This window comes from Thermococcus aggregans, from assembly GCF_024022995.1.
GTDB lineage: Archaea > Methanobacteriota_B > Thermococci > Thermococcales > Thermococcaceae > Thermococcus_A > Thermococcus_A aggregans.
In genome coordinates this window covers 776,806-832,283 of the sequence record NZ_CP099582.1, presented here as the reverse complement: position 1 = coordinate 832,283, position 55,478 = coordinate 776,806, and the positions used below count along the sequence as shown (strand labels likewise).

Genomic DNA, 55,478 nt, shown 5'->3' with positions numbered 1-55,478 from the left:
CATCCCCAATTTTCTTATAAGTAACTGGGAACTATTTAGGGGGGAAGTTACATGACCCATCTTTGGAAATTGTTTTTCTCTATAGATGATCAGCGAAATTTGGGGGCTTACCCAGGTGGTGGGGGGTATGTGCCCAAACCGCTTACAAAAATTTTTTGATTATTCGTCTGGAAACATACTTTGTTTTAATTTTTTGGCCGATAAAAGATATACCTTCACTTTTTGATACCTCACTTCTTTGGCACTTATTAGCAGTCCTATCCATAAGAAATATAAAGACCTACCACCAAAAGGTAACTTAGTCAAGAATGTTTTTTGGGGTGAAAAGTATGGGATTGTTTGACAAGATTATCAAGAAAGAGGAAACAAAGGAACCAAAAAAGGAACTTGGGGGAGGAAGGAAGAAAGATATCAGACGTGAAATTGATGTTGTCCCTTTAGAAGAAGATGTTCTAGCGAAGACAATTGTTGAGCCAGAGGTTAGATATGTTAAGAAGATTGTTGTCACCAGTTACAGCGATTTGGAGAAGATTTCCGAAGAAATACAAGCAGGTAACATTATTATTGCTGATTTAACGCCTTTAGAATCAAAACCCGATGTCCTTGCTAAAGTTGTTGAACAGATAAAGGGCATTACACAGGCATTGGGAGGGGAGACTGCAAAAATAGCAAAACACGAGATTAAGATTCTCATTACTCCTTCGGACATTAAAATATACAAGGGTTGAAAAGTTTCTTTTGACCTTACCTTTATAAATCCCTCCTTCTTTTTAGTCTTGGTGAGTTGAAATGAGTGAGATACAGGAGGTTAGGCTTGGCAACTGTCCAATATGTGGGGGGAAGAACACGTTAAAAGCCCTTAATCATATTCATGAAATTCCATATTTTGGTAAGGTAATGGAATCCACAATAATATGTGAGAAGTGTGGGTACAGAAATGCTGATGTTATGATACTCGAGGAGAGAGAGCCCAAACTCTACACCGTTAGGGTAGAGGAGGAGAAAGACCTTTTCACGAGAGTTGTGAGGAGTAAAAGTGGCACCATTGAGCTTGAGGAAATTGGAGTTAAGATAGAACCCGGGCCAGCTAGCCAAGGCTTTGTAACGAATATAGAGGGCGTGCTCGAAAGAACAAGAGAAACACTTTTGATGGCCAGGAACTTTAAAGTTCAGGAAAATGAGGAAGAAAGTGTAAAGAAAATTGATGAAATATTGGCTTATATCAAGGAAGTCAAGGAGGGCAAAAAACCCTTAACAGTGAAAATTATGGATCCATTTGGAAACAGTGCGTTAATAGGAGAGAAAGTTAAGAGCAGGCTCCTTACAAAAGAAGAAATCAAAAAACTCAGCACAGGGCCTTACGTGGTATACTACCCCGAGGAAGAAACCGAATGAAAAACATTTAGATAAAGCGGGCCTCTCTAGTGGTAAGGTCTTCAAGGAGGCTCTTAACCCAAGGCTTCCTTGTCTTACTTGAAAGGTGGATTATACCTTCAACGTGGACTCCATAGAGCTCTTTCATTTTTTCTCTTGTCAGTGGCTCTCTAAAGAGAAACGGCTTTTCTATGGTAAAGGCGTAGCCGTATTCTTTTATGTACTGCTTGAGCCATTGTTTACCTGCCTCTTCACCGTAGACAAAGCTAAGTCCGCTTGTGTCCTTCGTTAGCTCCCAAAGTGTTTCAAAATCTGCTTTGATGACTTCTCCGACTTCAAATCCCCCAACTATGCTTCCCCTTTTAGTCAAAACCTGCTCCTCGGTTAAGCCGAGCTTTCCTAAAGTTCTCCTTAAAACACTTAGGTCTCCTCTCGCAATGTACAGAAAAACAGTATCCCCCTCCCTAAATACCGGAGCTTTCCTTATTTCGTGATACTTAAGCCCTCTAAATATCAACTCTCCGTAAACTTGATGGAGAGCTATTACATGCTTCACGCTCTCACCGATTCAAGAAGTCCATATATGAATTATAAATGTTTGGTTTCCAGTGATGCCCTTATTATATCACTCACGACCCCAGAGGCGGTCTCTTTTACTCCTGCCCCAGCACCCTTGATAACAAGCTCTCCAAGTAAATCGCTCTCTATTAGGGCAACGTTTGAAGTGCCTTTAACGGCAAGTGGGTGGTTTGTGGGCAATTTTATGGGTCTTACCTCTACTTTTCCATTCTCTACGAGGGTAACAAGCCTCGTAACAGTTCCTTTTTTGATGTTTTCTTGGATTTCTTTTTCTGAGATCCTCTCTATGCCCTCTATGGAAGCTTTTTTGAAATCAAAGGGATGGAAAGCTATGTTGTGTAAAATAACACCTTTATAGCCAGCGTCAATTCCACCGATATCGTTTGATGGATCTCTCTCGGCTATTCCGAGCTCTTGGGCTTTTTTAAGGGCTTCTTCAAAGCTCATGCCTTCTTCCATGCAGTTTAAGATAAATGTTGTTGTACCGTTAAGCACGCCCCAAATCCTTTCTACGGAATCAGCAAAGAGAGCATTTCTTAGGAGGCTTATTATCGGCGTCCCTGCCATCACGGTAGCTTCAAAGAGATAGGGCACGTTCTTTTTATATGCCGTTTCGAGAAGTTCTCTATATCTAAAAACCACAGGTGGCTTGTTTGAAGTTACAACGGCTTTTCCATTGTTCAATGCTTTTAAATGCCAGTCTGCTGCATTTTTATCGTTGGTAACATCAACTATTACGTCGCTCTCTACTTCCTCAACTACATCGGGGGGCTTTAAATCGTAGATATCATATTCGCTTCCCCAGAATTTAAGCGAACCAAAACTTCTCTTAATTTCTAGGGCTTCTTTTAGGTCTATGCCTTCGGGATCCCATATAGTGGCTGTGGAATCGGTAATGCTCACTACTTTGATATCAAGGCCATATTTCTCTTTGAAGTACTGGTTCTTATTGAGGATTACCTCTGCAACGCCTTTTCCGACGTTACCAAAACCAATAAGAGAAAGGGAGACTTCCTTCATGGCTTTTTCACGATTACCTTTATGATGTCAATGTCCCTAATCAGCCCTATTATTTCCCCTTCTCCTTTTACTACAGGTAGCTGCTCTATGTGTTCCCTTGTCATTATGTTTGCGACCTCATAAACGCTCATATGGGGGGTTGCGAGCTTTAGGTCAGTTGTCATGATTTCTTCAACTGGCTTCTTGGGTAGTTGAAGCTCTGCCTTTTCAAATAGAAGCACCGGGTGGCTTTCTAATATCCACTCTTCTTCGCTGGAAGCGGCTAACTCTGCACTTTTCATGACCCTTACAACCTCGCTATCTTTGAGAATGTCTGTCTCGTCGACGATGCCTATGAGGTTCCCATCATCATCTATTACAGGCAGAGCCATGGAATTTGAGAGGAGCAGTGCCTTTAATGCAGCCTTTAGAGGTGTTCCCCTCCACACGACACTTACATATCTTTGATAATATGGCTCAATTTCTACCTCTTTCATTTTCTCGTTCTTGGAGAGATACCTTCTTATTATATCGCCTACCGTTAAAATACCCACAACGCGATTCTGTTCATCTACTACAACTACACGCCTGTAGTCGTGTTCAAGCATTAGCTTAACTGCTTTTTTCAAAGTATCATTGGGATGCACGACTGGAACATCTCTCTTAACGAGCATTGCAAGCTGGTCTTCATCAGGGTGCAAAAGAACGCTTTTTATACTAACTATACCAACAAGCTCTTTCGTGCCTTTTTTTACTACCGGAAAAGACCTAACTTTATATTTTTTAAAAAGATCGAGTGCATAACTTCTGGTTGCTGGAAGCTCGATTACCACTGGGTCTGGGGTCATGATGCTTTTAACTTTCATTTTTCATCACCGCTTTTATGTAGGAAGCTTTTTCACTATTTAAGTTTTTCACTTGAGGAAGTGTCTGAATATTGCACTCCTGAAGGACGCATTGCTCATAGTTTTTGCATCTTTTGGTCACTCTATGCTGTGATCATAGATACGAAGATAGGGATTGTAGAGAGGTTAATTTTGCGTTTGCCTAAGTAGTGCTTCTATATCTTCCTCTTCTAGTCCCTTTTCCCTTAAGTAATCATTCCATTTCTTGGCGTATTCAAGAAATATTTCTCTTTCAGTCTTAGCGTATAGCCAGACAAGAAGGTTTATGTGGAGCCGGTGGTAATCCTCACGTGCTGGGGAACTGTTTACCGCATAAAGACTCCAGCTCCCAGTGTCGCAGTCTGGAAGAGCTTTCTCAACGCTTTCCACGCCTTTCCAAAAGAGTTCCTCTGCTCTCTCATCTTCTGTAAAGTTGTAATATAGCCACAATCCCTTTAGGGTTATTATATGTCCGTTGAGTATAAGGAAGTCTCGCTTGCAGGGGTACTCAAGAAACCAGAGCCCATAGCTCGTGTTCTCGACGAAACCTTTTTCCTCTGCGGGCATATAGAAAGAGTTGAAGATAAGTTGAGCTACTTGGAGGTATGAACGGTTTCCTGTCTCGTTATAAAGCCACGCATAAAGGCCAGCAAGCATTCCTTGAGAAAATGAGGATATCCATGGAATGTATGAAGACCCCCCAGGGGGAGAGAAGTAGACTTTGAACAAGCCGACTGTTAAGTTGTTTGTCTCCTCGACCTCCATTAGGGGAAGCATCTCTTTTAGAATAGCCTCTGCGTCCTCATTCATGCCTCTCTTTAAGTAAAAGTATGCCCAATTGGTTGCCGTGACAGGATAATACTGGAAGCCTCTTCCTTTATAGTACACAAAGGGCAACCTGCTCGTGAAATTAGGACATTCGACATAGGGTATTCCTTCGTGAGGTCTTTTTTCCGAGAACGAGATTACGTAGTAGCTCTTTTCTGGGGGTTCCCTCTTGGAGAAATAGCACTCATTTGCCTTCAAAGTTATCTCAAGTATCTTAAGCTCTGAATCTGTTAGGTCTCGTTCCCGGGCTATTTTCGCGAAGACATGAACGGTATAACCTGCGTCCGGAAAGCTTTGGGAGATGTTCTTGTTCTTTGATAGCAGAACTTTCAAAAAGGGATATTTTGTAGCAAGAAGCATGTAGTCATCCAGTTTTGTGTAATTGCTGGATTCTCTTTCTGGAGTTGTATTTGTTAGAGTAGGATTCAATTCATGTTTAACTTGTGTGATAGCCCAAGCTCCAAGGGGGATAACGATTATTAACACCGCAAAGAGTCCAATTATGCGCCTCGTACAACCCACCGTTTAAAAATGTGTCTTGGAGAATTAAAAAATTTGTGATAAGTTATGAGTTGTTGCATTGTTTGATATGTTATCATAATTGTCTCCGAATTGTTATATTGTTATATGGTAAGAATGCTTTAATTTGGTAATATCGCTCAGCTACCGTAAACTTTATAAACCGAATATTGGGAGTTGTTAGTGGTACGGCGGTCATAGCGGCGGGGCCACACCCGGACTCGTTTCGACCCCGGAAGTTAAGCCCGCCAGCGATCCCGGGTGTACTGCCCTCCGAGAGGGGGCGGGAAACCGGGGACGCCGCCGGCCACTCAAATGCCCGGGTGGTGTAGCCAGGCCCATCATGCGGGACTGTCACTCCCGCGACTCGGGTTCAAATCCCGACCCGGGCGCCAAAACGTCTTTTAACGTTTCTATAACTTTAGAGCTCTCCGAAGTTCATCTAAATCTACCTTTGCCGTCATGTCAATGTTTATTGGGGTTACGCTAACTTTTCTTTCAACTTTAACTGCATACATATCCGTTCCCGGTTCCAATTCCTCTTTAGGGCATTGAGTTCCGACTATCCAGTAATAGGGATTACCTTTTGGGTCTATCCGCTCTTCGATTGACGGTTTGTACATTCTCTTTGCCAAGCGAGTAAAGGCTATTTCCGTTTTTTCATTTGCATCGCAGGGGACGTTAACATTCAGCATATCTACTCCTTTTGGAAGACCGTTCTCCAAAACTGCTGTTGCAACCTTCTTTAAGAAGTATTTTGCAGCAGAGAATTCTATTTCATCTCCCTCTCCCAATTTGTGTTTTTCTCTGCTTACTTCCAGGCTTATGGCAATGCTTGGAATTTCTTGGGTGGCAGCTTCTATTGCAGCGCTTGCAGTTCCGGAAACTGTTATCTCGGTACTCATGTTTTCCCCCAAGTTTATGCCGCTTATCGCAAGGTCGAATTTCCCAAATCTAGCCATGGCAAAGATAACACAGTCAACAGGCATTCCATCCAATGCATAGGCCGCTTTTGTCCCTTCCATTTTTACTCTTTTAGCTCTCAAAGGTCTGTGAATGGTCATTGCCCTTCCACTCGCACTTCGCTGGAACATTGGAGCGACTACGTAAACATCGCCTAATCCTTGAAGAGCCTCTACAGCAGCTTTTATTCCCTTCGAGTGGATTCCATCGTCATTTGTTACGAGTATCTTCACCATATCACTTCTCACCAGTTTCGGATTTTTCAGGAAGGGAAAGGTATGCAACTACCTCCAATATTTTCCCAACAAGAATTATGAGCATCCCCAGTCCAAAGGCAATTATCAAGATTGCCCCTATAAAGTACAGAGAGCCCACTGTTCTAAAAACATCAATACCACTTTCAGCTGCAATTGCTTCATAGCTCTTTTTGAGGTAGTAGGAGCCGAGAACAAGGAGAACCCATGCCAAGAATGCTCCCACCAAAATACTGCCAATTACATGTCTTACTGCCCAGAATGCCTCATCCATAGCCCTTAGCGGCATTCCTTTAAGCACTGCAACCCCGATTCCAAATAAAACAGCGATCATAAGTACAAGAAATGCTCCAAAACGCAGTATAAATGCCACAAGGTAGCTTTTGAAAATATCTTCTCTTTCAAATGCAGTTGAAATCTCCTTTACGGCAAATAGTATCATTACAAGGCCTGTTATCATGAGTAAACTTCCAATCCTTGGTACAAAACCTCCCAGAAGAGAGAGTATCGCTCCTATACTCCCATAACTCTTGGCTTCCTTTAAGCTCATGGTTTTCACCTAACCTTTTTTGGTTTCGTCGTATATGAATATTTCCATCAAACTTAAAAAGCCCTTCTCTAAGCTCTGATAGGTGAGAATTAATGACGTTTTGGACAAACGAAGACAACGTTGCCGGGAAAAGAGGGACTGCTCTTTACGTTATCCTGCCTACAATCGGATGTTATAGGTATAGAATCGGGGAAGCATGTTACATGTGTTCCTATCCTATGGAAGCCCCCAAAGCCTCTTGGAGTCAAGAAGAGCTTATAGAGTACTTTAAGAAAGCTCTCAAAAAAATTGAGAATAAAAAAGACCCAATAGCGGTTAGGATTTTCACATCTGGGAGTTTCTTTGATGACGGCGAGCTAAAAAGCGAGACCAGAAAGAGAATCTTTTCGATACTTGCGGAGATGGATAACGTTGAGGAGATAGTCGTTGAGAGCAGGTCGGAGCTCGTGAGAAGAGATGCAGTCAAAGAGCTCGTTGAAATTATTGAGGGAAAATATTTCGAAGTAGCCATAGGTCTGGAGACGGCAAATGACGACGTTGCAGACATAAGCATAAATAAGGGGAACACGTTTGAAGATTTTATTCGAGCCAGTGAGATAATTAAGGAGGCTGGAGCTAACGTTAAGACATATTTGCTCTTTAAGCCGATTTTTTTGAGCGAGAGGGATGCCATTGAAGATGTAAAGGAGAGCATAAAAAAAGCTGCCCCTTACACGGATACGTTTTCCATAAACGTGACCAACATTCAGAAGGGAACGACCTATGAGCGGTTGTGGGAAAAGGGGGAGTACAGAACACCTTGGCTTTGGAGTGTTGTTGAAATCCTAAAGTGGGCAAAGGAAAACTTTCCAGAGAAGAGGATATTGAGCGATCCCGTTGGTGCTGGATCAAAAAGAGGGCCTCACAACTGTGGTGAATGTGACAAGGCTGTTGCCAGAGCAATTAGAGAATTCTCAAACACACAAAATCTAGAATTTCTCAAGAAAGTTAAGCATGACTGCTTGGGGGAATGGGATTACATAGTTTCTGAGGGGATACTTGACTGGCAGCTTCAACTTTGGTGAGCATTTTTACAAATTTTTACAAATGTAAATCATACATTCAAAAACTCTAAAATAAGGGGAAGCATTTAATGTTTATTTCTGTACAATAGAGGCACGTTTGTTAGATATTTGCTCAAAAAAAGCAACCTACGGATCAAGCTTCTTCATAGATGAGAAAATTTTCGAAAACTTTAAATGCTTTACATACGTAAAAACAGTTAGCAGATCGTAGGTGATGATTATGGCAGACGTAGAAGTCAAAAAAGATAACTATCTGGTCATCGGAAAAACTGAAACAGTTGAGATAAGCGTGGACACTTTCCTGTGCAAAGGATGCGGCATTTGTGTTGAACTGTGCCCAAGGAAGGTTTTCGAGTGGAGTAGGGAACTTAGTGAAAAAGGCGTCCATTACCCGATTCCAGTGCATGCTGACAAGTGCGTAAAGTGTAAGCTTTGTGAGCTCCTCTGCCCGGATTTTGCAATAGCGGTCAAGTGGTGATAAGATGATAATCCGCGGGGACGAGCCCGAACAAATAGGGCTCTTAAGAAAGCTTTATCCAGAGGGAAACTACTTCATGCAGGGCGATGAAGCCATAGCTTATGGCGCTCTTTTCGCTGGCTGCAGATTTTATGCTGGCTATCCAATAACACCTGCAAGCGAAATTGCCGAAACAATGGCGAGGGAGCTTCCAAAGCTTAAAGGATATTACATTCAGATGGAGGACGAGATAGGGAGCCTTGCTGCCGTTGTTGGAGCATCTTGGACTGGACTTAAGAGCATGACTGCCACATCTGGTCCAGGTTTTAGCTTGATGCAGGAAAACCTCGGGTATGCGATAATGACAGAAACTCCTCTGGTTTTGGTTGATGTTCAAAGAAGCGGTCCATCAACTGGTCAAGCTACAAAAGGTGCCCAAGGGGATTTCTTCCAAGCAAGATGGGGAACCCATGGCGATCATCCGATAATTGCAATCTCCCCAACGAGTGTAGAAGACAGCTTCTGGGAAACTATAAGAGCCTTCAACTTGAGTGAAAAATTTAGAATACCAGTGATTCTTCTTGCCGATGGAATAATAGGGCATACGAGAGAACAGATAAGAATTCCAGATCCGGAAGAAGTTGAGCTTGTTTATAGGAAGCTTCCGGCCAATGAAGAGGAAGCGAAATACCCATTTGGAGACGTTCATGGCGACTTAATACCTCCGATGCCCCTCTTTGGCAACGGCTACTTTACTCACGTTACCGGCTCTACACACAAAGAAAACGGTTTGAGAGATGTTTACACACCAGAAGTTCACGACCGCTTGGTTAGGAGGCTCCATAAAAAGATAGAAGTTCATGAAAAAGAAATTCAAAAGTGGGAGGAATACTACACCGATGATGCTGAGATTTTGCTTGTGAGCTGGGGAGTCAGTGCAAGGCCATCGCTTGGAGCGGTAATAGAGGCTAGGAAGAGAGGAATAAAAGCCGGGCTTATTGTTCCAAAGACAGTCCATCCGTTTCCAGGAAAGAGAATTAAAGAACTCTCTAAGAATGCCCACGTAATTCTCGTGCCTGAAATGAACCTTGGTCAGATGATACTCGAAGTCCAACGCTTTGTAAGGGATGAAGTACCACTCATCGGTGTGAACAAGATAGGCGGAGTTCCATTGACAGTGGAGGAGATTTTAAAAGAAATAGAAAGCTCAGCCGAGCGTTCTCGTCATCGTTCGGCGGATTAGATATTCATCATCGCTGATTAAAGTTGACGTGGTTGGATATTTAAAGGTGATGTGTATGGCAAAACAGATTTACACGAAGTATAAGATGGCTAAGTACCTCCGAAAGGAGGCGCTTCCAACTGCACTTTGTCCCGGGTGTGGCGGCGGGACTGTGTTAAATGCCTTTGCAAACGCCATAGATCAGCTGAAAATAGACCCGCGTGACTTAGTTGTTGTGAGTGGGATAGGATGTTCAGCGTGGATAGCTTCACCTTACTTTCTAGCAGATACACTTCACACCACCCATGGGAGGGCAATAGCGTTTGCAACGGGTGTTAAGGTCGGCTTACCGGATAAGAAAGTAGTTGTCATAAGTGGAGATGGAGATCTGGCTGGAATTGGGGGGAATCATCTTATCCATGCCGCAAGAAGAAACATCGACATCACAGTGATTCTGGTTAACAACTTTATATACGGAATGACCGGCGGGCAAGTAGCTCCTACGACTCCTTTTGGTGCAATTACAACCACAACGCCTTATAGAAACATTGAACATCCATTGAACATCTCTGAAACCGTTGCCTCTGCTGGAGCTTCCTACGTTGCCAGATGGACTACATTTCACGTTTATCAGCTCATAGAGAGCATAAAGAAAGCATTGAGCGTTAAAGGGTTCTCACTTGTGGAAGTTGTTTCTCAATGTCCCGTGCAATTCGGAAGGAGAAACAAGATGAAGACTCCAGCTGAAATGCTCCGCTGGTTTTCAAAGAATTCAGTACCTCTCAGCAAAGCTAAGAACATGTCCCCAGAAGAGCTTGAAGGCAAGATTATCATTGGAGAATTCGTGAATAGGGAGAAGCCAGAGTTTGCCGAGGAGCTTAACAAGCTTATTGATGAAGTTGCCCAACACTACGCCTTGGGTGGGGAAGATGCAGATTAGGTTAGCTGGCATTGGAGGACAGGGGGTTGTTCTTGCGGGAATAATTCTTGGAGAAGCAGCTGCTATAGAGGGGCTTAACGTTGTCCAAACCCAAGATTACGGTTCTCAGAGCAGGGGAGGACATTCAATAGCTGATCTTATAATTTCAAAGGAGCCAATCTACGATTTAATTGTCACAAAAGCTGATGTCCTTGTTGCCCTTGCTCAACTTGGCTACGACTCTACAAAAGACTCTCTTCGCGAGGGTGGGCTTTTGATAATTGACACTGACCTCGTGAAACCCGATAGGGAGTATATAGGGGCACCGTTTACGAGACTTGCCGAAGAAAAAACGGGCCTGGCTTTGACAGTTAACATGGTTGCTCTTGGATATTTGGTTGCAAAAACAAACATCGTGAAGAAAGAGAGCGTTGAGAAGGCCATAAGGAGAAGGGTTCCCAAAGGGACTGAGGAGATAAACCTGAAGGCTTTTAGGATAGGTTATGAGGAGGGATTGAAATGAAATATCCGTTTCCTGTAGGTCAAGTCGATTTCATTCAAGGAGATGAAGCTATAGCAAGGGCTGCTATCTTGGCTGGCTGCAGATTTTATGCTGGCTATCCAATAACACCTGCAAGCGAAATTTTTGAGGCAATGTCCCTTTACATGCCCCTTGTTGATGGAGTTTCAATCCAAATGGAAGACGAAATAGCAAGTTTGGCTGCAGTAATAGGTGCTTCTTGGACCGGTGCCAAGGCAATGACCGCAACTTCTGGCCCAGGCTTTAGTTTGATGATGGAGAACCTTGGATACGCCATAATGACGGAAACTCCTTTGGTTTTAGTAAATGTCCAAAGAAGCGGTCCTTCAACAGGCCAACCTACTCTGGCAGCTCAGGGAGATGCAATGCAGGCTATATGGGGCACTCATGGCGATCACAGCTTGATAGTTCTAACCCCAGCAACGGTTCAAGAGGCCTTTGACATGACAATAAGGGCGTTTAACCTTGCGGAAAAGTACAGAACTCCAGTTATACTTCTTACTGATGCTGAAGTGGGACATATGAGGGAGAGAGTCTACGCTCCACATCCAGATGAGCTTGAGCTTGTTTATAGGAAGCTTCCGGTTAATGATGAAGAAGCGAAATACCCATTTGGAGACGTTCACGGTGACCTAGTTCCTCCAATGCCAATCTTTGGGAAAGGATACAGAACATATGTTACCGGCTTAACGCATGACGAAAGAGGAAGGCCTAGAACAGTTGATGCCGAGGTTCATGAAAGGCTCATAAAGCGCATAGTTGCCAAGATAGAGAACAACAAGAAGGATATCTTTGATTACGAAACTTACGAACTGGATGATGCAGAAATAGTCCTGGTAAGCTTTGGAATTGTGGCGAGATCTGCTATGAGAGCTGTAAAAGAACTCCGCAAGGAGGGGATAAAAGCTGGACTGCTCAAGCTTAATGTCGTCTGGCCTTTCGACTTCGAACTTATAGAAAAAATCGCAGAAAATGCAGAAAGAATGTATGTAGCAGAGATGAACCTTGGACAAGTATATCACCTCATCAAGGAGGGCGCCAATGGAAAGGCCGAAGTTGATCTCATAAGCAAGATAGGCGGCGAAGTTCACACCCCCGGAGAGATAGTGGAGAGGATTAAGAATGATTTGAGGTGAGCGGCATGTATCTAAAACCCAGCTATGAAATTAGGGACAAATACCTTAGGAAAGATATGCTCCCTACGATATTCTGCCCCGGATGTGGAATCGGGGCGGTCTTACAGTATACCCTTAGAGCCATTGATGATCTCGGCTTAACCCAAGACGAAATAGTGTGGGTAAGCGGTATAGGGTGCTCTTCGAGGGTTCCCGGTTACGTAAACTTTGATGGTCTTCACACGACACACGGGAGGGCATTGGCTTTTGCAACTGGAATCAAAATGGCAAACCCGAATCTCAAGATAATAGCTTTCATGGGCGACGGTGACGCTGCTGCTATAGGAGGGAACCATTTAATCCATGCCATAAGGAGAAACCTTGACGTCACAGTAATTCTCATCAACAACTTCACGTACGGGATGACTGGTGGCCAAGTTGCCCCGACAACACCCAAGGGGCTTAAGGGGACAACTGCCCCATACGGAAGCTTCGAAAATCCATTTGACATTGCTGAGTTGGCAGTTGCCGCTGGAGCAAACTACGTTGCAAGGTGGAGCGTCTTTAATTACCTCCAAGGCATAAACAGCATAAAGAAAGCTCTGCAGAAGAGGGGCTTCAGCCTGGTGGAGTTCTTGTCTCCTTGTCCGATAAGCTTTGGAAGAAGGAACCGGCTTAAAACTAGTCCCGAGATTATAAGATGGTACCAGAAGATTACCGTACCCATAAGCAAGGCCAAGAACATGTCTCCAGAAGAGCTTGAGGGCAAAATCGTCATTGGAGAATTTGTCGACCGGGATAGGCCGAGCTTAGTAGAAGAATACGAAGCATACAAGAAGAGGGCAAAGAAAATGATGGGGTGGGAAGAATGAGGAAAGAAGTCCTAATAGGTGGCTTTGGTGGTCAGGGTGTTATCTTAGCGAGCGTCATTCTTGGAAGGGCAGCAGCTGTTTACGAGGGCCTTCACGCGGTTCAGACTCAAGCCTATGGGCCGGAATCGAGAGGAGGAGCCAGCAGGGCTGAAGTTGTCATAAGTGATGAGCCCATAGACTATCCCAAGGCATTAGCTCCAGATTATGCAGTTTTGCTCTCCCAGCAGGCTTATGAGAAGTACCTCCCCCTCGTGAAAAATGGCGGTCTTGTTATAGTCGAAAAAGATTTAGTTCCTAAGAGGAACGAGGAGCTTGAGAAAAACTTCAAGGTTTTTGCAGTTCCTCTAACGGAGATAGCGGAAGAAACCACGGGGCTTAGCTTAACGATGAACATCCTAACTCTCGGGCTATTGGTTAAGCTTACAGGCATTGTGAGTGAGGATTCAATAGAAAAGGCTGTCCTTGATTCGGTTCCTAAAGGAACGGAGAACATAAACCTAAAAGCCCTTAAAAAGGGATTTGAACTCGGCGAAAAGCTCCTCAAGGGAGAGATTTGACTCCATTCATTCCTTTCTTTATTGTTTTTAAACACTAAAATTCAAGCTGGAATGCAATTTTACTGTATCTGTTATACCAAATCCAAAAATGGCAATACTTATTTATAGAAGCCCGTAACTTTTCTTGGTATGTTGATAAACAAAACGAAAAGCAGAACCTGGAATGGAAGGGTCAAGGTTGCGGATACTTTCTTTAAGAGATTTAGGGGGTTAATGCTAAAACCCACCATAGATTATGCTCTTGTGTTTATCTTACCCAGGGAAACGAGAATTAACGCCTCAATTCACATGTTTTTCATGCTTCAGAGCATAGACGTCATCTTTCTGAATTCTTCCAGAGAGGTCGTTGATCTAAAAAGGGCTCACCCGTGGAGAATTTACGTGCCGAAGGAAAGTGCTAGATACATAATTGAAGCTCCTTTAGGTGTGATCGATCATCTGAGGGTCGAAATCGGGGATGAAATTGACTGGGAAGTTGAAGAGGATAAAAAAGCGATTCCCTCTCCCGTTGAGGCCCTAAACAAGCTAAATATAAAGAGCTCAAACAGCACGATAAGCCTTGCAGAACCCAAACCAAAGCTCAAGGGGGAATAATATGGAAAAAACAATTATTAACTGCATAAAAAACAAAATCAAAGGGGATCCCGAGCTTATGAGTGAGTTATATTCTCTGATTCTCTATGGATCAGCCGTGAGAGGAGATTTTATCGAAGGAGTGAGCGACATTGACTTTTTCGCCGTCTTGAAAGGCAATGATGAGATTCTATCCTCTTTGAGAAGAATTTTGGAAGATTGTACCAAAAATACGGGTGCTGTCGAAGTTGACTTAGCATGGGAGTTTCTTGAGAATCTGGATGACCCACTCAACAAGGGAGTCCCCTTCAAATTTTTAACAGTTTATCAGGAGGATTTCTTGAAAAATCATGTGGTCATCTATGGAGAAGACATAACGGAAATTCTCCCCAAATATAAATTCGAGGAGCTTATCAAATGGAGAGTTACGAGACTCCTCAAGCTAAGCGATGTAAATAGGGGGAACCTAAAAATGCTTCATATAACTGCAGGAGAAGTTGCTAGACTGCTCGCTCTCCTTAATGGTGCGAAAACTCTAAAAAAGGAAGATATCCTTGAGGTGCTTCAAAAAATTAAAGATGAAGATGCGCTTTCTATCTATACCTCTTACCTTAACAAGAGGAACATGTCGTTTGATGAAGAGTTTCTGAGAAGCTTCATTGCTACACGGTGCAACAAAATTTTGAAAAGACTTGAACTCAAAACACAACAAAGTCAATTGCAATGTTGAACTGATACGGAGCGTATGGTCTTACTTTTCTTTTTTCGAGAACCTTGATGTCCCTCCCCAGTTCTTTGGCTACTTCCTTTATCTTTTTCAGGTGCTCATCAAAGAGGTTGTTTTCGTGCGAAAATCCGTAGTAGTGGACAACTCCCCCCGTTTTAACGCTTATCATTGCTTCCTTTAGGAATTCGTGGGCAAACTTTGGGAGGTTCATTATCACTCTGTCTGCCTTTATTTGGCCAGCTACTTTCCTCACATCTCCGAGAATCGGGACAATGTTTTCAACTTTGTTCAGCTTCTTATTTTCTTCTAAGTATTTTATAGCCCACGGATTTATGTCGCATGCAAAGACTGTCTTCACTTTCTTTGCCAAGAGGATTGAATATGGCCCAACCCCAGCAAACATGTCAAAAACAACCTCTCCTTCTTTAGCTTTCTTGAAAACTCTCATTCTTTCAGTTGCCAGCCTTGGTGAAAAGTAAACCTTCGCAACATCGAGTTTTAGCCTTATTCCATTTTCTCTGTGGATTGTCTCTGTTCTTTTTTCACCAGCGAGGTGAATGAGCTCCCTTACTCTGTATTCCCCTGAAACTTTGCTTCTCTTGGCGAATACGGTTTTTATATGCTTGTGTGCTTTCAATATTGCTTCTCCGATGTTCTTCCCATATGGTATGAGTTCCTCCGGGAGCTCTATTATGGCTATATCCCCTATTATATCAAAGGACGATGGAAGAAGAGGTCTGAGTTCGGATGGAATATCAACGACTTCTCTATAACTATGGGGCCGTCTTTTGGCTCTTTCAAAGGTCTCTTCAACAATTTCAAAACCTTCAACTTTTTCTTTCACCGGGAATATTACGAATTCTCCATTGTGCTTGACCCTTAAATCAGTAGCCAGTATGCCAAGTTCAATGAGCTTTTTTCTGACTTTTTCAGCATCCCTTCTTGGAACTTTGACCCCTAGCATCTTCATAGCCGAACTCCCCATGAAGTTCTTTAAGAGAATTTCGAGCGAAAAGTTTTTAAATTCATCTCAACGTTAGGATATTGGACGCCCCGGTGGTGTAGCCCGGTCAAACATGCGGGCCTTTCGAGCCCGCGCCCCGGGTTCAAATCCCGGCCGGGGCACCATAATTCTCTTGTCATGCTATTCTAAGATTAGTTTTACCATTGTGAAGGGCTTATTCTTCACAGAGTCTGCTTCAACAGGCAATGTATTTATCATTATGGAGAAAATAATGTTCGTTTTATATTCCTCCATTTACCTTCATAAGGAGACATCCATAACTCTTTTAATTTCTTTGAGTAATTCTTAACATAAGAATAAATGGTGATGCTTATGGGGTTTGGTGACTTCTTAAAGAAAGTTGGAGACGCGACTAAAAAAGCAATGGACCGCGCGGCGAGGGAGGCCAAGTATCGGGCTAAGGCTCTTGAAATCAAAAGAGAAATCGCTGATGCAGAGAAAAAGTTCCAAGAGGAAGTTGCACGAAAGGAGTTTGAGGCTAAGCGAGAGATTTTATCACAGCTCAAGATGAGGCAGCTTGAGGCTGTGTGTGCCGCCAAGGGTGTCCCTACCTATCGGACACAAATTGTGAACGGTGAAGAGCGCCGTTACAAAATTAGAAATAAAGATGAGCTGATTGATGTCGTGGCAGCTCATTTGACTCTGGAGGAAGTTGCAGAGGTTGCTAAAAGGTATAAAATTAAGTCTCGGCACGTACTTCAGCATTTTCACAAGTGGCTTGAGGAAGCCAATGAGGCTTTAAAAGCCTTCAAAGAGCAGAAGCAAAGAGAGCTTGACGAATACAGGGCCCAACTTTTCGGTGAGGAATCTGGCAAAGTTGCTTCTATTGAGCTTGAATCTGAAACTTTGGAATCCCTTGAGGGCAAGGAAGATATAGAAGAGTACGATGAAGAGATTGGTTCCCAGCCAGATGTTGTTGATATTCTCTTTGATTTTGAGCCAGAGATAGTGAGAGACGAGGAGGACCTTGAAAAGCAACTTTACCAGTATCTCAAGGCGCGCCTTGGGAGGCACGTTGTCCGTCAGTATCCAGTTGGAGACCAAAAAATTGACATTGCTATTGGTGACAGGATTGGTATTGAGATAAAGATTGCAGAGAGCAGGAGCAAGCTTCAGCGGTTGGTTGGCCAGGTTTTAGATTATGTCGAATACTTTGACGAGGTTATTGCGGTGATTCTTGATGTTGGAGCCAATGTGGACATCGATAGCTACATCCAGAAACTTCGTCGGCTTGGAGCAGAGGTTGTGGTGTTAGAGGGAGACATTAAACGAAAAGGCCGTTCAAGGGAAATTATCATCAAAGATGCTCGGAAGAAGATTATCATCCGTTAAAGGGGGTCTAATTAGTGCCTGACGTCTCAACAGGTTTGGCGGCTATTAGTGTATATGGAATCCTTCTCGTTGTTAATAACCAAGTGTTATATATAGTGGAGAAACATCCCAATAAGCCAGAAAATCCGTCCAAAGAGTTCGTGAGGTACTCGTTTATGCTTTTATTTATGATATACATTGGCTTGAATTTGGCATTTGCACAAATTTTTCAATATATTTGGGAAGCTGGAATCTTTAGAGACGTTGAGTCAACTCATCAATGGATAGAAATAGCACTTATTTTTCCTATATTGATTCCCCAGATATATGCCTATCTTAACATAGCTCCACTCAGAAACTTACAGAGGATTGAGCGCATAGCACTTTATGTAGTGATTATGGGATATATTTTGGATTTTTACGCGATATCTGTAAACAAGCTCACTAACGAGTTAAGCATTAGGTATACATTTGCTATGGCAGCTATACTTGTGATTTGGTATTACCTCATTTCGAGACATTTGCCTGCAGAGATTCCTTGAAAATAACAACTTTAAGGGCGTTGAAAAAATTCTTATTCGTCTCGGAGGTTGCGTTATTGTTAAAAATAAAGAAAAATTAAAGCTACCAGAATTTATCTCAGCTTGTTAGAAATTCTGCAAGGAGGTTTACGTAGTCCTCGTTTACTCCTTTCGAATATGTTAATACCTTCTCTCCAGTTTGATATCTGTCCTTTCCAGCCAGTACTATAACTATCTGCCCTTTGCTCCACACGTCTCTCTTTATGAAAATGCCCTGTTTTCCGTTGATTATCTTTTTCTGCTCCTCTTCGTCTAGAACCTGCTTTACGTACTCGCCAACTCCTTCGTATGCCTTAGGACCTCCGAGGATTATTATGATGTTGTTCTTCTTGTACGCTTCAAATTCACTTGGCTTAACCCTTGTAACCATAGCTCCCAGCTTTTCAAAGTGCTCCTTGATGTATTGTCCCTTTATATTCCAATCGATATCGTTTGATAACACTGCTACTTGAACAATTGGCGCAAAAGTTTCTATTGGCTCAAAGTTCGATGCCCATTCCGCCATGTCTTTCAGTACTAAAAATTCCTGCTCTTCTCCAGCCTCGATCTCAAATGAAATGTAGACACTCCTTATTCCATCTTCACGATGTTTCTCACCTCTTGTTATAATGGTAGAAAGATAATCTTTTGAGATGGCATCTATACTAACAATATCTTGGTTTATTGCGCTCAGCAGACGGACTCTTTCTAGTACTGGACGGTTGGGTGTCAGAGTTATAATAGTAGCTCCGATTTGAACCCATATCTCGTCGTCTGTGAACTTTAAAGCTCTTAGGGCATCGACCAATGGAAAGTCCATTGCGTATATTCCCCGTGAGGGATTTGAGTAGCCAAATATCTCCTTTTGGAGTTCAAAGAACTCCAGTATCTTGCCCTTCTCTATTCTTTTCCTTTCTCTTATTCTTTCTCTCGCAAATTTCATGCTTTCTTGAAGTAAGAGGTACTGCCAACCAAAGGCAGAATAAGTCTCATTAGAAAAGTTCAAGGACGATACGCTCTTTATAACGTTCATGTTTTTAACAAGAAGAGGTTCTGGAGAGGGGATAAATGGCAGCATTGCTGGTATTTCGGAGATTGCATAATTCTCCTTTTCTGCGGCTTTTATTTTAGTTTCCTCTATTACCGGCAAGAGCTCAAGGCCAAGCAACGTTGCTAGACTTCCTTGTTCATAAGCCTCGAATGTCCCTATATGGGGAGCTGGTCCCGTCTGGATTAGCCTGTCTCCAGTGTAGACTAATCCATCAAACAGTGTTCCGTGAGTTGCGATTAGCCCTGCATTGTTTTTTCGGAGATATTCGATTAGAATTTGGATGTTTGGGATTTCCCACCTTTTCATCCATAGATTCGAGAGTATCACAACGCTAGGTTGAACCTCTTTAAGGGCAGTTGGGAGCTCTTCTGGGGTTACAATTGTAATGTTGTAATACCGAGCAAGGTATTCCCAGTGGTGTCGCTTTAGAAACCTTTGATGCTTGAGGAAAGGCTTTACCTTGTCGAGCTTTGCTTGATAGTCGCTTAGATCCACCGGATACTCTTCCGTTGCATTGATAAGCACTTCTACATTCTCAGCTCCCTCTAGATAGAGTTCCTCTTTTACTGAGGGATCAACAATTAGCACGCGCTTTCCTGAGGGATTTACAACAAAGTACTTCCCTATAATGCTTTCACTTATGTGGCCTTCTTTGTCTTTTACCACTACTTTAAATTCCACGACACTTCCCGCTTCTTGGGCGGGGATAGTTGCTTTTCCATAAAACGTTCTCATTATTGCAGATCTGTTGTATATTCTGCTTACTATTGAGTTGTATATTTCTTCGTTTTCATTTATATTGGCGACTTTTGTAGGTCTTGTTTGCCATTCACCGTAATTTACTCTGTAATAGAGTGTAACATTCTCAATGTCCAAATCTTCGATCACATAAAAATACGCTGTGTATTCTTCTCCTTCAGGTAGTGAAAAGTACTTCAGATAGGGATTTCCAAGGATCACAAGAGATGGTTGGGGATTTTCTATTAGTATTTGCCCTACTGCAAAGTTGGAGATAGTTAAGAGCAAAAAAAGAGCGAGAGCTAAAACTTTCTTCATTATTGGGTCACCTTGTATTATGCTATATACCTTTTGTATTTATAGGTTTCTTGAGCTAGGGCTATGAAGGATAACTTTTTATAGGTCAGTCTGGATAAATAATCCAGTGAGAGCATGAAAAAAATAGCTGGGTTAGTAATATTGTCAGCAGTCCTTATCCTATTGGGAATAGCAATCGGCCCGGTGGAGATACCTTTCCGGGATATCTTAGGGGCTTTTAGTTGGGGTACTCTCAAAAGAGCGTTTTCAAATCCAGACTCGCTTAGAGGAAACAGCTATATTGTTCTTCAAATAAGGCTGCCTAGGGTTATACTAGCATATCTTGTAGGTGTAAGCCTAGCTTCAGCGGGGACAGCTTCGCAGGCGCTTTTCAAGAACCCGCTTGCAGACCCCTATATAATCGGGATAAGCGGAGGAGCAGCAGTTGGAGCTTCAATAGCAGCCTTATATTTCCCCCAATACATGGGTTTCTTTGCTTTGCTGGGGGCTCTTTTAGCAGTCGTTGTAGTGTACAGAATCGCAAAAGTTAACGGGCATATTCCGGTAGATACCTTGCTTTTAGCTGGGATTGCCTTAGGGTTTTTTACAAATGCTCTCACATCCTACCTCATCTACGTGGGAAGAGAAAGAATTCACAATGCAATATTCTGGCTAATGGGAACGTTCAATGGGGCAGATTGGGGAGACGTTAAGCTGGTTCTATTACCTTCTATTCTGGGTGTTGGCGTTCTGCTCTTCAGCTGGAGGGAGCTAAACTTGCTACTTTTGGGAGAGGAAAGCATCGCAATGGGGCTTGATATAAATCTTTACAGAAAAATTGTAATTGGCATTATCTCTCTTTTAACGTCTTTTGCCGTAGCCACCAGCGGAATAATAGGATTTGTGGGCTTGATAAGTCCTCATGCCATGCGAATGCTATTTGGACCTAATCATAAGAGGCTCTTACCAGCTTCGGCACTTTTTGGTGGAGCATTGATGGTTTTTGCTGATATCCTTGCCAGAATACTCCTTAAACCAGCGGAAGTTCCCGTAGGGATTATTACTGCTCTCTTTGGCGCTCCGTTTTTCATATACCTCCTCATGAAAAAGAAGAGGGGTGAGTTATTTGGATAAGCTAGAGGTCACCGTATCCTTTTCCTATGGGGAAAAGCAGATTTTAAGGGATGTTGCTTTTTCAGTCAAGAAAGGAGAACTTTTAGCGATTGTAGGGCCTAACGGGGCTGGAAAATCAACCCTCTTGAAATGTCTCGTTGGAATTTTACAACCCCGTGGGTACGTTAGGCTAAACGGTCTGGAGCTTTTGAGTTTAAAGCCCAAAGAACGGGCGAAATACATTTCCTATGTTCCTCAAAGTTCGGTTCCGGAGTTTGCATTCACAGTTGAGGAGTTTGTTGAGCTCGGAACCTACGCGACTGGAGGAGACGTCGAGGATGCGTTAAGAAAGGTAGGGATGTGGGAAAGGAGGAATGAGCTCGTAACGAAGCTAAGTGGGGGGGAGTATCAGTTATTGCTGATAGCGAGAGCTTTAGCACAGGGAAGTACTGTAATGCTGCTCGACGAGCCAACGTCTCACTTGGATATTAACCACGCTCTCCAGATAATGAATCTTTTAGATGAGCTTAGGGGTGAAAAAATCCTTGTGAGCGTTATGCACGACTTAAACCTGGCTCTAAACTATGCTGACAGGATTGTAGTTCTCGATAACGGGAGAATACGGTGGAGCGGCAAACCGTCACAACTGACTTCTGATGTCATAGAAGAAGTTTATGGAGTAAAAGTGAAGATAGCAGATGTAGAAGGTTTAAGAGTGATAGTGGCTGCGAAATGATGCTTTAGAGCTTTAGAGCTGTTTTTAGGCTTTTGAGGATCTCTTGTCTTATGGTTTCCCTGTTATCGGGGGTTAAGGTGTAAAGCGTTCCAAAGTTCTTGAACCTCTCTGCATATTTTCGGTGAACCGTTGCTAAAAGCGGTTTTTCGCTTTTGATGGCCTCTTCAACAGCTTCCGCAAATTCTTTGCTCTTGTATTCCATCGCCCCAATTTCGTCAATTACTATGACGTCGGCATTTTTAAGCGCCCTTCGTATTGCAGAGACTCCTACATTGTTTAAATCATCCAGGTTAACGACATATTTTCCTACTCTGGGATATCCACTTCCAACCCATGCTAAAATGCCTTCTTCTCCGGTATCAAGGGCTTTAATCTTAAACCCGACTCTTCTGCCTTTTTCTCTCACTTCTTGTGTTATAAAGCCACAGATTTTCAAGTTGTGGGTTTTTAGCTCTTTGACTACCCTTAGAACGAGCGTTGTTTTGCCAACTCCCGGTAGGCCTGTGACAAAAATCTTCATGAGGCTCACCTGAATTAAGAAGAAACAAAAATTTAATAACCTGTCGGAGCTGCAAAAAGCAAACTTTAAATCGTTTGGCCGAGAAGAAATAGGGGTGATGAGAATGGAAATAAAGTACAAACCGGAAGAACTTACAAAACTCCCGAGGAGTGTTGAGTTCAGGGATGGAAAAGTTTACATTATTGATCAGCTTCTGCTTCCGAGAGAGTTTAAAGTGATAGCGCTAAACACAGTTGAGGAAGTTGCTAGAGCCATAAAAACCCTGCAAGTTCGTGGGGCTCCGGCAATAGGAGCAACTGCCGCCTATGGGCTGGCTTTACTTGCGGAGAAAAGTAAGGCAAAAACTAAGGAAGAATTCTTTGATGAGTTTTATAGGGCGTATGAAATTCTTAAAAACACCCGTCCGACGGCGGTAAACTTGTTCTGGGCGCTCAATAGGATTAAAAACCTCGTGGAGGAGCACAGGGAAGATAGCCTTAGTGAGATAAAAAGATTGATCGTTGAAGAGGCTCATAAAATAGCAGATGAAGACGTTGAGGCAAACCTCAGAATGGGCCACTACGCGGCCGAAATTCTTCCAGAGGGGAACATTTTAACCCACTGTAATGCTGGAAGCCTTGCCACGGTTCACTTAGGTACTGTGGGAGCGGCATTGAGAGTGATGCACAGAGAAGGTAAGCTCAAGCTTTTATGGGTTGATGAGACCAGGCCAGTTCTTCAAGGAGCCAGGCTTTCTGCTTGGGAGTACCACTACGATGGGATCCCCCTAAAGCTTATATGCGACAACATGGCGGGCTTTGTGATGCAGCAAGGAAAAGTAGATGCGGTAATAGTGGGTGCTGACAGAATAGTTGCCAACGGAGATTTTGCAAACAAGATAGGTACTTATTCCTTAGCTGTACTTGCAAAAGAGCACAAGATACCTTTCTTCACAATAGCACCTCTTTCAACAATCGACATGAGCCTTAAGAGCGGCAAGGAGATTCCAATTGAGGAAAGACCCAAAGAAGAGGTCTTAACATGCGGCGGCTGCAAAATAGCGCCCGAGGTGGACGCTTACAATCCGGCCTTTGATGTAACACCCCACAAATACCTGACGGCAATAATTACGGACAGAGGAATCGTCTATCCACCCTTTGAGAAGAACTTGAAAAAGCTCTTTGAATGAAGTTAGGGTTTAAATACCCCTAGTCACTTTTATTTTTTGGTGGTGAAGATGAAGTTTTTCAGCTTAAAAACAAGAATCGCAATTGGAGAAGGGAGCCTTAAATACGTCCAAAGCATTGCTAGGAACTATGAAAAGGTCTTGGTGCTATCAAGTAAATCAATACGCATTCATGGGTTTTTAAACGAGGTGATGGACTATGTGGAAGAAGCAGGGGCTGAAGTTGACGCCATAAGTGGCCTACCGGCGGAGCCGAATTATGAGGACGTCGAAGAACTTATGCCGAGGGTTAGGGAGTTTTCCCCAGATTTACTCATAGCCCTTGGAGGGGGAAGTGTAATAGACATAACAAAGGCAATAAAAGTGTTCTATGACGCTCCAGACCTGAGCTTTGAGGAAATTGCATTTCTTGACAGATTTACAAAGCCACCCAAAGTGATTCCCAAGCTTAAGACTCCTTTAGTTGCAATACCTTCAACAAGCGGTGCCGGAAGCGAGGTTTCTGCCGCTTCAGTTCTTAAGAAAGATGGAATAAAGTACAACTTTGTGTCATACGAAATAGCCCCAGAATACGCTATTTTGGATCCGAGGCTGCCTAGGACAATGCCGAAGGAAGTTGCAAGGAACAGCGGCCTTGATGTTTTAGTTCACGGAATCGAGGCTTACACAACAAAAGCTGCTACCCCGTTTAGCGACGCAATGGCGATAAAAGCCGTGAAAACAGTCTTTAAGTGGCTTCCTTTATCGGTTAATGGAGACGAGGCTGCGAGAGAGCAAGTTCACTATGCGGCAACAATGGCAGGAATAGCCTTCTTGAACGCTCGCCTTGGAATCTGCCACAGCTTGAGCCACAAAGCTGCTTGGATTGGACCGCATGGACTTCTCAACGCGATATTCCTTCCCTATGTGATAGAATTTAACATGAAAAGCGACTACGCAAGGCGGAAATACGGAGAGATAGCAAAGGAAATAGGGTTCAACACTCCAGAAGAGCTTGTTGAAGTTATTAAAGAGTTTAACGAAATGCTTGGCGTGCCAAAGCTCAGTGATCTCGTTGATGAAGAAGTCTTCATGGCAAGGCTCGATGAAATGGCAAAGAAAGCCTATGGAGACCCTTTGGTCAACTTCAACCCCGTAGAGCCCAGTGTTGAGGATATAAAGGAGATCTATAAGAAAGCCTATTATGCCGAGTGATTTTTAAACCTTCCTTCACTCTTCTTATTATGCATCCCCTTTTAAAGAAGGCTGTAGAAGAAAAGTTTGGAGAGCTTAATGAGCTCCAGATTAGGGCTTTTGAAGAGGTTAGTGCTGGAAAGAGTGTTTTAATCGTAGCTCCCACTGGAAGCGGGAAGACCGAGGCAGCAGTTCTTCCGGTTTTCAACGCAATTTTGGAAGAAAAGTTAGATCCAATCTCCGCACTGTATATTGCTCCTTTGAAGGCTCTTAACAGGGATTTGTTGGACAGACTGTTATGGTGGGGAGAGAAGCTTGGGATTAACGTGGAAGTTAGACACGGGGACACTTCAGCCTACAGAAAAGCCCAGCAGGTAAAGAAGCCTCCCCATATGCTCATCATAACCCCCGAAACCCTTGGGGTAATTTTAACGATGAAATCTCTTCGAAAAGCCCTCAAAAACGTAAAGTTTGTAGTAGTGGATGAGATAGTGGAGCTTGTTGACAACAAGAGGGGAGTGCAGCTTAGTCTTGCCCTTGAAAGACTTGCTGAATTTGCCGATTTTCAGCGAATTGGACTCTCTGCAACCGTTGGAAATGAAGAGGAAATCAAGGCTTGGCTTAAAGCCGATACAGTAGTTAAGCCGCCTATTGAAAAAAGATACAGAGTTAGGGTTCTATTCCCACAGCCCGATGAAAAGGACAATGACCTTGCGAGAAAGCTTAACGTTTCCCTTGATGTTGCCACTAGGCTTAGGGTTCTCTGGGAGATAATAGAGAAGCACGAAAGGGCCTTAATATTCACGAACACGAGACAGTTCGCTGAAATTCTCGCTCACCGTTTAAAAGCGTGGGGCAAGCCCGTTGAGGTTCACCACGGCAGTCTTTCACGGGAAGCGAGGATAAGTGCCGAGAGGGCTTTAAAAGAGGGTAAGGTAAAAGCCCTTGTGTGCACGTCTTCTATGGAGCTGGGGATTGATATTGGAGATGTAGATGTTGTCGTGCAGTATATGAGTCCGAGGCAGGTTAACAGGCTTATTCAGAGGATAGGGCGAGCAAAACACCGGGCTGGGGAGGTTAGTGAAGGCTACATAATTGCCACGAACATAGAAGATTACCTTGAGAGCTTGGTTATAGCCCAGAGGGCTCTTGAAGGCAAGCTTGAGGCTGTAAAGCCATATGAAAACGCTTTAGATGTTCTTGGCCATTTTGTTGTGGGCCTCTTAATAGAACAAGGAAAGCTGCCAAAAGAAGTCCCCTTTGAGATTGCCAAAAGGGCTTATCCCTACAGAAAGCTGAAGTGGGAAGAATATTGCGAAGTTTTAAACATGCTTAGTAAAGCTCGCTTAATCGGCTACGATGAGGAAAGTGGTATCATTTACCTTAGGAGGGGAGCGTATCAGTACTACTACGAGAACCTCTCCACAATTCCAGACGAAATCAGCTATCGGGTTTTTGACGTAAAGAGCGGGAAGATAATTGGGCGCTTGGATGAGAGCTTTGTGATGGATCTCGAAGAGGGGATGGAGTTTATAATGCACGGAAGGAGCTGGATTCTGCTGGGAATCGATGAAGAATCAAAGCTACTCAAGGTGAGGGATAGCAAGAGTTTAGAAAGTGCCGTGCCGAGCTGGGAAGGGGAAATGATACCGGTTCCATTTGAAGTGGCTCAAGATGTTGGAAGGCTTAAAAGGGAGCTTCTTTTTGATTTCAGCTCTGCCAAGGAGCTCATATCCAAAGTTGACTTCGAAGATGGGGAGCTTGAGCTAACTTTCTCAACCTTAAAGAAACAGGAGCCTCTGGGCACCGATAGGGACATTGGGATTGAATCCCTTCCAAATGCTTTAATTATCCATGCTGATTTCGGCAACAAAGTGAATGAGACAATTGGTAGGTTCCTTCTGGCGTTTTTGGCTGCAAAATATGGAAAAGTTTTCTCTATGAGGGCTCAAGCTCACGCAATAGTGGTCAAGTCTCCTTTCCAGCTCAATCCCAGTGAGGTTAAATCTTATCTCCTCCAAGATGCCAAGGCACTGCCATTCGTCCTCTCAAGGGCAATGAGAGACAGCCACACCTATAGGTGGAGAATGCTCAACGTGGCAAAAAGGATAGGGGCTTTGAGGAGAGAAGCAAAGATAAGAAAAGTAGAGAGACTTTTTGAAGGCACTGTGGTTGAAAAAGAAACTCTAAACGAGCTTTTCCATGACAAACTTGATGTGGAGAAAGCTGAAGAAGTTTTAAAGGCAATTAAGGACGGAAAAATCCGAATAAAAGCAGCCTTAAGGAAAGAGCCTTCGCCTCTCGGTGTCCTTAACTTAAGCGTCGGTGGCGAGTTTTTAGTCGGTGGAGAGCTTGAGAGGGATGAGATATTGATGCTGTTTAAAGAAAGGCTCCTCAACACAGAAGTTTTCCTAGTCTGCACCAACTGCGGGTGGAAGAGCACCACTAAGGTTTCACGCCTGAAGAACCGCTTAGATTACCTTCAGTGTCCCAAATGTTCTTCCAAGATGATTGCCGTTGCACATCCCATAGATGCTGAACTGTTCGTATCTGCATTGAAGAAGCTTAAGAGGGGAAAGAAGCTTGAAAAAGAAGAGGAAAGTGCGTATAGAAGGCTGATAAAGGCAAGTGATTTAATCAAAGCCTATGGTTTTGATGCTGTCCTAGCGCTGGCAAGCTATGGTGTCGGTGCAGACACCGCTGCTAGGCTTTTGAGCCAATACAAGGGTGATGCCTTGCTCGTGGCACTACTTGAGGCCGAAAAGAGGTATATAAGAACGAGGCGCTTCTGGGTAGACAGGAAAGAGAAAGCCGACGGATGAAACCTTAGAGGAGAACTCAAAGGCTTTCGCCATGGAAAGGATTTTAAGAGCTTCTTCTGCATAGAAATTCACCTCTTTTAGTAGGAAATAAGGCTTTCGAAATCCTCTATGTCCCAGACCAAATAACCTTCATTACGTAGTTCCTCTTTACCCTCAACATTTTTACCCACGAGCCCGTAGCGCTTTTCCCAGCCTTCAAGCCCAACCAGTTTTGCTTTTCTCTTCAAGTCTTCCAAAACTCTCCTTGATTCCCTCTCCTTTAGATCCTTCCACTTGACCTCAACAAAAAGCGCTTTTCTCTCTCGCTCGTTTAAGGTTATCAAATCAATTTCTTCGCCCTTATGCCACCAGCGGCCGATTTTCATAAAACGGAAGGGTAACTTTTTGGCTTTGTTCAGCTTAATAAGGAACTGCCTTGCAATTTCCTCAAAGACCCAGCCGATGTACTCGTTCAAGTCCTCCATGACGAGCTCAACGAGGATATCACCTTGTCCCATCTCTATTAGGTCTGCATTGGGATGAACATAGCGGAACCAGAAGGCGAAGTAGGGGTCGCCTATGTAGTAGCGCCCTTTCCTGCTCTTCCTGCTAGCCGTTATTGGAACCTCCCTTTTCACGAAGCCGATGTCATTTAAAACGCTCAGGTATTTGGCTACGGTGCCGCGCTCAAGCCCTGTCTCATTCATTATTTCTCCAAGTGTCGTTTTTCCTCTAGCTATTGCCTCCATCACCGCGAAGTAGTTCCTCGGCTCCTCAAGCTCCTCCATGAGGACAAATCGAGCGTCTCCGTAGAGGAAAGAGTCCGGACGGAAGTAGTCAAGAAGGTTCTCCTCTATGCTTTTTGAATCGTTAAACTCAAGAAGGTAAGCGGGCGTGCCCCCGAGAATTCCATAAGCCTTCACGAAGTTTTCGAGTGAATAACCCCGCAAAAAGTCTCGAGCCTCGAAGAAGTCAAGTGGAGAGACCTTTAGTTGAGCCGTCCTTCTTCCGTAGATTGGGCTCTTGTAGCCGAGAAGCCTCTCCATCATGCTCATGGACGAGCCGCAGATTACTAGAAAAATTTTGCTCTTGGAGAGCTTTAAGTCCCAATACTCTTGGAGTATTGACGGAAGGGATGGATTTCCTTTGACAAGGTAGGGGAACTCATCAATGACTACGGCAAGCCTTTCATCTGCCCTCTGGTAAAGGTATTCAAAGAAAGCATCCCAGCTTCTGAATGGGTTTTTCATAATAAACTCATCTCCAAAATGCTCCGCAACCCTTTGAGAAAAGCGTTTGAGATTTTCAGCTTCACTAGTTTCTCTTGCGAGAAGATAAATTCCTTCATTCCTCCTCAGAAATTCAAGGAGAAGGGCAGTTTTGCCAACCCTCCGCCTTCCGTAAACGACTATGAACTCGGCCTTCTCACTTTTGAACCTATCTTCAAGGAGCGAAAGCTCAGACTTCCTGTTAACAAACATTATACTCACCAGTAAATTACTCACAAGTAAACTATTTAAGAGTTGCGAATTGGAGTAACTAGCGCACTCTAAAATTTAAAAGGCAATGAAAAGAAAAAGCTCATTCGCCTTTTCCGTAAATCTCATTGACCTTCTTTAAAAACTCGCTCGCCTTGACGACGTCTCTAACGTCTATTCTTTCGCCTTTTGTGTGGGATATATCGAGGTTTCCGGGGCCAAAAACGATTGTCTTTGTTCCGTTATACATGAAGTTGATAGCATCAGTCCAGCTTCTCATTCCTCCGAAGTCTTCCAAGCCAACGGCATCCATGGCCTTCTTGGCCAGTTGCACTATTTCTTCATCCTCACTCAGCTCGTAGCCATCCCATATCTCTGTGTACTCATAGCGGAGGGTGTATTCATCCAAAATGGGATCCATTAGGTCGAGAACGTCCTCAACTTCCTGATCGGGCAAAAGCCTTGCCTCGAATCTTCCCCTGCACAGAGCGGGAATGAGATAATATGGATTCTCACATATTAGCTCCTGCAGTCCTATGTAAGCGTCGAAGTACTTTCCTTTCTGTTTAAATGGCTCAAGGGCTTTTAATTCTTCTATCATTCTGTAAGCTTGGTCTATGGCGTTTATACCGCTTTCTGGACATGCCCCATGTGCTTCCTTTCCATCAACCTCAAAATAGCCCTCTATGTTTCCTGCATGGGCTATGTGCACTTCAAGGTCTGTTGGCTCTATTACAATTGCCATCTTCGGTTTATAGCGCTCCATGAAAAGCGCAGAACCCATTCCGCCTTTTTCTTCGTCGCTCACAAACACAACTCCAACGTTGAGGTCTTGCTTTTCCTTCTTTAGGCTCTCAAGCATAAGGAGAATGCTTGCCAACCCACCTTTGACGTCGCTCGCTCCGGTGCCGTAGACTATGTTCCCCCTAACAAAAGGTTCAGCCCTCATGTCTATCGTATCCATATGAACTTCAAAGAAAAGCTCGGCATCGGGGTTTACAACGAGGTCAATAACTTTTCCATCGCTCTCTATGTGAACGTCGTAGTCTAATTTGTGAAGGAACTCCATTATATGCAAAGCGAGGCGGTCTTCATGACCAGATGGCGACGGAATTTTTAAAAGTTCAACCAAAATCTCTTTCGCTCTTTCAGCTTTCACATAACTCACCTAAGTGATAATCCCCGCGGGTGCTTATAAATACTGTGGACAAGGAAAAAGTTTATGTTGGGGTTTCCTCTTATTACCCTCAGGCGATGAAGAGATTCATCCCTCCTGACGGGACTTGCTCCCCCGAGATGAGGACGCGGTCCCCCCTCGAGCCTTTTGAGGTGATTGTAATGATACCAGTGGAGATTCCGCCAAACACAGTAATGCTCAAGGGAATAGGCTACGACTCAAACATTTACCTATTTCGTGATGGGAAAGAAGGGCTGATAATTGACACGGGAACGGGAATTTACTGGCACAGATACTTTGAAGTTCTTGAGCGGGAGAACTACCTTGACGGCCTCGAAAAAGTCATAATTTTAAACACCCACGAGCACTTTGACCATATTGGAGGCAACAGAAAATTTAAGGAGGTTTTGGAGAAAAGAGGGATCGATGTTAAGTTTGCCGCCCATAGATTCGCGGCTGATGTTATTGAGAGAGGAGACGATTATGTTATTCTCTCGTACGCTTATGGCAAGAGGTTTATGCCGCATTCAGTTGATGTAAGGCTTGATGATGGAGATATTCTAGAGGTAGGAGGCAAAAAGCTTGAAGTTATTCACACTCCGGGCCATACGGCAGGAAGCAGCTGCCTATATGAGCCCGAGGAGAAAATCCTTTTTACGGGGGATACTTTGTTCAAAGGCGCAGTAGGGAGGACTGATCTGCCCACAGGAAGCTTTGAGAAGTTAATAGAGAGCTTGGAAAGGTTAAGCAGTCTTGATGTTTACATTGCCTTGCCCGGACATGGAAAGCCGGTAACAAACTGGAAGGAGAATTTTGAGCATATTAAAAAGATTCTGGGGGAGTTTTAGTGAGGAAAGGCTTCGTTAAAGAGGTTCTGGCAAAGATTAAATACGACCCCCGGGAGAACGAGGAGGACTATTACATAGTTATTGAGCATCGGGGGGCTTATGGAAACGTTAAGAAGATTCCCGTTAAGCTGATAACACTCGGCCACGGCTACTTTTTTATCGAAGACACCCAAATTCCTTACCACAGAATTCTGGCAGTTGTAAGGAAAGACGGGAAGGTTGTCTGGAAAAAGAGGGGCTTGGAAGATGAGGTAAAATTCTGAGCAGTAATCATGGAGGGAGCTGAAATGATAGATGCCCACGCTCATGTGGAAATGTTCAAGAAGGAGATTCCAGCCGTCGTTGAAGAGAGCAGAAAACACCTAATTGCGGTAGTTGATTCCATAACCGAATACCGGAAATTCCACGTATGGAAGAGCTGGGAGCTTTTAAAACCTTATTTTGGCTTTATATTCCCAACCTTGGGTTTTGCTCCAAACGAGGCAAGGAGAGGCAATTGGGAGAAAGTGAGAGAGGTGGAGCAGTTTATATTGGAGCATAGGGATGAAATCGTTGCAATTGGCGAGATTGGGCTTGATTACTATTATGCTAAGACTGAAGAAGAAAGAAAAAACCAGCGTGAAATATTCCACTATTTCCTAAACTTGGCCCTAGAGCTTGAAATGCCAGTTGTACTCCACGCAAGGGACGCGGAGAGAGAAGTCTATGAAGAAGTCCAAAGGAAGGGCCTCCTTGGATATTTTCACTCCTATACCGGGAACATCGAGACGGCAAAGGAAATTGCTGAGAACGGGCATTTTATAGGAATAAGCACCGGGGTAACGTTCATCCCTGAAGTCAGGGAAGTTGTAAAAGCTCTGGATATTGAGAGCATTCTCGTTGAGACCGATGCCCCCTACATGAGCCCGTTCAAGGGCGAGAAAAATAAGCCGCATTATGTTAAGGTTGCGGTTGAGGAGATAGCTAAATTAAAGGAACTGTCGATTGAAGAAGTTGAAAAAATAACCCACGAGAACGCTGTTAAGTTCTTTAAACTAAATTTGAGGTGATGTCTATGGAAACTGTTGAAAAGATAAAGCAATTATGCGAAGAGCTTGGGGAAGAAAATGTTGTTAAGGCTATAGATTCTTTTGTAGTCCTTCAGAAGGAGCTTTCCAGCAAAAAAGGGGAAGATTTCATAAAAGTTTCCATACTCGGGTTTGTTGAGGGCATTTTAGTGAGTCTCTCAACCAAGCATAAAAACGAAAAAATAACGGAGCTTTTGGAAGAAGTTAGAACAAAAAGAACAGAACTGGAGGAAAAGTTCAGAAAACCCAAGATTCCTCTCTTTGAAAACCCCTAATCAGCTTTGGCTGTACTCCTAATAGCCATGGGCTCAGGCTGTTTTCTTGATTAGAACAATCGAAACATTTGGTGTCTTTTGTTTTTCCGTAATTTTTATATAGGTTTGGTGTGAATTTTGTCATGATGTGGTAGTCTCCGATATGTGGGGTTTTAAGCCCGAATGGAGGCTCAGCGGAAGATGTGGGGAGTCTCCGTTCCCCCGAAAGCCCTCCAATGAAGACGGGAGGAGGGAAGCCTACCCGTTACGAGATTAACACTCTCTACACAATTAACAGGTAGGCAGAACGGTGGCCTTTCATCATCTCTCAACTATTTCCTCAGGCTGGTTTTAATTTTTTCAGTAGAATTCCTTGAAGAGCTCACTCTCCTGCAGGTAGCTTCTTTTTAGTTTGAGTGCAGTTTTTGCCTTTTCGAGCTCTCTGCCGAGGTAAAACGCATGCCTTGGAGAAATGTCAAAATGCTCCAGAATTGTGTCAATTATTGCATTGGGCTCTTCTCCAACTATCGTCAAGAGCTGTTCGGTGCCTTTATGTGCTATTACCCATATCTTCTCGTCTTTAAGAAAGATTCTGAAGTAAATCTCTTCAAGCTTTACGCCCTTTTCCCGGGCGTTTAAGATTGGCGACTCCACCTTGTAGGTAACGTTTTCGCTTTTCTTTTCTTTTAGAATGAGCAAGTCAAATCCGAGATCCTTTGGGACGTCAAAAAACGTCATATCCAAAGCCCTTCTTAGCTCCTTAACGCTCCCTCTGCACTTTGGACTCACTTCCGTAGTGAGGAGAAGGGATATGTTCAATTCCCTTGCAACTCCCGCCAATAGGGCATTAATCCCTACGCTGTCTGCATCTATCATCTCCACAACGTTCCCAACTCCCGCTAAAAGGATATCATTTCCGTGTCTTTCCCTATAGAGCTGAAAAGCAGAGATTGACCTTGCTAAGTTGGGCACATGCTCAAGAATTAGGTCTAAGATAATTCTCTTATACCCGAGGGAAGCTGCCCTTTCTTTAAGCTTCTCAAGGAATTCAGCTCTTTTCTGAGGGTTAGTAGGGAAATAGCCGGTTTTTTGGTTTGTCGGGATTAGAACAACGGGCTTTTCGGTTACCAATGCTTCCAGATTGCTCTCATCAACGCTTAAAAACAAGTCTGCAAAATCGAGGGCTTTTTCGAGTTCCCTTGGATTAAGGGAGTCAAGGCTTATTGGCACATCATGACCGAGTTCTTTTAGGGCATCTCTAAGCTCTGGAATAGTCTCGACGAATTCTAAATGCTCTTCTCCGCTTACCAGTCCTATGTCAATTATATCCGCTCCACTTTTTAGGTAGTAGAGGGCTTTGTTCAGAAGCTCTTCAAAGTTGAGCTTTGGTGCGTCAACTATCTCAGCCACTATCCTTTGTGGAAAGTCGAGCCCAACCGGTAAGCTGCCTATAAGGAAGTTGTAAGGCTTTTTAAGAGCTTTTTCGATGTATCTTTTGTTTTTTGTTTTGTTTTTGATGTCTTTGACTTTCTTGAGCGCATCTATTTCAAAAAGATCATCTGCAGGGGTTTCTTTGCTTAGCTTGAATCCTTTTTTGAGCGCTTCAAGAACCTGAGGCAGATCTGAAGCGTTTCTTGGACCTTTAAACGTGGGGATTCCAAGAGAATCTTCAATTTCTTGAGCAGATCCCCTTACGAGTCCGGGAATTAATATTAGGTCGTAATCTTTTATACGGGCTTTTTTTAAACAGTTTATGATCATTTTCGGGGTGAAAAACGCCGCTACACTAACCGGGCACACAAATACATCGCAGCCTTTTCCATACTTCCTAACCAGTGGCTCCGCGAGGATTCCTGTTACCAGTAAGATTTTCATGTTATTATTTCGCATTTCAAGGGTTATAAACCTCTCCCAAAAGGTTTATTAGAGCAAGGACTCTCACCTAATCGAGGGTCGTATGATCGTAGTGGAGAATCTCATCAAGAAGTTCGGCAATAAAACTGTGCTCAATGGGATAAGCTTTCGGGTTAGTAATGGCGAAATCTACGGGCTCTTAGGCCCTAATGGGAGCGGAAAATCAACTACGATGAAAATTCTAGTTGGAATAGTTAAGCCGACCTCAGGGAAGGTGCTTGTAGCTGGCATTGATCCTTTGAGGGACCCCATAGGGGTAAAGGAAGTTGTTGGTTTTGTGCCCGAAACGCCCATTCTATATGAGAGCCTAACGCCTGGGGAGTTCTTCAACTTTATCGGGAGTGTTAGGAACATTGATAAGGAAAAGCTGGAGGAGAGAGTCAATTACCTTGTCAAAGCCTTTGGAATTGAGGAGTACCTCGATCAGTTTATTGGAACACTGAGCTTTGGCACGCAGCAGAAAATTTCCCTTATTTCTGCTCTTCTTCACGATCCTCAGGTTCTTGTGCTCGATGAGGCCATGAACGGTCTAGATCCTAAAAGTGCGAGAATACTGAGGGAGCTTTTGCTTGAATTCAAGATGGAAGGAAAGAGCATAGTGTTTTCTACCCATGTATTGCCCCTAGCGGAGATGATATGCGATAGGATTGGGCTTATTTATAAAGGGGAGCTTATTGTGGATGGGACAATAGATGAGTTAAAAGAAAAAGTCCATGAAGAAAACCTTGAGGATATCTTCCTTAAGCTCACGGAGAGCAAAGGAGAAGTAGAGAACATCTTACGGGCTCTAAAAGCTGCATTGTAGGTGATTTTATGATCAGAATACTTTATCGCGAGCTTCATTACCAAATAGCAAAGAGAAACCCCCTAATAGTGAATGATGATAGGCAGTTTCAAAAAGCCATCAAAAACGCTATGAATATTAAGCGTGGTATTGGCTTTCAAGTCCTTGGTTTCCTCCCTTTTGGATTGTTGATGGCCTCTACATTAGCCTTCACTGATGAAAAGCTTGTCCTTTCTTCTCTAATGGTTTCCCTTGCATTAATACCCTTCGTCTTTGCTATGTACGTCACTACGGTACAGACCTCATACATCCTTTCTGTGGGTCTGTTTGAGCCGTTAAAGCTCCTTCCCATAAGAATGGGCTCCAGATACCTCAGTGCTCTCCTGCTTCTTGAGATTTCTCCTTCACTTGCCACGGTCCTCCCAAGTGCCCTTGTCCTTTTGATGAAGTATCCGTTATCGGGGTTTCTTGCGATTCTCTGGCTGTTGTTGGGTTTGTTCTTGGGCCATACGCTTGGATTGGTCTTGGTTAACTTCTTCTCCCTTAGAATACACCAAAGGGCGAGTAGGGGACATTCTTTAAGGAGTTTTGCCAGAGTTGTGATGTTCCTGCTTTTCATAGGAATGTTTATGATGATGAACTATCTCCAGTACTACATAAGGAGGCACTCTGGAGAGGTTGCTGGGATAGTGGAAAGATATTTTATTGCCTACCCTTTTGCAGTCTCCTCTATTTTTGACCCTCTGAGAAGTATAGGGCTTTTCCTTGGATATTCAATTGCCTTTGGATTTGTGTATTACCTTACCCTTAAGGGAGTATGGAATAAGATTCTCGAACCTCCCGTGGTTTCAGAAAGGAGAAGCATTTCAACGTTTAAGGCATCACCAAAGAGCAAAGTTCTGGCACTGGTTTCAAAGGACTTTAAAATATTTCTAAGAAAACCAGCGCTGCTTGTTGCATTTCTATTTCCAATCTACATAGTATTTCCGACGCTTATTTCTGCTCTTCAGCGGGGGAAGCTAGGCCTAGAAGATCTTTTTCATGTTATCTTCATGATTGGCCTATTCTCTGTCCCAGGTGCTGATGCGGTTCTCAAAGTTGAAGGGAAGAATTTGGACTTTCTCAGGACTCTCCCCATAAAGAAAAGAGATTTTGTCGTTGCAAAAATAATCTCAATGGCCCTTATTCCAACCTTTTTAGGCATTTCCTTGGTCGCTTTTGGTCTTTACTACGATCCTAAAGCTTTTGTTTTGCTTCCTTATGCTCTTTTTCTACCGTTTATAGCGTCTTCCGTAATAATGCTCTACTTTTTCAGGTATAAGGGAGAAGAGTTAGGTATTCCTGAGCTCAAATGGCTTCAGGTAATCCTTATGTTTGTACTTGTTGGCATAGTCTTTGGTATTATCGCTCTTCCGATTTTTATAAGCTCCAGCATAATTGAAAGTCAGGCTATGGCCCTTGTGATCTCTCTAGCTTTGGCACTCCTTCTCAGAAGGCTCAGCAGGTGATATGAAATATCCCAAGCACCTTTTTCTTTTCTCTGAGCTCGTTAAAGGCCTTTGCCGCCTCGGGAGTGGGCTTCTCGATGATCTCTTTCCCTTTTACTAGCCCTCTGCTCTCTGGAAGAAGGGAGAGCATCCCATAAATGCCCGTCCCAACAACAAGGACTTCGAACTCCTCTCCTAGGTACTCTTTCAGCTCCTCTGGATCGAGCTTGTGGCTTGTCCCGTGCTTCTCCTTGCTGAGCCACTTTTTCCTCTTTTCCACCTTTCCGGAGGGATAAATGATGATATCATGGTGATATTCCTTTCCGTTTATAATTATCCTCCCGAACTCAACTTTTTCTACCATTCTAACCACCCATAATGCGGAGGGCATCTTCTACAATCTTTTTGTGATCAAAGGCAAGCTTAAGATTTTTTACCTCCTCGAACTTAAAGACCCTGGCTTCACTCGCGTCGTCTCCTCCCTTTAGATTTCCTTTTCCTCTGGCTAAAAATGCTACTGTAACCGTGTGCCCTCTTGGGTCCCTATTCGGGTCGCTGTAAACCCCAATAAGTTTTAGAAGCTCAACATCAAGCCCAGTTTCTTCCTTTGCTTCTCTCACAGCGGCATCTTCAACCTTCTCCCCATACTCCACGAATCCTCCCGGAAGTGCCCAATGCCCCTTATATGGGTCGTTACGTCTCTTTACCAGAACTATACCGTCGTTGTAGAGGATTACGAGGTCTACGGTTAGACCTATGCATTTATGTATCTCTGCTTTAACCTCAGGGTATTTGCTTTTTATCAGATTTTCTATATCTTCCTTGATTGGGGTTATGTCGTATCCTCTAGGGGTTTTTAGGAGAAGGACGTATCGCTCCATACAATCACCTCGGCCAAGTCCCTTCTCATCATCCCTCAGCGTGCTGACGTTTCCTCATTGGCATCTACTTTTTCTACTTTCACAAATTTAGCCTTTTCTAAGGCATCACTAATTGGAAAGTCGATGCTCCGTCTTTCCAAAAAAGTTGCTGTGAAGGCATTTGCTCGCTTCAACGCCAGAACAAAGGGACATTTCATATAAAAATAAGCAAAACTCGCCAGAAAAACGTCCCCTGCGCCTGTAGGGTCATCCAGGTCTATTTTAAGGGGGTGGTAGAGGTACTTTTTTCCTCTATGATATGCCACTCCTCTTTCAGCGCCGTTTGATATTAAAAGAACCTCAACATCGTCGGGGCGTAAGTTTCTTATGTGCTGAAACTCATATGCATCTGCATGAACAACTTGCGCGTTTTTTAGGAACTCTCCGTCTATTTCTTTCAGAACAACGTTGTCATTTTCAAACCCTCGAAGAAACCCTTGAACATCTGCAACGACTTCTTTAGCATTTATGATGCTTAGGGCTTCCTGTGGGATTTCATTTGCGACCGGGTTTAGCAGTACGAGGTCGAACTTTTCCTTGGGTATCTCATCAAGAGTAAATGAATCCGCTCTGGAGAGGAGCTTAAGCTGTCTGGTGTTTTCGCCTAGATAGAGGAGCTCATATGTTGTGCTTTTTTCGGAGGGGATTATTATCGTGGATATTCCATAAGATTCGAGCTCTTCAAGCCACTCAATCGGAAAGTCCTTCCCAACTTTAGTCAAAACTACAACCTCGCAGAACTTTGAAAGTGCAAGGGATGAATAATAAACTCCTCCCCCAATTCCCTCAGTTTTCCTTCCGTTTTTTATTATGATATCGTGGGTTAGGTGTCCGATTACCAAGCATCTCATCCCTTTTCACCGTAAGGTTTAATTAGGTAAAGTCCCTTTTTAAATTGATGCCTATGTTTGAAGGAGTTTTTGTCCCCCATGTGACCCCGTTTGACGATGAAGAGAAAATAAACGAAGAAATGCTGCGTGAGCTTGTCCACTATTTTGCAGATGCTGGACTAAACGGCTTGGTAACTTTGGGAAGCAACGGAGAGTTCCCATATCTAAGTTTTGAAGAAAAGCTTAGGGTTCTTAAGATTGTTCGAGAAGAATCGCCAATCCCCGTCATAGCCGGTGTCGCTGAAAATTCAACCAGAGAAACGATAAAGCTTGCAAAGGAAGCCTGGGATATCGGAGTGGATGCCCTCTTAATAGCCCCGCCTTACTACTTCAAGCCTGACAAAAGGGAGCTCTTCGCCCATTACTCCCGAATTGCCTACGAGGTGGAAGCTCCAATTCTGCTCTATAACGTTCCAAAGTTCACCACAATCAACATAGATTTGGGAGTCATTGAAAAGCTCGTGAATGAGCATTCCAATATAGTTGGAATAAAAGACTCAAGCGGATCAATAGGAAGAATAACAGAGCTTATAAGAAGAGTTGGGGATAAGATAAGCATTTTAGCGGGGACTGCGGATGTTATGTATCCCTCATGGGTCTTAGGAGCACATGGGGCGGTTGTTGCGGTTGCAAACGTTGCCCCGAGACTTTGCGTTGAACTCTACAACGCATTTCTTGAAAAGAGGTATGAGAGGGCAAGAAAGCTGCAGATCATGATAAACTACCTCAACGAGGTTGTTGTCAAAAAGTACAACCAGATAAGTGCGATAAAAGAGGCTATGAGGATGCTTGGCCTTGAAGTCGGCTATCCAAGAATGCCGGCTTTGCCCCTTGATGAAGAAGCCATTAGGGACATAGAGAAGACCCTGATTGAAATAGGGCTTCTATGATACACGGGTTCGTGAACAACCTATGGTTTAAAAAGAGTTTAAAAACTCCCTTCTATAAGTTTTGATTAGGTGGAGAAAATGTGTCTGGCGATGCCGGCTAAAGTAATTGAAATTAAGGATAACGTTGCAATAGTTGATTTTGGCGGGGTTAGGAGAGAAGCGCGCATAGACTTCGTGAAGGATGTTAAAGTTGGCGATTACGTTATAGTCCACACTGGATTTGCCATTGAAAAACTTGATGAGAAAGCTGCTTTGGAAAGCTTGAAAGCCTGGGAAGAGGTCATGAAAGCTATGGAGGAGTGAGCATGGAGCTTTCGATCTTTCAGGATAAAGAGCTAGCTCAGAAGATTCTCCAAGGAATAAAACGAGAAGCAGAGAGGATAGGCAGGGAAGTAAAGTTAATGCACGTGTGTGGAACGCATGAAGATACGGTAACAAGGAGTGGAATACGCTCACTTCTGCCGGAGAACGTTAAGGTAATGAGCGGCCCAGGGTGTCCCGTTTGTATAACTCCTGCCGAGGACATTGCAACAATGATGGAAATAATGCGCATGGCAAAGGAAGAAGGGGAAGAGATAATTCTCACAACCTTTGGGGACATGTATAAAATTCCCACTGCAATGGGGAGTTTTGCCGACTTAAGGAGCGAGGGTTTTGATGTTAGAATTGTTTACTCGATTTATGACTCCTATAAGATAGCACTGAAAGAGAAAGATAAGCTCGTGGTTCACTTTTCTCCCGGGTTTGAAACAACAACCGCTCCTGCGGCTGGAATACTAAAGGAAGCAATCGATAGGGGAATAGAGAACTTTAAGATTTATTCAGTACACCGTTTAACTCCACCTGCCGTGGAAGCATTGATTAAGCAGGGGACAGTTTTTGATGGCCTTATTGATCCCGGGCACGTGTCCACGATAATAGGGGTCAAGGGATGGGAGTACATAACCACAGAATACGGAGTTCCTCAGGTGGTTGCGGGTTTTGAACCTGTTGACTTCCTTATGGGCGTTTTCATGCTCCTTAGAATGATAAGAAAAGGGGAAGTAAAGATAGAGAACCAGTACACGAGGGTCGTAAAATATGAGGGTAACGTTGAAGCCCAGAAAACTATAAAGGCTCTCTTTGACGTCGTTGATGCTAAGTGGAGGGCATTGGGAGTAATACCAAAAAGCGGACTGGAGCTCAAGAAGGAATACAAAGACTATGAGATAAGGACATTTTATAAGGTCAAGCCTCCAGAGCTGCCTGATCTAGAGAAGGGATGTATATGCGGAGCCATACTTAGAGGGTTAGCATTGCCGACGCAATGTCCTCTGTTTGGAAAGAAATGCACTCCAAGGAATCCCGTGGGGCCTTGCATGGTTTCTTACGAAGGAACTTGCCAAATATTCTACAAATACGGCGCACTATTTTAAGCTCCTTTTTGCTTCATTTTGAAAAATAGAAGGGCTCGGAGGGTGTTCACGTCATCACTTCTCAGTATGCTTGCTAATCGTCATCGCCTGAAATAGCTATGCTTCTCATCTTTTAAAGCTATCTTTAAACCCCACCCGTAATTTTGGAAAAAACTTTTATGCTTGTAAGACTAATATATTCTGACATACATGGGAGGTGTGGCTATGATTAAAGCGTCAAAACGGGCAATGAGTATTGAATATGCCATTAGGGATGTTGTTTTGCCCGCAAGGGAGCTTGAAAAGCAAGGAATAAAAATTATCAAGCTCAACATCGGTGATCCGGTGAAGTTTGATTTTCAGCCACCAGAGCATATGAAAAAGGCATACTGTGAAGCAATAATGGAAGGACACAACTATTATGGCGATAGTGAGGGAGATAGAGAGCTTAGAGAGGCTATCGTTGAGAGGGAAAAGAAAAAGAACGGTGTTGATATTACCCCCGAAGATGTCCAAGTTACAGCGGCTGTTACTGAAGCCTTGCAATTTATCTTTGGCGCCCTTATCGATGGAGGCGAAGAGATATTGATCCCCGGCCCAAGCTATCCGCCGTATGTCGGCTTAGTTAAGTTTTATGGTGGCGTGCCCAAGGCCTACAGAACCATTGAAGAGGAAGGATGGCAACCGGATATAGACGATATGAGGAAAAAGATAACCGACAAAACCAAGGCAATAGCCGTTATAAACCCAAACAACCCAACTGGAGCCCTCTACGAAAAGAAGACCCTTAAGGAGATAATTGACCTCGCCGGAGAGTATGATTTGCCAATAATAAGCGATGAAATCTATGACCTCATGACCTACGAAGGAAAGCACGTTTCTCCGGGTTCCCTAACTAAAGACGTTCCCGTTATCGTCATGAACGGTCTCTCGAAGATTTACTTCGCAACGGGATGGAGATTAGGCTACATGTATTTCGTAGACCCAGAGAACAAACTTGCCGAAGTTAGAGAAGCTATAGGGAAGCTCGCAAGGATAAGGATCTGTCCGAACACCCCAGCTCAAAAAGCGGCAATAGCAGGGCTTAGGGGCCCCATGGACTACCTTGAGGAGTACATGGCGAAGCTCAAAGAGAGGAGAGACTACATCTACAAGCGCCTTAGCGAGATGCCTGGAATAAGCACACAAAAGCCCCAGGGAGCATTCTACATCTTCCCCAAGATTGAAGAGGGACCATGGAAGAGTGACAAGGAGTTCGTCCTTGACGTGCTTCACAACGCCCATGTGCTCTTTGTTCATGGATCTGGCTTTGGAGAAGGTGGAGAAATGCACTTCCGCTCAATATTCCTACCACCAGTGCCTGTCTTAGAAGAGGCCATGGACAACTTAGAGAAGTTCATGAAAGAAAGGCTTGGATGATTTCTTTCTTTCAACCATTTATTCTTTTGGCTGAAGCAGTTCTTCAAAATTTGGAAGAATTTGGGGAAGCCGTTTATCCTCCAGACACTACTGGGATGATTTCAACGTAATCGTTGTCTTTAACGGGATCATCCTCTAAGGCAACTTTTCCGTTTACCTTGGCTATGGCACTTTCTGTGTTGAATCCTACTGCCCTTAGGACGTCTTTGACTTTCATGCCCTCTTGATACTCCAGCTCTTTCTCTATTTTTCTCCCAATGACTTTGATTTTGATCATGAGCATCACCAGAAAAGAATCCTTGTAGAAGTTTTTAACTTTGTCGAAAAACTCTTAAGTTTCTGGGAATATGTATCAATGTCGATGATGGTCGAGCCCGGCACTGAAGGGTGATGATGGCCATCACATCTGAGACAGAACAGTTTTTTGAGCTCTTCTTAGTAAAAATCTTTTTTCTTGCTTCAGAACTTTAAAACCTGATCAAGAAACGAATTTATGGCGGACCGGCGGGGATTTGAACCCCGGACCCTCGGCTTAGGAGGCCGATGCCCTATCCTGGCTAGGCTACCGGTCCATTCCCGTTTTTTATCCTCTCTTGTCGATTTATAAACCTTTTGTTAAACAAAATAATTTAACAAAAATCAAAGGGTATTTAAACTCCCTCTTAAAAGTTTCACTGGTGTGGCTGATGGTGGATGAGCTGGATAGAAAAATAATTTCCATTCTTCAAAAAGATGCCCGGCTTTCCTATAGAGAGATAGCGAAAGAAGTCGGAGTTGCCGTGGGAACAGTATATAACAGGATAAAGAGGCTCGAGGAAGAGGGTGTAATCCTGGGATTTGCTCCAAAGTTAGATTACGCTAAGCTGGGGTATGACCTTACGACGATAATTGGGGTTAAAGCTCAAGGAAAGAGAATCATTGATATTGAAAAGGAAATAGCCAAAGACCCCCATGTGGTGTGCGTTTACGATGTTACGGGAGAGTATGACATAATAGTCATTGCAAAATTCAAAGGAAGGGAAGATATGAATAAATTCGTCAAAAAGCTTTTGAGAATAGATGGCGTGGAAAAGACGTACACTCATGTCGCGATGGATATAGTTAAAGAGGACTTAACGCTAAAGGTCTAGGAAATTTCTCACGAATCTTCTTGCTAGGCTCTGCAGAGTTTCAACTGGTAGCTTTACTCTTTTTCCATTTACTGTGCCTTCGAAAATAAGCGGTATGGGATTTAGGGTTTCTATAACGTGAAATTCCTCATTTTCGTTCACAGTCTCTTTTAGGACTTTCCAATATTCTTGAAGAGGCACAATTTTTATAACACCGTGGAGCTCCAGCCTCTTCCCACATTCTTCTTCACTGCAAACAAAGTCAAACTCTTCACTGAGCCTTGCTTTCACCATTATGCTTTTTCCGTCCACATTATATATCATGAATCTATCTTCGTTTTCTAAATTCTCCATTTGAAGTCCTCCAAATAATAAATAATGAAGGATCAAAGCCTTACCATAACTTCCACAGGGATGTTGTATTCTTCCTTTATTCTGTCTATTGCATTGCCGGCACTTATAAGGAAGAACATTCCTACAGGCGTTGCAGTTGCCTGCCTGCACATCTCTATGAGGGCCCTTTGAGTTTCTCCACTCCTCACAACGTCGTCGACTATGAGGACTTTGTCTCCTTTTTTAATGGCCCAAGAAGGGAGATAAAGCGTCATAACGCTTCCCGAAGAACTTGAGACATAATTGACCTCGTAAAACTTCTCAACACCAACTTCTTTCTTTTTCTTTGCGTAGACTACATCTACTCCAAGCTCGTTTCCGATGTGGACTGCTAAAGGAATACCATCCGTTGCAGCCGTTAATATTTTGTCTATGTCTATTTCCATGTACTTTGAGGCAACATTTTCAGCAATAAGACTCATTAAATCTGTATCGCTGAGGATTTTCAGGTTATCAAACAATCCATGCTTATCAAAAACTATTCTCTTTCTAACTTCTTCCTCAAGATTCACATAAGGAGAAAGAATCTCTATTAGTTCTTTAGCACGTTTGGTACTTGGGAGCACCTTCCCCCTAACGTATCTGTTAAGTACCGTTATGGGGAGTCCAGTAATCCTTGAGAGCTCCTCATAGGTGTAGCTCTTTTTTAGAAGCCTTAAAATCCTGATGACGCGAAGTTTCTCTTTAACTGCTTCTATTTGACTCAAGCTCTCACCTCCTGCTGGTAAGATAACATTGACAAGAAAATGTATAAATAAGTTTCGGTTTTGGGTCAAATTGTAAGATTTGCTGGTTTATTTTGGTGGTTGGAAATTCCCATTTTTTGTCGATATTCGGATATTACCTCACCAAAATACCTCATTACAAAGTCCAAGTCTATGGGGTCTCCATCTGGATGGTTGACACCTTTACAGAATGAATCTTCCTTTACGTATACATCGATTGTAAACCCGTGCTTGACTAGGATAAAGGGGTAGAGCTTGCATGCCAATGGTCGGTTGGGATATATCTTACACTTTCCATCTTCTCCCAGAAAAACGCAGGCATCATCAAATGGTCTCTTCTTAATTCCGTACCCCAGAAATTTGTCCCCCCTATAGAACATCTTTTCATAATCTACAAATTCCCACGCGTTAAATCCAATATCCTCTATCCTTGTGATGTCCTCGTCTCTAAGAGGTACCTCAAGGTTCATGCAACAGCGGGCACACTGGAGGCATTTAAATCTAAAAGAGGGGTCGCTTTCAACCCGCAGGCTTTCCAAATTTATTGTTGCTACCCACCTTTTCTTCACTACTCTATCACCTCAACCCCTGTAGGAGCTTGCTATTAACGTTTCGGTCATCTCTATCTCGTTTATTCTTCTTAAAATTTCATCGTGAAAGTGATCCAGCTCTTTAATGTTCTCTACCTCAATCCTCGCAATTATGTCATATTCTCCGTAGACCTTGTATATCTCCTTTACCTGTGGGGTGCCCTTTAGCTTCTCATAAACCTTATCCTCATTTCCGGGCTTTACAATAATTAGAACAAAAGCCTCTATCATATGCCTAACCCTCCAAAGTTGAACTTCCTGGCCATCTTGGCCAATTTTCTTTTGTCCATACCCTTAAAGAATTTTTTCATTTGCTTGTATTGATTGAGCAATTCCTTCACATCTTTTGTGCTTGTTCCAGAACCTCTCGCTATTCTCTTAATTCTTGAATAGTTTATTATCTCAGGATTTTCAAGCTCTTCTTCTGTCATAGAGTCCATGATGACCTTAAACTTTTTCAATCTCTCTTCACTGACCTTAATAACTTCGTCTGGAATGGAGTATCCCAATCCGGGGATCATCTTTAGTATTTGCTGCAGTGGTCCCATTTTTCTCATCGCTTCTAGCTGGGCATACATGTCTTTGAGGCTAAACTTCCCCTTCAAGAATTTTTCAACGTCTTCTTCTGTGAACTCAGTCTCCTTGCTAAGCTCTTCGAACTTCTCAAGTAAGCCTTGAATGTCTCCCAATCCTAAAAGCCTTGAGACAAAACGCTTCGGGTCAAAGGGTTCCAAATCATCTATCTTCTCGCCTACACCGATGAACTTTATCGGGGCTCCAGTGGCTACAACAGCAGAGAGGGCACCTCCACCCTTTGCCGAACCATCGAGCTTGGTAACGATTATAGAGCCTATGGGGGTTGCTTCCTTAAAGGCCAACGCCTGATTGTATGCCTGCTGTCCAATTGTTCCGTCGATTACCAAGATGACCTCATGAGGGTTAATTGCTTCGCTTATTTGTTTCATCTCCTCTATGAGTCCTTTTTCTTCCTTGTGCCTTCCTGCGGAGTCAACTATTATTACATCTACACCTTTCTTCTTGAATTGCTCTACTCCCTCTCTAGCAAGCTTCACTGCATCTTTTTCCTCAGGGTTTCCAAAAACCTCAATTCCATATGGCTCTACCAGCTGTTTTAGCTGGGAATAAGCCCCTGGACGCCAAGTATCAGAGCACACAAGGCCGACTTTATACCCATGCTTTTGGAAGTACCTCGCAAGTTTTGCCACACTTGTGGTTTTTCCAGATCCTTGAATACCAACCGTTAAGAGAACAGTGGGTTTTTCTTTTATTTCTATGGGCTTTGCCTCCTTTCCCAAAAAATTAGTTAGCTCTTCATAAACTATCTTGATTATATGCTCCTTTTTGGAAACTCCAGCCGGTGGCCTTTCTTCTAAAGCCCTTTTTTCAATCTTCTTAGTAAGGTCAAGAACGAGACGAACGTTAACATCACTCGTAAGCAGAGCTCTCTGGATATCTCTAACTACCTCTCTCACGAGGGCCTCATCAACGCTGCTTGCACGCGCGAGTTTTCTCAGGGCATTATTGAGTGACTGGCCGAGTTTGTCCAGTACCATTTTTCTCCACCATATGTAAGGCTGTTCGTAGGTTTATAATCCTTAGGTCTTTAATCATTGTATTGACGTATCCATTTGAAGAAAGAAATCTCCGAAGAGCTCTTTTAATTGTCAAAATATGTGCATTGAACCTTAAACATAGTCATCCTGCCTTTTTTACGGGAGTTTTGTATTTTGGTGCTCATTCATAGCTAAAAAAAGGCCTCAAAATGTTTTTAAACTGATTAATTTAATAATATTCGAGTGAGAGCTCAAAAAAGAAAGGAGGTGAGAGAAATGGAGATAATATCAAAGCTTTATGATTACCTCTATATGAGGGAGCTTGAAAAAAAGAAAAAGAAAGCCCATAATTGACGAGCTTGAATTCCTGGACATCCTATATTAATTCCGTTCCTTTAGTTTCTTTTCCAAGGACAAAAACGTCCAAGGCTCCCACAATCGAAATCACGGCGATTACTAGCACTGCTACTCCAACGGTTGAAGATTCCATAATTTTTCCGGCCAGTATTGGAGCTAACCCTCCTCCGATTCTTCCCATTCCTCCAGCCCATCCTGCTCCGGTTCCCCTGATTTCTGTTGGATAAAGCTCAGGAGTGTAGGCGTATATAGCCCCCCATGCTCCGAGGTTGAAGAAACTGAAGAGAACTGCGCTTGTGAGTATCGCATATACGTTTCCCGAACTGGCGTAGTAATAGAACATTACTCCAGCTAAGCCCGAAAGCAGCAAATAAGCGGAAAGTGTTTTCTTTCTTCCTATCTTCTCAAGGAGATAAGCTGCGCTCCAGTATCCTGGCAGCTGGGCTACGGCGGTTATTATAAAGTACTGAAAGCTCTTGAAGACAGTTATCTCCAAGGTTGCCGCTAAAAACTTTGGAAGCCATATGAAAAAGCCGTAGTAAGCGAAAGCTATGCTGAACCATGCAATTGAAAGCATTAGTGTTGTTTTGCCGTACTTCTTCCATAACTCTATTATTGTTACCTTTACCTGCTTGCTTTCTTGCACTTTGACTTCAGCTTTTCTTCCAAATATTCTTTCTATAACTTTCTCAGCTTCTTTTGTTTTTCCTTTGAGGGCTAAAAATCTTGGGGACTCTGGGAGCCAGAGTATCAGCGGTAGCAAAACCAATACGCTCCCACCAAATAGAAGTATGCTCCTCCAGCTAGCTTTTAAGAGGATTGCGACTATCCCTATTATTATTGTGCCGATGGCCCAGAAGCTTTCCAAAATGGATATCATAGCACCCCTGATTTTTGCGGGCATGAACTCGGCAAAGTAAGAGCTTGCAACGGGTAAGGCTCCCCCCAGTCCGAGCCCAACTATAAACCTAAGAGCAATAAGCTGATCTAAGCTATTAGCGAAGCTACTCACAACGCTTCCCAGTCCAAAAAGCGAAACTGCTATTGCTAAAGCGTTTCTTCTTCCTATGTAATCTGCAACTATACCAAAAAACCATGCACCAAAGAGCATTCCCCACAATGCCGCAGAGCCCATTGCCCCAAGTTTGCTCAGGCTTCCCTGAAATGCCGGCTCTTTGCTTAGTAAAGGAATGACAAAGCTTACGGATAGAGTGTTCACTGCTATAAATGCCCATACCGTTCCAAGTATGGCAAGAAGTATGTAATGGAACTTCCCGAATTTTGCCTTCTCTATTACCTCCACAATCACCACCGAACAAATGTTCGGTCAATGCTTTTTAAACCTATTGCGAACCTTGAGGAGGTAGGCATGAAGATTCACTATGAATGCTTCACATGTATTGCAAACCAACGTCAAAGGATATTGAGATTGCAACAGAAGACTTAGCAAAGAGAAAGAAAGCTGCCATTTTCAGTGCAAAGCTCATGGGAAAGCTTGAGGAAGACTCGATACCCGCGATAATCTCCAGTAAGATTTCTTGAACTCTATGCATTCCTTAGGGTTCGGGACCCATTTAAAGTCTATAAAGAAGCTTTCAATAAGCGGGCAGAAAAAGTTTTGAATGAAATCGAGAGCAGTACAGAAATTGACCTCAAAACCGCGTTGAAACTTGCAATAGTGGGAAATGTTATTGATTTTGCCGTTAGCTACAAGAAAGATGTAATGGAGCTGGTTAAAGAGGAGCTTTATTTAGACCGCTCGGAGGAGCTCTTTAAAAAGCTTGAAAATGTTAGGGTTTTGCTGTATTTTACCGACAACTGCGGTGAAATCTACTTTGACAGGCTCTTTTTGAAAAAGATCAGGGAAAACTTCCCTCATCTGGAAAAAGCTGCGAGGTTCGATTAACTTGGAACAATAATTTCAACTGGCTTTGAAACCCTTAGCGAAATCAAGGATAAGCGTGTTTTTCATCTGCTAAAGGCCAAATGTTCGTCGGTGACAAGGGAGTTAGGAGTTCCTCGGGGGAGCATGCTGTGCATATAGGCATTTGACGATATTATTCTTGACAAGCATCGATTAGAAAGCCTTTTATACTTTGAAGTTGTATAATCCATTGGTGATACCTATGCCTACGATGATTAAGAAAGATTTAAAGAAGTTTATGAAGGAACTAAAACTCCATTACGACGATGTTTGGCGCGTTCCTTCAAGTGAATACCTTAAGAAACCTGATTTTATTGTAGTAGATCCAAAAACTGGTAAAAAAATAAAGGTCAGCTTTGTCTCGTTAGACGATGGCGAGGTTGTTAGCGTAGTTTATGATGAACTCAGCTAGTTCGTTTTTTGACGTATTCCTTTCCGTCTTTTATGAATAAAAATCGCAAAATTGTTAAGATGTTTTTGCTTGATTTCAAGGGGGTTCTCCCTACGGGGAAGTTAGTGTAATTTTATGGAATTTCATCCCAATTCTTTGTTTTTCTACTGCCATGATCCCGTAGGGGTTGGTCTTCATTGGCCCTTCATTGGGCGTTGAAGCCCTCGAAACCTCTAGCCCTTTCGGGGTAACCCCTGAGCCCCACATCCGAAGGTTCAAAACAGCAATAAAATCCCTATCCTCAATAAAGCCACAGGAACACTTCATTAACCACCCCTCTTGGGGTATTAGCCAACCCCCCGCATGCGGGGCAAACCCGGGAAGAATTCCTCGGATTAACATAAACAACCGGAACACCAAACCACCTCGCCTTGTACTCAATTAATCTTTGCAGTTCACGAGCATTCCACTTGGAAAGCTTCCTATTCAAACTCTTTGAACCGTTCAAAACCCTCTCCTTTATGTCATTCAAGTCCTCAAGGATTTCCTCAAGGATTATACCCATCCGTTTTCCCTAGCAATTTCAACAATTTTATTAGATAACTTGTGCAAGAAATCTCTTGCTCGGTTTTTCTCCCTTCCGAAGTACTTTTTCAGCAGCTCTGTGCTCAATCTTCTATTCCATGCGGAAATTTTTTGAATTTTCTGCCTCTTCTCCTCGTAAACTCTGTGAACGTGATAAAGCTCCCTAGTGTCAAACCTGTAAACTGTTAATCCAGCGAGGACTGTAACGTTTGTCAGGTTTATGTCTATACTCATCCAGTCTCTTGGCTCAAAGTATTCTACAGTTTTCACAAAGTTTAGGACGAGTTTGTCTGGAAATAAAAACAAGCCACCAAGCTTTGCTTTTCCCTCTTTGATTTCCTCAAGGAGAGGATGCAAGTAGTGATACTTTGTCAAGTCAATCTCGAGGTAGTATTCTCTTGGAATTATTGTGATTTTGAGGCATTAGCTTTAAATCCTTGTTCTTCAAACTTTTTCTGGTGGTACTGATGGTAAAAATAGCAATAATAGGCGGGTCTGGAGTTTACGATCCAAAACTTCTTGAAAATATAAGGGAAGAAAAAGTGAAAACCCCTTATGGGGAAGTTAAAGTAAAAATTGGAACTTACAAAAATGAGGAAATTGTATTTTTAGCAAGACATGGAGAAAAGCACAGCGTTCCGCCACACAAGATAAACTATCGGGCTAACATATGGGGTCTTTACGAGCTGGGTGTTGAAAGAATCCTCGCAACTTCAGCAGTAGGATCTCTAAACGAGGCTATGAAACCAGGGGACTTTGTAATTCTTGATCAGCTCATTGACTTTACAAAAAACAGGGTTTATACATTCTACGATGGGGAAGGCTCGCCACATGAAAGAAAGTTCGTTGCACACGTCGACTTTACAGACCCCTACTGTCCAGAGCTCAGAGATGCACTAATAAGAGCCGCTAATGAGTTGGGCTTTACTTATCATCCAAGAGGGACTTATGCAGCAATGGAAGGGCCAAGGTTTGAAACAAGGGCGGAAATTAGGGCACTAAAGATCTTGGGTGCTGATGTCGTGGGAATGACTCAGTCACCCGAAGCTATTTTGGCAAGAGAGCTTGAAATGTGCTATGCAAGCGTTGCAATTGTAACTAATTACGCAGCTGGCATAAGCAAAACTAAGCTCACCCATGCTGAAGTCGTCGAACTTATGCAGCAGAAGAGTGAGGAGATTAAGCTCCTTTTGATGAAAGCAGTGGAGTATATCCCGAAAATTAGGAGATGTGCCTGCAAGGACGCATTGAAAGGAGCTACTGGTTAGTCTTGTTCATTTTTCTCTTTTGTTGGATAATAGCCCTTATAGACATAGGTATAGAAACATTTTTAATCTGTAGATTTTTGTGAAGTGAAATTAGGGGAGTAGCGTGGAAACATCAATCTTTTTAGCAACAGCACAATTTTGGATTATATTCATGAGTCTCTTTGGATTCTTTTTGCTGAGTTACACCTACATAAGATACAAACGGGATCCGGTTTTATGGTGGGGATTAGCGTTGTTCTCGTTGTTTGTTTCTGCTACTGCTGAACTTATGAATTTAGCAAACATCCAGGTACTTTCAAGAGCACTTTTTGGAGCGTTAATTCTTTATGGTGCTATTAGGCTCCTAGAGAAAGAAAAGATATTACTAAGCAAGCACTTTAGGATACTTTCTTTAGTACCCATTATTGTGACCACGTATGTGATGTTCGGAAAGATACTGGGATATTCCCAAGAATGGTTTGTAGTTGTTGGGATTCCATATGCTATTTCGGGATTTGCAATTGCCTTATCTGGTTTCTTCGTTTTCTCGTTGTTAATAGAGGCATATGGTCAAAAAGCTAAATTTTTGGGTGTGCTCCTTTTGGCTTATGGATTTTACCAAATGCTCTATCCCTTTACAAGGGCAATCAGTAGACTTCTCCCGTTCACTTTTGTGGTTTCTGTCTTTCTTATAGCACTAGCCATATATGAAATGGGGAAGTTTGCACTTTCAAGAGAATTCATTACCGGGAACATTTCGGTTGGAAAGGTTAGAATGAAACCGGGGCTGTTTTTCATCCCTCCGAAAAAATTTGAAGATCTGAAGGAGTCATTGAGTGATTTCCCCGTGTTGGCGTTTGTAAGAAGTGAAAACCTTCCAGAAACGTGGAAAACGTTTTTTGTTACATCCATACATGAACATAGGTCTGATATTGCTTTTCCAACAGCATTGCCTCTTATGAGTGCCAAGGTAGTGCAGTATTTAAAAGAGGCTGAAGAAAAAGGAACAGGAGGCGTTGTTGTCTTTGATTGTCTTGAATATTTGAAAATGTATAACGGCTTTGAAGCTATTGCAAAGTTTTTATCATCTTTGAGAGATTATGCTCTTCTGTATAACGGGACAATAATCGTGGTTCTTGACGAAGATGCATGGGACAGAAAAGAGCTTATTACACTGCAGAGAATTGCAAGCTCTACGGAGGAATCTCTTAAGTTCAAAAATTCAAAATAGCGGAGTTCTCTTGGATTATTATGTTTAAATGGATGTGAAAATCAATAACGAGTTGAAAAAACGAAAACGAGCTGTTTTAATAATTTTTGTGAGTGAAAAGATGTTCACACTGTATATGAAAATATGTAAACCTAATCCTAAACAAATAGCAAGATTTTTATATTTCAAGGTGCATAACAGTAAATGTCATTATTAACTTATCCCTACTAACTCTTCTAGATAAGGGGTTGTGGAGATATTGTTAATAGTGATTCTTAAGCTGGAATGGAGGATCTTGACATGAGAGGAAAAGTAAAGAGATTTTGGGCTGTATTTTCCCTGGCTTTATTAGTTGGAATTTTTTGTAGAGTACCGCCAGTAGAAGCGAGAAATGATTATGAAGTCCTTTGGCATGAAACTTATGCTTTTGGCAGTGTAAATGGTGGCAGTTTGGTAGATGTCACTCCAGATGGAGAGACTATAGTTGCAGGGCATACGTATTTTGGATGGTTCTCGAGCTTTTTGATTTTTGAAACCGATGAGAATGGAACTCTCAAATGGAACAGGACTTTGGCTTACAGTGATGTGGCTTATGCAGTTAAAGCCCTTCCAAATGGAGATATCTTGGCAATAGGGTATGATTATGGATTCATGGGTCTTTCTCCAGATAGCTTGACAATCTCGAGATTTGACAGTGAAGGAAACGACTTGGAACATTATTACTACCCTATGCCCGATACAAACGTCGTTCTAGACGCGATTATTACTCCCGGTGAAGAAGTCATACTCGTTGGTAAAATACAAACGTATGGGGGTAAGGAAGTACCTGAGGAAGACGTTTGGATTCTCAAGCTTGACAAAAACGCTAGCGTGAAGTTAAGCAAGACCTATGATATAAGCCAAGGTGATGTAGCACATGCAGTTGCATTGGCATCTAACGGGGACATCATAGTCGCTGGAGAGTCGGGAAACGATTATATCATGGATTTTTTGGTTCTTAGGCTTGACGAGAACGGCAACCTAAAGTGGCAGAAGACATTTGATAAAGATAACGAGGACATAGCTTATGCCGTAGCAACTGCTCCTAATGGGGACATTGTAGTTGCGGGTCAAACAACAAATGGGGAAGAGAACGACGTTTTGGTAATCCGCCTTGACAGCAGTGGGAACATAATATGGCAAAAGCAATTTGGAGAATCAGGGGAAGATGGGATTTATTCAATTACAGTTCTTCCCAGTGGAGACATTGTAGTGGCGGGATACACAAATAGTGTCAGTGCATCAGACATGGATGCATGGATTCTAGTTTTGGGCCGTTCTGGCAGCGTGAAATGGGATTACACCTACGATGGGGGTTCTTACGATGTTGCTCGCTTCGTTGACGTTGCACCGAACGGAAATGTTGTAGTGGTGGGATGGTCGAGTGATAATATCCTTTTAATGGCAATAAAACCACCACAGCAAGAGCTTATTCCTCTCCCTGAACCACAAAGGCGTGTTACTCTGTTAACTACACTGTCCAAGTTATGGACACACTGGTTTTTCAAGTACTATGACAGGTTCGATGAGTTATATGCTACGGCACTAGAGCTTGGAGTTGATAATGAAACACTGGAGAATGCTTTAAACCTTCATAATGAAGCAATTGCGTTACTTCAAGATGGGTGGGGCAAAGATAATTTGGACGAAATTCGCATTATCTTTTGGACGCGAATGACTCCGTTTCCTAAGCTTTACAAAATTAGAGAGGCTTATTTGTTGGAAAAAGAAGCAATAACACTCTTGGTAAATGCTACAGAGAGGCTACAGACCTTTTGATTTTTCTTTTGACCCTACTTTTTTGGGAGGGGGAAGGGGTAACGTAAGGTTTGAAGAGTTACATAACAACGTTTCTGTTGATTTTTGTCTACCTTTGAAGCGTTATGTACCAATGTTTCAAACCTATAGTTAACAAAAAGTTAAAAACTTTTGGATTTAAGATGGCCTGAAAACCTTTAGGAGGGTCTAACATGAAATATGATGTTGTGATTATTGGCGCCTCTGCAGGAGGAATTACAACAGCCATGGCTGCCAAGAAGTTCTATCCCGACAAGAGCGTCCTCGTCATTAAGAGGGAAAAAGTAGGGATGATTCCCTGCGGAATCCCTTACATCTTCGGGACGCTGAAGAGCGTTGACGATGGCATCCTCCCCGTCGAGAAGTTCCTGGAGCCTCTCGGCGTTGAAATCCTCACGGACGAGGTCACTGAGATTGATCCGGACAAAAAGGCCGTTAAGACCAAGTCCGGAAAGAAAGTCGTCTGGGAGAAGCTCGTCTAGCCACCGGATCAAAGCCTGCAAAGCCGGACTTTCCGGGCGTTGACCTCGATGGAGTATACACCGTCCCCAAGGACTACGAATACCTGAAGAAACTCCGCGAGAAAGTTGAGGAGGCAGAGAAAATCGTCATCGTCGGCGGGGGCTTCATAGCCCTTGAGGTCGGCGACGAGATAAGGAAGCTCGGCAAGGACGTTACCCTCGTTGTCAGGAGCAGGTTGCTGAGGAGCTCCTTTGACCCCGAGTTCAGTAAGATGGTGGAGGAGAGACTTAGGGAAGTCGGCATCAATGTCGTTTACGGGCAGGTCGAAAGGTTCCTTGGCAACGGGAAGGTTGAGAAGGTCAAGCTCCTCGATGGGAGCGAGATACCCGCTGACCTTGTAATCCTCTCGACCGGCTACAAGCCCAACGTTGATCTGGCGGTTAAGGCCGGCCTGAAGGTCACGCGCTACGGAATCTGGACCGATGAGTACATGAGGACTTCTCACCCGGACATCTTCGCTGTCGGCGACTGTGTGGAGCACAGGGACTTCTTCACGGGCAAGCCCTACGGCCTTATGCTTGCCTCAACAGCAACCTTCGAGGCGAGGATAGCCGGTGCGAACCTCTTCAAGCTCCAGATCGTCAGGGAGAACAAGAGGACGATAGGTGCCTACTCGACCCACGTGGCGGGTCTCACCCTGGCCGCGGCGGGCCTAACTGAAGAGGCTGCAAGAAAAGAAGGCTTTGAAGTCATAGTTGGCAGGGCATCTGGCCCAGACAGGCACCCCGCGAAGTTCCCGGACACCTCCATGGTCACGGTGAAGCTCATATTCTCCCGCGACAGGGGTGCGATACTCGGGGCGCAGATAGCTGGCGGTAAGAGCGTCGGCGAGATGATAAACATCCTAGCCCTGGCGATACAGAAGCGCCTTACTGCAAGCGAGCTCTACACAATGCAGATAGCGACACACCCGCTCTTAACGGCTTCCCCAATTGGCTACCAGATACTCAAGGCTGCAGAAGATGCGCTGGCAAAGCTGAGGACTTGAATCCTTTTTCAGTCTTTTA

Annotated in this window: 60 protein-coding genes, 3 tRNA genes, 1 rRNA gene and 2 pseudogenes; 41 read left to right on the top strand and 25 right to left on the bottom strand. The window is 43.3% G+C overall.

The features are described 5' to 3' along the window. The first annotated feature begins 329 nt into the window (after window positions 1-329). Together NF865_RS04770 and NF865_RS04765 are read left to right on the top strand one after the other, a co-directional pair. Entirely contained in the window at window positions 330-728 is a 399-nt protein-coding gene (locus tag NF865_RS04770; RefSeq protein ID WP_253305427.1) for a cell division protein SepF, read from the top strand. A gap of 61 nt (window positions 729-789) precedes the next feature. After that, window positions 790-1,395, top strand: coding sequence for a ZPR1 zinc finger domain-containing protein (locus NF865_RS04765; protein WP_253305426.1), 606 nt, complete (start codon window positions 790-792; stop codon window positions 1,393-1,395). Between the two features lie 7 nt (window positions 1,396-1,402). Here NF865_RS04765 and NF865_RS04760 read toward each other — a convergent pair whose 3' ends face one another. From NF865_RS04760 to NF865_RS04745, 4 genes are all read right to left on the bottom strand, one after another. Next, window positions 1,403-1,930, bottom strand: a complete 528-nt coding sequence (locus NF865_RS04760; RefSeq protein WP_253305425.1) for an ASCH domain-containing protein — start codon at window positions 1,928-1,930, stop codon at window positions 1,403-1,405. Between the two features lie 32 nt (window positions 1,931-1,962). Beyond that, entirely contained in the window at window positions 1,963-2,973 is a 1,011-nt protein-coding gene (locus tag NF865_RS04755; RefSeq protein WP_253305424.1) for a homoserine dehydrogenase, read from the bottom strand. Beyond that, the gene (gene hhpR, locus NF865_RS04750) at window positions 2,970-3,818 is read right to left on the bottom strand and encodes a CBS domain-containing high hydrostatic pressure regulator HhpR (RefSeq protein ID WP_253305423.1); all 849 of its coding nucleotides are present in this window, start codon (window positions 3,816-3,818) and stop codon (window positions 2,970-2,972) included. The genes NF865_RS04755 and hhpR overlap by 4 nt, the downstream gene beginning before the upstream one ends. Window positions 3,819-3,983: 165 nt before the next feature. Further along, window positions 3,984-5,186, bottom strand: a complete 1,203-nt coding sequence (locus NF865_RS04745; RefSeq protein WP_253305422.1) for a D-glucuronyl C5-epimerase family protein — start codon at window positions 5,184-5,186, stop codon at window positions 3,984-3,986. Between the two features lie 184 nt (window positions 5,187-5,370). Between NF865_RS04745 and rrf the strand changes: the two genes are divergently transcribed. Next, window positions 5,371-5,492 (top strand): 5S ribosomal RNA (rrf, locus tag NF865_RS04740). 8 nt (window positions 5,493-5,500) lie between these two features. Next, window positions 5,501-5,578: transfer RNA gene (locus NF865_RS04735), tRNA-Asp, on the top strand. 18 nt (window positions 5,579-5,596) lie between these two features. Here the strand turns inward: NF865_RS04735 and surE are convergent. Together surE and NF865_RS04725 are read right to left on the bottom strand one after the other, a co-directional pair. Next, entirely contained in the window at window positions 5,597-6,382 is a 786-nt protein-coding gene (surE, locus tag NF865_RS04730) for a 5'/3'-nucleotidase SurE (RefSeq protein ID WP_253305421.1), read from the bottom strand. Window position 6,383: 1 nt separating this feature from the next. After that, a complete protein-coding gene (locus NF865_RS04725; protein ID WP_253305420.1) occupies window positions 6,384-6,950 on the bottom strand; it encodes a DUF996 domain-containing protein in 567 nt (188 codons plus the stop codon). Window positions 6,951-7,042: 92 nt separating this feature from the next. Here NF865_RS04725 and NF865_RS04720 point away from each other — a divergent pair, with 92 nt between their 5' ends. The 10 genes from NF865_RS04720 to NF865_RS04675 all read left to right on the top strand — a co-directional run bounded on the left by NF865_RS04720 (window position 7,043) and on the right by NF865_RS04675 (window position 15,000). Continuing rightward, complete coding sequence (locus tag NF865_RS04720; protein WP_253305419.1) at window positions 7,043-8,014, top strand: archaeosine biosynthesis radical SAM protein RaSEA; 972 nt, start codon at window positions 7,043-7,045, stop codon at window positions 8,012-8,014. 220 nt (window positions 8,015-8,234) lie between these two features. Continuing rightward, on the top strand, window positions 8,235-8,492 hold the full coding sequence (locus NF865_RS04715; RefSeq protein WP_253305418.1) for a 2-oxoglutarate ferredoxin oxidoreductase subunit delta: 258 nt from the start codon (window positions 8,235-8,237) through the stop codon (window positions 8,490-8,492). Between the two features lie 4 nt (window positions 8,493-8,496). Further along, window positions 8,497-9,714, top strand: a complete 1,218-nt coding sequence (locus NF865_RS04710) for a 2-oxoacid:acceptor oxidoreductase subunit alpha (RefSeq protein ID WP_253305417.1) — start codon at window positions 8,497-8,499, stop codon at window positions 9,712-9,714. Window positions 9,715-9,769: 55 nt separating this feature from the next. Beyond that, window positions 9,770-10,633: a 2-oxoacid:ferredoxin oxidoreductase subunit beta gene (locus tag NF865_RS04705; protein WP_253305416.1), complete on the top strand. Its 864-nt coding sequence runs from the start codon at window positions 9,770-9,772 to the stop codon at window positions 10,631-10,633. Further along, complete coding sequence (locus NF865_RS04700) at window positions 10,623-11,135, top strand: 2-oxoacid:ferredoxin oxidoreductase subunit gamma (RefSeq protein WP_253305415.1); 513 nt, start codon at window positions 10,623-10,625, stop codon at window positions 11,133-11,135. Before NF865_RS04705 ends, NF865_RS04700 begins: the two co-directional genes overlap by 11 nt. After that, the gene (locus NF865_RS04695; RefSeq protein WP_253305414.1) at window positions 11,132-12,289 is read left to right on the top strand and encodes a 2-oxoacid:acceptor oxidoreductase subunit alpha; all 1,158 of its coding nucleotides are present in this window, start codon (window positions 11,132-11,134) and stop codon (window positions 12,287-12,289) included. The genes NF865_RS04700 and NF865_RS04695 overlap by 4 nt, the downstream gene beginning before the upstream one ends. A 5-nt stretch (window positions 12,290-12,294) precedes the next feature. Continuing rightward, window positions 12,295-13,140: a 2-oxoacid:ferredoxin oxidoreductase subunit beta gene (locus tag NF865_RS04690; protein ID WP_253305413.1), complete on the top strand. Its 846-nt coding sequence runs from the start codon at window positions 12,295-12,297 to the stop codon at window positions 13,138-13,140. Next, window positions 13,137-13,697 (top strand): 2-oxoacid:ferredoxin oxidoreductase subunit gamma, encoded by a 561-nt coding sequence (locus tag NF865_RS04685; protein WP_253305412.1) that lies wholly within the window; start codon window positions 13,137-13,139, stop codon window positions 13,695-13,697. The genes NF865_RS04690 and NF865_RS04685 overlap by 4 nt, the downstream gene beginning before the upstream one ends. 129 nt (window positions 13,698-13,826) lie before the next feature. After that, window positions 13,827-14,291, top strand: a complete 465-nt coding sequence (locus NF865_RS04680; protein ID WP_253305411.1) for a DUF192 domain-containing protein — start codon at window positions 13,827-13,829, stop codon at window positions 14,289-14,291. Between the two features lies 1 nt (window position 14,292). Next, the gene (locus NF865_RS04675; RefSeq protein WP_253305410.1) at window positions 14,293-15,000 is read left to right on the top strand and encodes a nucleotidyltransferase domain-containing protein; all 708 of its coding nucleotides are present in this window, start codon (window positions 14,293-14,295) and stop codon (window positions 14,998-15,000) included. Here NF865_RS04675 and trm5b read toward each other — a convergent pair. Then, window positions 14,969-15,961: a tRNA (guanine(37)-N1)-methyltransferase Trm5b gene (trm5b, locus tag NF865_RS04670; RefSeq protein WP_253305551.1), complete on the bottom strand. Its 993-nt coding sequence runs from the start codon at window positions 15,959-15,961 to the stop codon at window positions 14,969-14,971. The two genes, NF865_RS04675 and trm5b, sit on opposite strands and share 32 nt — an antisense overlap. Before the next feature lie 86 nt (window positions 15,962-16,047). Between trm5b and NF865_RS04665 the strand changes: the two genes are divergently transcribed. The 3 genes from NF865_RS04665 to NF865_RS04655 all read left to right on the top strand — a co-directional run bounded on the left by NF865_RS04665 (window position 16,048) and on the right by NF865_RS04655 (window position 17,874). Then, window positions 16,048-16,125 (top strand) — tRNA-Glu (locus tag NF865_RS04665). A gap of 208 nt (window positions 16,126-16,333) precedes the next feature. Next, window positions 16,334-17,353: a putative endonuclease domain-containing protein gene (locus tag NF865_RS04660; protein WP_253305409.1), complete on the top strand. Its 1,020-nt coding sequence runs from the start codon at window positions 16,334-16,336 to the stop codon at window positions 17,351-17,353. Between the two features lie 14 nt (window positions 17,354-17,367). Beyond that, window positions 17,368-17,874: a hypothetical protein gene (locus NF865_RS04655; protein ID WP_253305408.1), complete on the top strand. Its 507-nt coding sequence runs from the start codon at window positions 17,368-17,370 to the stop codon at window positions 17,872-17,874. A 97-nt stretch (window positions 17,875-17,971) separates the two neighbouring features. Here NF865_RS04655 and NF865_RS04650 read toward each other — a convergent pair whose 3' ends face one another. After that, window positions 17,972-19,999: a hypothetical protein gene (locus NF865_RS04650; protein ID WP_253305407.1), complete on the bottom strand. Its 2,028-nt coding sequence runs from the start codon at window positions 19,997-19,999 to the stop codon at window positions 17,972-17,974. Window positions 20,000-20,113: 114 nt separating this feature from the next. Between NF865_RS04650 and NF865_RS04645 the strand changes: the two genes are divergently transcribed. Next, window positions 20,114-21,112 carry a FecCD family ABC transporter permease gene (locus NF865_RS04645; protein ID WP_253305406.1) on the top strand — a complete coding sequence of 333 codons (999 nt, stop codon included), beginning with the start codon at window positions 20,114-20,116 and terminating at the stop codon, window positions 21,110-21,112. After that, window positions 21,105-21,827: an ABC transporter ATP-binding protein gene (locus NF865_RS04640; protein ID WP_253305405.1), complete on the top strand. Its 723-nt coding sequence runs from the start codon at window positions 21,105-21,107 to the stop codon at window positions 21,825-21,827. Before NF865_RS04645 ends, NF865_RS04640 begins: the two co-directional genes overlap by 8 nt. Window positions 21,828-21,831: 4 nt before the next feature. Here the strand turns inward: NF865_RS04640 and NF865_RS04635 are convergent, their stop codons facing one another. Then, window positions 21,832-22,356: an NTPase gene (locus tag NF865_RS04635; protein WP_253305404.1), complete on the bottom strand. Its 525-nt coding sequence runs from the start codon at window positions 22,354-22,356 to the stop codon at window positions 21,832-21,834. Window positions 22,357-22,450: 94 nt separating this feature from the next. Here NF865_RS04635 and mtnA point away from each other — a divergent pair, with 94 nt between their 5' ends. Genes mtnA through NF865_RS04620 form a run of 3 tightly spaced genes read left to right on the top strand, consistent with a single transcriptional unit; the run spans window position 22,451 to window position 27,507 of the window. After that, complete coding sequence (gene mtnA, locus NF865_RS04630) at window positions 22,451-23,515, top strand: S-methyl-5-thioribose-1-phosphate isomerase (protein WP_253305550.1); 1,065 nt, start codon at window positions 22,451-22,453, stop codon at window positions 23,513-23,515. A gap of 48 nt (window positions 23,516-23,563) precedes the next feature. Beyond that, window positions 23,564-24,706, top strand: a complete 1,143-nt coding sequence (locus NF865_RS04625) for an iron-containing alcohol dehydrogenase (RefSeq protein ID WP_253305549.1) — start codon at window positions 23,564-23,566, stop codon at window positions 24,704-24,706. A 29-nt stretch (window positions 24,707-24,735) separates the two neighbouring features. After that, on the top strand, window positions 24,736-27,507 hold the full coding sequence (locus NF865_RS04620) for a DEAD/DEAH box helicase (RefSeq protein WP_253305403.1): 2,772 nt from the start codon (window positions 24,736-24,738) through the stop codon (window positions 27,505-27,507). Window positions 27,508-27,584: 77 nt separating this feature from the next. Here the strand turns inward: NF865_RS04620 and NF865_RS04615 are convergent, their stop codons facing one another. Next, on the bottom strand, window positions 27,585-28,967 hold the full coding sequence (locus tag NF865_RS04615) for an ATP-binding protein (protein ID WP_253305548.1): 1,383 nt from the start codon (window positions 28,965-28,967) through the stop codon (window positions 27,585-27,587). Between the two features lie 100 nt (window positions 28,968-29,067). After that, window positions 29,068-30,123, bottom strand: coding sequence for a M20/M25/M40 family metallo-hydrolase (locus NF865_RS04610; RefSeq protein ID WP_253305402.1), 1,056 nt, complete (start codon window positions 30,121-30,123; stop codon window positions 29,068-29,070). 179 nt (window positions 30,124-30,302) lie between these two features. Here NF865_RS04610 and NF865_RS04605 point away from each other — a divergent pair, with 179 nt between their 5' ends. The 4 genes from NF865_RS04605 to NF865_RS04590 are packed head-to-tail and all read left to right on the top strand — an operon-like array spanning window position 30,303 to window position 32,331. Beyond that, window positions 30,303-30,989 carry an MBL fold metallo-hydrolase gene (locus NF865_RS04605; protein WP_253305401.1) on the top strand — a complete coding sequence of 229 codons (687 nt, stop codon included), beginning with the start codon at window positions 30,303-30,305 and terminating at the stop codon, window positions 30,987-30,989. Continuing rightward, window positions 30,989-31,252, top strand: coding sequence for a DUF504 domain-containing protein (locus tag NF865_RS04600; protein WP_253305400.1), 264 nt, complete (start codon window positions 30,989-30,991; stop codon window positions 31,250-31,252). The genes NF865_RS04605 and NF865_RS04600 overlap by 1 nt, the downstream gene beginning before the upstream one ends. Before the next feature lie 24 nt (window positions 31,253-31,276). Continuing rightward, window positions 31,277-32,038, top strand: coding sequence for a YchF/TatD family DNA exonuclease (locus NF865_RS04595; protein WP_253305547.1), 762 nt, complete (start codon window positions 31,277-31,279; stop codon window positions 32,036-32,038). A gap of 5 nt (window positions 32,039-32,043) precedes the next feature. Beyond that, window positions 32,044-32,331 carry a DUF3216 domain-containing protein gene (locus NF865_RS04590; protein WP_253305399.1) on the top strand — a complete coding sequence of 96 codons (288 nt, stop codon included), beginning with the start codon at window positions 32,044-32,046 and terminating at the stop codon, window positions 32,329-32,331. A 339-nt stretch (window positions 32,332-32,670) separates the two neighbouring features. On the opposite strand, the gene NF865_RS04585 is transcribed toward NF865_RS04590, so the two are convergent. Then, entirely contained in the window at window positions 32,671-34,185 is a 1,515-nt protein-coding gene (locus tag NF865_RS04585) for a dihydropteroate synthase-like protein (RefSeq protein ID WP_253305398.1), read from the bottom strand. A gap of 82 nt (window positions 34,186-34,267) precedes the next feature. On the opposite strand from NF865_RS04585, the gene NF865_RS04580 reads away from it, so the two are divergent. Next, complete coding sequence (locus NF865_RS04580) at window positions 34,268-35,029, top strand: ABC transporter ATP-binding protein (protein ID WP_253305397.1); 762 nt, start codon at window positions 34,268-34,270, stop codon at window positions 35,027-35,029. An 8-nt stretch (window positions 35,030-35,037) separates the two neighbouring features. Further along, entirely contained in the window at window positions 35,038-36,516 is a 1,479-nt protein-coding gene (locus tag NF865_RS04575; RefSeq protein WP_253305396.1) for a permease-like membrane multi-spanning protein, read from the top strand. On the opposite strand, the gene NF865_RS04570 is transcribed toward NF865_RS04575, so the two are convergent. Genes NF865_RS04570 through NF865_RS04560 form a run of 3 tightly spaced genes read right to left on the bottom strand, consistent with a single transcriptional unit; the run spans window position 36,506 to window position 38,266 of the window. Continuing rightward, window positions 36,506-36,859 (bottom strand): Mth938-like domain-containing protein, encoded by a 354-nt coding sequence (locus tag NF865_RS04570; protein ID WP_253305395.1) that lies wholly within the window; start codon window positions 36,857-36,859, stop codon window positions 36,506-36,508. The two genes, NF865_RS04575 and NF865_RS04570, sit on opposite strands and share 11 nt — an antisense overlap. Before the next feature lies 1 nt (window position 36,860). Next, the gene (locus NF865_RS04565; protein WP_253305394.1) at window positions 36,861-37,376 is read right to left on the bottom strand and encodes an NUDIX domain-containing protein; all 516 of its coding nucleotides are present in this window, start codon (window positions 37,374-37,376) and stop codon (window positions 36,861-36,863) included. Between the two features lie 35 nt (window positions 37,377-37,411). Beyond that, window positions 37,412-38,266 (bottom strand): PfkB family carbohydrate kinase, encoded by an 855-nt coding sequence (locus NF865_RS04560; RefSeq protein WP_253305393.1) that lies wholly within the window; start codon window positions 38,264-38,266, stop codon window positions 37,412-37,414. Window positions 38,267-38,313: 47 nt separating this feature from the next. Between NF865_RS04560 and dapA the strand changes: the two genes are divergently transcribed. The 4 genes from dapA (at window position 38,314) to NF865_RS04540 (ending at window position 42,008) form a co-directional block, all read left to right on the top strand. Continuing rightward, on the top strand, window positions 38,314-39,195 hold the full coding sequence (gene dapA, locus NF865_RS04555) for a 4-hydroxy-tetrahydrodipicolinate synthase (RefSeq protein WP_253305392.1): 882 nt from the start codon (window positions 38,314-38,316) through the stop codon (window positions 39,193-39,195). Between the two features lie 78 nt (window positions 39,196-39,273). After that, window positions 39,274-39,498 carry a HypC/HybG/HupF family hydrogenase formation chaperone gene (locus NF865_RS04550; RefSeq protein ID WP_253305546.1) on the top strand — a complete coding sequence of 75 codons (225 nt, stop codon included), beginning with the start codon at window positions 39,274-39,276 and terminating at the stop codon, window positions 39,496-39,498. A gap of 2 nt (window positions 39,499-39,500) precedes the next feature. Beyond that, complete coding sequence (gene hypD, locus NF865_RS04545; RefSeq protein WP_253305391.1) at window positions 39,501-40,610, top strand: hydrogenase formation protein HypD; 1,110 nt, start codon at window positions 39,501-39,503, stop codon at window positions 40,608-40,610. Between the two features lie 204 nt (window positions 40,611-40,814). Beyond that, a complete protein-coding gene (locus NF865_RS04540; RefSeq protein ID WP_253305390.1) occupies window positions 40,815-42,008 on the top strand; it encodes a pyridoxal phosphate-dependent aminotransferase in 1,194 nt (397 codons plus the stop codon). A 73-nt stretch (window positions 42,009-42,081) separates the two neighbouring features. Here the strand turns inward: NF865_RS04540 and NF865_RS04535 are convergent, their stop codons facing one another. Continuing rightward, window positions 42,082-42,285 (bottom strand): MoaD/ThiS family protein, encoded by a 204-nt coding sequence (locus tag NF865_RS04535; RefSeq protein WP_253305545.1) that lies wholly within the window; start codon window positions 42,283-42,285, stop codon window positions 42,082-42,084. Window positions 42,286-42,502: 217 nt separating this feature from the next. Then, window positions 42,503-42,580, bottom strand: a tRNA-Arg gene (locus NF865_RS04530). Window positions 42,581-42,691: 111 nt separating this feature from the next. On the opposite strand from NF865_RS04530, the gene NF865_RS04525 reads away from it, so the two are divergent. Next, a complete protein-coding gene (locus tag NF865_RS04525) occupies window positions 42,692-43,138 on the top strand; it encodes an Lrp/AsnC family transcriptional regulator (RefSeq protein WP_253305544.1) in 447 nt (148 codons plus the stop codon). Here NF865_RS04525 and NF865_RS04520 read toward each other — a convergent pair. The 6 genes from NF865_RS04520 to NF865_RS04495 form a co-directional block, all read right to left on the bottom strand. Further along, window positions 43,127-43,507, bottom strand: coding sequence for a hypothetical protein (locus NF865_RS04520; protein ID WP_253305389.1), 381 nt, complete (start codon window positions 43,505-43,507; stop codon window positions 43,127-43,129). The genes NF865_RS04525 and NF865_RS04520 overlap by 12 nt on opposite strands. Beyond that, window positions 43,504-44,217 carry a phosphoribosyltransferase family protein gene (locus NF865_RS04515; protein WP_253305388.1) on the bottom strand — a complete coding sequence of 238 codons (714 nt, stop codon included), beginning with the start codon at window positions 44,215-44,217 and terminating at the stop codon, window positions 43,504-43,506. The genes NF865_RS04520 and NF865_RS04515 overlap by 4 nt, the downstream gene beginning before the upstream one ends. 65 nt (window positions 44,218-44,282) lie before the next feature. After that, complete coding sequence (locus NF865_RS04510; protein ID WP_253305387.1) at window positions 44,283-44,804, bottom strand: YkgJ family cysteine cluster protein; 522 nt, start codon at window positions 44,802-44,804, stop codon at window positions 44,283-44,285. A 12-nt stretch (window positions 44,805-44,816) separates the two neighbouring features. Then, window positions 44,817-45,056, bottom strand: a complete 240-nt coding sequence (locus tag NF865_RS04505; protein WP_253305386.1) for an Lrp/AsnC ligand binding domain-containing protein — start codon at window positions 45,054-45,056, stop codon at window positions 44,817-44,819. Continuing rightward, on the bottom strand, window positions 45,053-46,399 hold the full coding sequence (locus NF865_RS04500) for a signal recognition particle protein Srp54 (protein WP_253305385.1): 1,347 nt from the start codon (window positions 46,397-46,399) through the stop codon (window positions 45,053-45,055). Before NF865_RS04500 ends, NF865_RS04505 begins: the two co-directional genes overlap by 4 nt. Before the next feature lie 376 nt (window positions 46,400-46,775). Beyond that, window positions 46,776-48,059, bottom strand: coding sequence for an MFS transporter (locus tag NF865_RS04495; protein ID WP_436317667.1), 1,284 nt, complete (start codon window positions 48,057-48,059; stop codon window positions 46,776-46,778). 83 nt (window positions 48,060-48,142) lie between these two features. On the opposite strand from NF865_RS04495, the gene NF865_RS10460 reads away from it, so the two are divergent. The 3 genes and pseudogenes from NF865_RS10460 (at window position 48,143) to NF865_RS04485 (ending at window position 49,092) form a co-directional block, all read left to right on the top strand. Beyond that, window positions 48,143-48,298 (top strand): hypothetical protein, encoded by a 156-nt coding sequence (locus NF865_RS10460; protein WP_366513844.1) that lies wholly within the window; start codon window positions 48,143-48,145, stop codon window positions 48,296-48,298. 58 nt (window positions 48,299-48,356) lie between these two features. After that, window positions 48,357-48,662 (top strand): annotated as a pseudogene (locus NF865_RS10455) (ARMT1-like domain-containing protein); the annotation flags it as partial. Window positions 48,663-48,882: 220 nt separating this feature from the next. Continuing rightward, window positions 48,883-49,092 carry an RNA chaperone gene (locus tag NF865_RS04485; RefSeq protein WP_175060326.1) on the top strand — a complete coding sequence of 70 codons (210 nt, stop codon included), beginning with the start codon at window positions 48,883-48,885 and terminating at the stop codon, window positions 49,090-49,092. A gap of 280 nt (window positions 49,093-49,372) precedes the next feature. Here the strand turns inward: NF865_RS04485 and NF865_RS04480 are convergent, their stop codons facing one another. Then, complete coding sequence (locus NF865_RS04480) at window positions 49,373-49,636, bottom strand: IS200/IS605 family accessory protein TnpB-related protein (protein WP_253305383.1); 264 nt, start codon at window positions 49,634-49,636, stop codon at window positions 49,373-49,375. Further along, the gene (locus NF865_RS04475; RefSeq protein WP_253305382.1) at window positions 49,627-50,031 is read right to left on the bottom strand and encodes a transposase; all 405 of its coding nucleotides are present in this window, start codon (window positions 50,029-50,031) and stop codon (window positions 49,627-49,629) included. The genes NF865_RS04480 and NF865_RS04475 overlap by 10 nt, the downstream gene beginning before the upstream one ends. Before the next feature lie 92 nt (window positions 50,032-50,123). On the opposite strand from NF865_RS04475, the gene mtnP reads away from it, so the two are divergent. The 5 genes and pseudogenes from mtnP (at window position 50,124) to NF865_RS10445 (ending at window position 55,459) form a co-directional block, all read left to right on the top strand. After that, entirely contained in the window at window positions 50,124-50,924 is an 801-nt protein-coding gene (gene mtnP, locus NF865_RS04470) for an S-methyl-5'-thioadenosine phosphorylase (RefSeq protein WP_253305543.1), read from the top strand. Window positions 50,925-51,027: 103 nt separating this feature from the next. Next, on the top strand, window positions 51,028-52,134 hold the full coding sequence (locus tag NF865_RS04465) for a DUF835 domain-containing protein (protein ID WP_253305381.1): 1,107 nt from the start codon (window positions 51,028-51,030) through the stop codon (window positions 52,132-52,134). A 279-nt stretch (window positions 52,135-52,413) separates the two neighbouring features. Beyond that, entirely contained in the window at window positions 52,414-53,931 is a 1,518-nt protein-coding gene (locus NF865_RS04460) for an NHL repeat-containing protein (RefSeq protein WP_253305380.1), read from the top strand. 191 nt (window positions 53,932-54,122) lie between these two features. Next, a pseudogene (locus tag NF865_RS10450) lies at window positions 54,123-54,952 on the top strand (NAD(P)/FAD-dependent oxidoreductase); the annotation flags it as partial. 33 nt (window positions 54,953-54,985) lie between these two features. Further along, window positions 54,986-55,459 (top strand): oxidoreductase dimerization domain-containing protein, encoded by a 474-nt coding sequence (locus tag NF865_RS10445; RefSeq protein ID WP_366513856.1) that lies wholly within the window; start codon window positions 54,986-54,988, stop codon window positions 55,457-55,459. Window positions 55,460-55,478: the final 19 nt, after the last annotated feature.

Excerpts from the sequence above, each read along its gene's own strand:
- NF865_RS04770 (WP_253305427.1), top strand. The coding sequence starts at position 330 with ATGGGATTGTTTGACAAGATTATCAAGAAAGAGGAAACAAAGGAACCA.
- NF865_RS04765 (WP_253305426.1), top strand. The coding sequence starts at position 790 with ATGAGTGAGATACAGGAGGTTAGGCTTGGCAACTGTCCAATATGTGGG.
- NF865_RS04755 (WP_253305424.1), bottom strand. The coding sequence starts at position 2,973 with ATGAAGGAAGTCTCCCTTTCTCTTATTGGTTTTGGTAACGTCGGAAAA.
- hhpR (WP_253305423.1), bottom strand. The coding sequence starts at position 3,818 with ATGAAAGTTAAAAGCATCATGACCCCAGACCCAGTGGTAATCGAGCTT.
- surE (WP_253305421.1), bottom strand. The coding sequence starts at position 6,382 with ATGGTGAAGATACTCGTAACAAATGACGATGGAATCCACTCGAAGGGA.
- NF865_RS04725 (WP_253305420.1), bottom strand. The coding sequence starts at position 6,950 with ATGAGCTTAAAGGAAGCCAAGAGTTATGGGAGTATAGGAGCGATACTC.
- NF865_RS04720 (WP_253305419.1), top strand. The coding sequence starts at position 7,043 with ATGACGTTTTGGACAAACGAAGACAACGTTGCCGGGAAAAGAGGGACT.
- NF865_RS04715 (WP_253305418.1), top strand. The coding sequence starts at position 8,235 with ATGGCAGACGTAGAAGTCAAAAAAGATAACTATCTGGTCATCGGAAAA.
- NF865_RS04710 (WP_253305417.1), top strand. The coding sequence starts at position 8,497 with ATGATAATCCGCGGGGACGAGCCCGAACAAATAGGGCTCTTAAGAAAG.
- NF865_RS04705 (WP_253305416.1), top strand. The coding sequence starts at position 9,770 with ATGGCAAAACAGATTTACACGAAGTATAAGATGGCTAAGTACCTCCGA.
- NF865_RS04700 (WP_253305415.1), top strand. The coding sequence starts at position 10,623 with ATGCAGATTAGGTTAGCTGGCATTGGAGGACAGGGGGTTGTTCTTGCG.
- NF865_RS04695 (WP_253305414.1), top strand. The coding sequence starts at position 11,132 with ATGAAATATCCGTTTCCTGTAGGTCAAGTCGATTTCATTCAAGGAGAT.
- NF865_RS04690 (WP_253305413.1), top strand. The coding sequence starts at position 12,295 with ATGTATCTAAAACCCAGCTATGAAATTAGGGACAAATACCTTAGGAAA.
- NF865_RS04685 (WP_253305412.1), top strand. The coding sequence starts at position 13,137 with ATGAGGAAAGAAGTCCTAATAGGTGGCTTTGGTGGTCAGGGTGTTATC.
- NF865_RS04680 (WP_253305411.1), top strand. The coding sequence starts at position 13,827 with ATGTTGATAAACAAAACGAAAAGCAGAACCTGGAATGGAAGGGTCAAG.
- NF865_RS04675 (WP_253305410.1), top strand. The coding sequence starts at position 14,293 with ATGGAAAAAACAATTATTAACTGCATAAAAAACAAAATCAAAGGGGAT.
- trm5b (WP_253305551.1), bottom strand. The coding sequence starts at position 15,961 with ATGCTAGGGGTCAAAGTTCCAAGAAGGGATGCTGAAAAAGTCAGAAAA.
- NF865_RS04660 (WP_253305409.1), top strand. The coding sequence starts at position 16,334 with ATGGGGTTTGGTGACTTCTTAAAGAAAGTTGGAGACGCGACTAAAAAA.
- NF865_RS04650 (WP_253305407.1), bottom strand. The coding sequence starts at position 19,999 with ATGAAGAAAGTTTTAGCTCTCGCTCTTTTTTTGCTCTTAACTATCTCC.
- NF865_RS04645 (WP_253305406.1), top strand. The coding sequence starts at position 20,114 with ATGAAAAAAATAGCTGGGTTAGTAATATTGTCAGCAGTCCTTATCCTA.
- mtnA (WP_253305550.1), top strand. The coding sequence starts at position 22,451 with ATGGAAATAAAGTACAAACCGGAAGAACTTACAAAACTCCCGAGGAGT.
- NF865_RS04625 (WP_253305549.1), top strand. The coding sequence starts at position 23,564 with ATGAAGTTTTTCAGCTTAAAAACAAGAATCGCAATTGGAGAAGGGAGC.
- NF865_RS04620 (WP_253305403.1), top strand. The coding sequence starts at position 24,736 with ATGCATCCCCTTTTAAAGAAGGCTGTAGAAGAAAAGTTTGGAGAGCTT.
- NF865_RS04615 (WP_253305548.1), bottom strand. The coding sequence starts at position 28,967 with ATGTTTGTTAACAGGAAGTCTGAGCTTTCGCTCCTTGAAGATAGGTTC.
- NF865_RS04605 (WP_253305401.1), top strand. The coding sequence starts at position 30,303 with ATGATACCAGTGGAGATTCCGCCAAACACAGTAATGCTCAAGGGAATA.
- NF865_RS04595 (WP_253305547.1), top strand. The coding sequence starts at position 31,277 with ATGATAGATGCCCACGCTCATGTGGAAATGTTCAAGAAGGAGATTCCA.
- NF865_RS04590 (WP_253305399.1), top strand. The coding sequence starts at position 32,044 with ATGGAAACTGTTGAAAAGATAAAGCAATTATGCGAAGAGCTTGGGGAA.
- NF865_RS04585 (WP_253305398.1), bottom strand. The coding sequence starts at position 34,185 with ATGAAAATCTTACTGGTAACAGGAATCCTCGCGGAGCCACTGGTTAGG.
- NF865_RS04580 (WP_253305397.1), top strand. The coding sequence starts at position 34,268 with ATGATCGTAGTGGAGAATCTCATCAAGAAGTTCGGCAATAAAACTGTG.
- NF865_RS04575 (WP_253305396.1), top strand. The coding sequence starts at position 35,038 with ATGATCAGAATACTTTATCGCGAGCTTCATTACCAAATAGCAAAGAGA.
- NF865_RS04570 (WP_253305395.1), bottom strand. The coding sequence starts at position 36,859 with ATGGTAGAAAAAGTTGAGTTCGGGAGGATAATTATAAACGGAAAGGAA.
- NF865_RS04565 (WP_253305394.1), bottom strand. The coding sequence starts at position 37,376 with ATGGAGCGATACGTCCTTCTCCTAAAAACCCCTAGAGGATACGACATA.
- NF865_RS04560 (WP_253305393.1), bottom strand. The coding sequence starts at position 38,266 with ATGAGATGCTTGGTAATCGGACACCTAACCCACGATATCATAATAAAA.
- dapA (WP_253305392.1), top strand. The coding sequence starts at position 38,314 with ATGCCTATGTTTGAAGGAGTTTTTGTCCCCCATGTGACCCCGTTTGAC.
- NF865_RS04550 (WP_253305546.1), top strand. The coding sequence starts at position 39,274 with ATGTGTCTGGCGATGCCGGCTAAAGTAATTGAAATTAAGGATAACGTT.
- hypD (WP_253305391.1), top strand. The coding sequence starts at position 39,501 with ATGGAGCTTTCGATCTTTCAGGATAAAGAGCTAGCTCAGAAGATTCTC.
- NF865_RS04540 (WP_253305390.1), top strand. The coding sequence starts at position 40,815 with ATGATTAAAGCGTCAAAACGGGCAATGAGTATTGAATATGCCATTAGG.
- NF865_RS04535 (WP_253305545.1), bottom strand. The coding sequence starts at position 42,285 with ATGATCAAAATCAAAGTCATTGGGAGAAAAATAGAGAAAGAGCTGGAG.
- NF865_RS04505 (WP_253305386.1), bottom strand. The coding sequence starts at position 45,056 with ATGATAGAGGCTTTTGTTCTAATTATTGTAAAGCCCGGAAATGAGGAT.
- NF865_RS04500 (WP_253305385.1), bottom strand. The coding sequence starts at position 46,399 with ATGGTACTGGACAAACTCGGCCAGTCACTCAATAATGCCCTGAGAAAA.
- NF865_RS10460 (WP_366513844.1), top strand. The coding sequence starts at position 48,143 with ATGCTTCACATGTATTGCAAACCAACGTCAAAGGATATTGAGATTGCA.
- NF865_RS04485 (WP_175060326.1), top strand. The coding sequence starts at position 48,883 with ATGCCTACGATGATTAAGAAAGATTTAAAGAAGTTTATGAAGGAACTA.
- NF865_RS04480 (WP_253305383.1), bottom strand. The coding sequence starts at position 49,636 with ATGGGTATAATCCTTGAGGAAATCCTTGAGGACTTGAATGACATAAAG.
- mtnP (WP_253305543.1), top strand. The coding sequence starts at position 50,124 with ATGGTAAAAATAGCAATAATAGGCGGGTCTGGAGTTTACGATCCAAAA.
- NF865_RS04460 (WP_253305380.1), top strand. The coding sequence starts at position 52,414 with ATGAGAGGAAAAGTAAAGAGATTTTGGGCTGTATTTTCCCTGGCTTTA.
- NF865_RS10445 (WP_366513856.1), top strand. The coding sequence starts at position 54,986 with ATGCTTGCCTCAACAGCAACCTTCGAGGCGAGGATAGCCGGTGCGAAC.